The sequence below is a fragment of the Pelomonas sp. KK5 genome, from assembly GCF_001984095.1.
Classification (GTDB): domain Bacteria; phylum Pseudomonadota; class Gammaproteobacteria; order Burkholderiales; family Burkholderiaceae_C; genus KK5.
Genome location: NZ_LYVQ01000022.1, coordinates 1 through 45,253, shown reverse-complemented (window position 1 = coordinate 45,253; position 45,253 = coordinate 1). Strand labels below are relative to the sequence as shown.

General features: G+C 68.4%; 49 protein-coding genes and 1 pseudogene. 25 read left to right on the top strand and 25 right to left on the bottom strand.

What is annotated here, in order from left to right; all coding sequences use genetic code 11:
* Positions 1-542: pseudogene (locus B0W88_RS33475) on the top strand (peptidoglycan-binding protein); the annotation flags it as partial.
* Positions 539-1,135, top strand: a complete 597-nt coding sequence (locus B0W88_RS05220; RefSeq protein ID WP_077033600.1) for a general secretion pathway protein GspB — start codon at positions 539-541, stop codon at positions 1,133-1,135. The pseudogene B0W88_RS33475 and the gene B0W88_RS05220, both read left to right, overlap by 4 nt.
* Here the strand turns inward: B0W88_RS05220 and B0W88_RS05215 are convergent.
* The 7 genes from B0W88_RS05215 to B0W88_RS05185 form a co-directional block, all read right to left on the bottom strand.
* A complete protein-coding gene (locus B0W88_RS05215; RefSeq protein ID WP_077033599.1) occupies positions 1,129-2,076 on the bottom strand; it encodes an AraC family transcriptional regulator in 948 nt (315 codons plus the stop codon). The genes B0W88_RS05220 and B0W88_RS05215 overlap by 7 nt on opposite strands.
* A gap of 17 nt (positions 2,077-2,093) precedes the next feature.
* The gene (locus tag B0W88_RS05210) at positions 2,094-2,876 is read right to left on the bottom strand and encodes an L-iditol 2-dehydrogenase (protein WP_077033598.1); all 783 of its coding nucleotides are present in this window, start codon (positions 2,874-2,876) and stop codon (positions 2,094-2,096) included.
* Positions 2,873-4,267, bottom strand: a complete 1,395-nt coding sequence (dalD, locus tag B0W88_RS05205; protein ID WP_198937777.1) for a D-arabinitol 4-dehydrogenase — start codon at positions 4,265-4,267, stop codon at positions 2,873-2,875. Before dalD ends, B0W88_RS05210 begins: the two co-directional genes overlap by 4 nt.
* A 2-nt stretch (positions 4,268-4,269) precedes the next feature.
* Complete coding sequence (locus B0W88_RS05200; protein ID WP_077033602.1) at positions 4,270-5,313, bottom strand: ABC transporter ATP-binding protein; 1,044 nt, start codon at positions 5,311-5,313, stop codon at positions 4,270-4,272.
* An 18-nt stretch (positions 5,314-5,331) separates the two neighbouring features.
* Positions 5,332-6,216, bottom strand: a complete 885-nt coding sequence (locus B0W88_RS05195; RefSeq protein WP_083748592.1) for a carbohydrate ABC transporter permease — start codon at positions 6,214-6,216, stop codon at positions 5,332-5,334.
* 4 nt (positions 6,217-6,220) lie between these two features.
* Positions 6,221-7,081 carry a carbohydrate ABC transporter permease gene (locus tag B0W88_RS05190; RefSeq protein WP_077033597.1) on the bottom strand — a complete coding sequence of 287 codons (861 nt, stop codon included), beginning with the start codon at positions 7,079-7,081 and terminating at the stop codon, positions 6,221-6,223.
* A 182-nt stretch (positions 7,082-7,263) separates the two neighbouring features.
* The gene (locus B0W88_RS05185) at positions 7,264-8,586 is read right to left on the bottom strand and encodes a sugar ABC transporter substrate-binding protein (protein WP_077033596.1); all 1,323 of its coding nucleotides are present in this window, start codon (positions 8,584-8,586) and stop codon (positions 7,264-7,266) included.
* A gap of 248 nt (positions 8,587-8,834) precedes the next feature.
* On the opposite strand from B0W88_RS05185, the gene B0W88_RS05180 reads away from it, so the two are divergent.
* From B0W88_RS05180 to B0W88_RS05165, 4 genes are read left to right on the top strand one after another with little or no spacing between them, the layout of a single operon-like run.
* Positions 8,835-9,935, top strand: coding sequence for a poly(3-hydroxybutyrate) depolymerase (locus B0W88_RS05180; RefSeq protein WP_233151627.1), 1,101 nt, complete (start codon positions 8,835-8,837; stop codon positions 9,933-9,935).
* 18 nt (positions 9,936-9,953) lie between these two features.
* On the top strand, positions 9,954-10,442 hold the full coding sequence (locus B0W88_RS05175; RefSeq protein ID WP_077033595.1) for a hypothetical protein: 489 nt from the start codon (positions 9,954-9,956) through the stop codon (positions 10,440-10,442).
* A 57-nt stretch (positions 10,443-10,499) separates the two neighbouring features.
* A complete protein-coding gene (locus tag B0W88_RS05170; protein ID WP_077033594.1) occupies positions 10,500-10,829 on the top strand; it encodes an NIPSNAP family protein in 330 nt (109 codons plus the stop codon).
* Entirely contained in the window at positions 10,826-11,515 is a 690-nt protein-coding gene (locus B0W88_RS05165) for a helix-turn-helix transcriptional regulator (RefSeq protein ID WP_077033593.1), read from the top strand. Before B0W88_RS05170 ends, B0W88_RS05165 begins: the two co-directional genes overlap by 4 nt.
* On the opposite strand, the gene B0W88_RS05160 is transcribed toward B0W88_RS05165, so the two are convergent.
* From B0W88_RS05160 to B0W88_RS05150, 3 genes are read right to left on the bottom strand one after another with little or no spacing between them, the layout of a single operon-like run.
* Positions 11,502-12,533 (bottom strand): aldo/keto reductase, encoded by a 1,032-nt coding sequence (locus B0W88_RS05160; RefSeq protein ID WP_077033592.1) that lies wholly within the window; start codon positions 12,531-12,533, stop codon positions 11,502-11,504. The two genes, B0W88_RS05165 and B0W88_RS05160, sit on opposite strands and share 14 nt — an antisense overlap.
* A 2-nt stretch (positions 12,534-12,535) precedes the next feature.
* Positions 12,536-14,899, bottom strand: coding sequence for a tetratricopeptide repeat protein (locus B0W88_RS05155; RefSeq protein WP_077033591.1), 2,364 nt, complete (start codon positions 14,897-14,899; stop codon positions 12,536-12,538).
* Positions 14,900-14,939: 40 nt separating this feature from the next.
* Positions 14,940-15,449, bottom strand: a complete 510-nt coding sequence (locus tag B0W88_RS05150) for a pyridoxamine 5'-phosphate oxidase family protein (protein ID WP_083748593.1) — start codon at positions 15,447-15,449, stop codon at positions 14,940-14,942.
* 157 nt (positions 15,450-15,606) lie between these two features.
* Between B0W88_RS05150 and B0W88_RS34370 the strand changes: the two genes are divergently transcribed.
* Complete coding sequence (locus tag B0W88_RS34370) at positions 15,607-15,774, top strand: hypothetical protein (protein WP_198937776.1); 168 nt, start codon at positions 15,607-15,609, stop codon at positions 15,772-15,774.
* A gap of 108 nt (positions 15,775-15,882) precedes the next feature.
* Positions 15,883-17,106, top strand: a complete 1,224-nt coding sequence (locus B0W88_RS05145; protein WP_077033589.1) for an alpha/beta fold hydrolase — start codon at positions 15,883-15,885, stop codon at positions 17,104-17,106.
* Positions 17,107-17,119: 13 nt separating this feature from the next.
* On the opposite strand, the gene B0W88_RS05140 is transcribed toward B0W88_RS05145, so the two are convergent.
* The 4 genes from B0W88_RS05140 to B0W88_RS05125 are packed head-to-tail and all read right to left on the bottom strand — an operon-like array spanning position 17,120 to position 21,073.
* Positions 17,120-17,452 carry a translation initiation factor Sui1 gene (locus B0W88_RS05140; protein WP_077033588.1) on the bottom strand — a complete coding sequence of 111 codons (333 nt, stop codon included), beginning with the start codon at positions 17,450-17,452 and terminating at the stop codon, positions 17,120-17,122.
* Entirely contained in the window at positions 17,449-19,653 is a 2,205-nt protein-coding gene (locus tag B0W88_RS05135; protein ID WP_077033587.1) for an alpha/beta fold hydrolase, read from the bottom strand. Before B0W88_RS05135 ends, B0W88_RS05140 begins: the two co-directional genes overlap by 4 nt.
* Complete coding sequence (locus tag B0W88_RS05130) at positions 19,650-20,582, bottom strand: tRNA-dihydrouridine synthase (protein WP_077033586.1); 933 nt, start codon at positions 20,580-20,582, stop codon at positions 19,650-19,652. The genes B0W88_RS05135 and B0W88_RS05130 overlap by 4 nt, the downstream gene beginning before the upstream one ends.
* The gene (locus B0W88_RS05125; protein ID WP_077033585.1) at positions 20,579-21,073 is read right to left on the bottom strand and encodes a M48 family metallopeptidase; all 495 of its coding nucleotides are present in this window, start codon (positions 21,071-21,073) and stop codon (positions 20,579-20,581) included. The genes B0W88_RS05130 and B0W88_RS05125 overlap by 4 nt, the downstream gene beginning before the upstream one ends.
* Positions 21,074-21,120: 47 nt before the next feature.
* Here B0W88_RS05125 and B0W88_RS05120 point away from each other — a divergent pair, with 47 nt between their 5' ends.
* Entirely contained in the window at positions 21,121-21,414 is a 294-nt protein-coding gene (locus B0W88_RS05120; protein WP_077033584.1) for a 2Fe-2S iron-sulfur cluster-binding protein, read from the top strand.
* Positions 21,415-21,431: 17 nt separating this feature from the next.
* The gene (locus B0W88_RS05115) at positions 21,432-21,671 is read left to right on the top strand and encodes a VF530 family DNA-binding protein (protein WP_077033583.1); all 240 of its coding nucleotides are present in this window, start codon (positions 21,432-21,434) and stop codon (positions 21,669-21,671) included.
* Here the strand turns inward: B0W88_RS05115 and B0W88_RS05110 are convergent.
* The 4 genes from B0W88_RS05110 to minC are packed head-to-tail and all read right to left on the bottom strand — an operon-like array spanning position 21,660 to position 24,021.
* Positions 21,660-22,049 carry a DUF488 domain-containing protein gene (locus B0W88_RS05110; RefSeq protein WP_077033582.1) on the bottom strand — a complete coding sequence of 130 codons (390 nt, stop codon included), beginning with the start codon at positions 22,047-22,049 and terminating at the stop codon, positions 21,660-21,662. The two genes, B0W88_RS05115 and B0W88_RS05110, sit on opposite strands and share 12 nt — an antisense overlap.
* 14 nt (positions 22,050-22,063) lie before the next feature.
* The gene (minE, locus tag B0W88_RS05105) at positions 22,064-22,321 is read right to left on the bottom strand and encodes a cell division topological specificity factor MinE (RefSeq protein WP_077033581.1); all 258 of its coding nucleotides are present in this window, start codon (positions 22,319-22,321) and stop codon (positions 22,064-22,066) included.
* Between the two features lie 15 nt (positions 22,322-22,336).
* Positions 22,337-23,155 (bottom strand): septum site-determining protein MinD, encoded by an 819-nt coding sequence (minD, locus tag B0W88_RS05100; RefSeq protein WP_077033580.1) that lies wholly within the window; start codon positions 23,153-23,155, stop codon positions 22,337-22,339.
* A 23-nt stretch (positions 23,156-23,178) separates the two neighbouring features.
* The gene (minC, locus tag B0W88_RS05095; protein ID WP_077033579.1) at positions 23,179-24,021 is read right to left on the bottom strand and encodes a septum site-determining protein MinC; all 843 of its coding nucleotides are present in this window, start codon (positions 24,019-24,021) and stop codon (positions 23,179-23,181) included.
* 586 nt (positions 24,022-24,607) lie between these two features.
* Here minC and B0W88_RS05090 point away from each other — a divergent pair.
* The 7 genes from B0W88_RS05090 to B0W88_RS05060 all read left to right on the top strand — a co-directional run bounded on the left by B0W88_RS05090 (position 24,608) and on the right by B0W88_RS05060 (position 31,780).
* Positions 24,608-24,802, top strand: a complete 195-nt coding sequence (locus B0W88_RS05090) for a hypothetical protein (protein ID WP_077033578.1) — start codon at positions 24,608-24,610, stop codon at positions 24,800-24,802.
* 124 nt (positions 24,803-24,926) lie between these two features.
* Positions 24,927-25,868, top strand: a complete 942-nt coding sequence (locus tag B0W88_RS05085; RefSeq protein WP_077033577.1) for a bile acid:sodium symporter family protein — start codon at positions 24,927-24,929, stop codon at positions 25,866-25,868.
* Positions 25,869-25,901: 33 nt separating this feature from the next.
* Positions 25,902-27,953: a methionine--tRNA ligase gene (gene metG, locus B0W88_RS05080; RefSeq protein ID WP_077033576.1), complete on the top strand. Its 2,052-nt coding sequence runs from the start codon at positions 25,902-25,904 to the stop codon at positions 27,951-27,953.
* Between the two features lie 160 nt (positions 27,954-28,113).
* Positions 28,114-29,265 carry a PEP-CTERM sorting domain-containing protein gene (locus B0W88_RS05075; protein ID WP_077033575.1) on the top strand — a complete coding sequence of 384 codons (1,152 nt, stop codon included), beginning with the start codon at positions 28,114-28,116 and terminating at the stop codon, positions 29,263-29,265.
* 165 nt (positions 29,266-29,430) lie between these two features.
* On the top strand, positions 29,431-30,576 hold the full coding sequence (locus B0W88_RS05070) for a PEPxxWA-CTERM sorting domain-containing protein (protein WP_077033574.1): 1,146 nt from the start codon (positions 29,431-29,433) through the stop codon (positions 30,574-30,576).
* Positions 30,577-30,626: 50 nt separating this feature from the next.
* Complete coding sequence (locus B0W88_RS05065; protein WP_077033573.1) at positions 30,627-30,830, top strand: DUF3460 family protein; 204 nt, start codon at positions 30,627-30,629, stop codon at positions 30,828-30,830.
* Positions 30,831-30,955: 125 nt separating this feature from the next.
* Positions 30,956-31,780, top strand: a complete 825-nt coding sequence (locus B0W88_RS05060) for a ScpA family protein (protein WP_077033572.1) — start codon at positions 30,956-30,958, stop codon at positions 31,778-31,780.
* On the opposite strand, the gene B0W88_RS05055 is transcribed toward B0W88_RS05060, so the two are convergent.
* From B0W88_RS05055 to B0W88_RS05040, 4 genes are read right to left on the bottom strand one after another with little or no spacing between them, the layout of a single operon-like run.
* A complete protein-coding gene (locus B0W88_RS05055; protein ID WP_077033571.1) occupies positions 31,765-32,268 on the bottom strand; it encodes a GNAT family N-acetyltransferase in 504 nt (167 codons plus the stop codon). The genes B0W88_RS05060 and B0W88_RS05055 overlap by 16 nt on opposite strands.
* Complete coding sequence (locus B0W88_RS05050; RefSeq protein WP_077033570.1) at positions 32,265-32,957, bottom strand: response regulator transcription factor; 693 nt, start codon at positions 32,955-32,957, stop codon at positions 32,265-32,267. The genes B0W88_RS05055 and B0W88_RS05050 overlap by 4 nt, the downstream gene beginning before the upstream one ends.
* 42 nt (positions 32,958-32,999) lie before the next feature.
* The gene (locus B0W88_RS05045; protein WP_077033569.1) at positions 33,000-33,452 is read right to left on the bottom strand and encodes a MaoC family dehydratase; all 453 of its coding nucleotides are present in this window, start codon (positions 33,450-33,452) and stop codon (positions 33,000-33,002) included.
* 16 nt (positions 33,453-33,468) lie between these two features.
* On the bottom strand, positions 33,469-34,098 hold the full coding sequence (locus B0W88_RS05040) for a ParA family protein (protein ID WP_077033568.1): 630 nt from the start codon (positions 34,096-34,098) through the stop codon (positions 33,469-33,471).
* Positions 34,099-34,184: 86 nt separating this feature from the next.
* Between B0W88_RS05040 and B0W88_RS05035 the strand changes: the two genes are divergently transcribed.
* The 5 genes from B0W88_RS05035 (at position 34,185) to B0W88_RS32880 (ending at position 39,901) form a co-directional block, all read left to right on the top strand.
* On the top strand, positions 34,185-34,811 hold the full coding sequence (locus B0W88_RS05035; RefSeq protein ID WP_158080801.1) for an NAD(P)H-dependent oxidoreductase: 627 nt from the start codon (positions 34,185-34,187) through the stop codon (positions 34,809-34,811).
* Positions 34,795-36,663, top strand: coding sequence for a glutathione-regulated potassium-efflux system protein KefC (kefC, locus tag B0W88_RS05030; protein WP_233151626.1), 1,869 nt, complete (start codon positions 34,795-34,797; stop codon positions 36,661-36,663). The genes B0W88_RS05035 and kefC overlap by 17 nt, the downstream gene beginning before the upstream one ends.
* Positions 36,664-36,667: 4 nt before the next feature.
* Positions 36,668-37,108: a DUF1841 family protein gene (locus B0W88_RS05025; RefSeq protein WP_077033565.1), complete on the top strand. Its 441-nt coding sequence runs from the start codon at positions 36,668-36,670 to the stop codon at positions 37,106-37,108.
* Positions 37,109-37,708: 600 nt separating this feature from the next.
* Positions 37,709-38,434, top strand: coding sequence for a peptidoglycan-binding protein (locus B0W88_RS05020; protein WP_077033564.1), 726 nt, complete (start codon positions 37,709-37,711; stop codon positions 38,432-38,434).
* A gap of 1,134 nt (positions 38,435-39,568) precedes the next feature.
* A complete protein-coding gene (locus B0W88_RS32880; protein WP_144006616.1) occupies positions 39,569-39,901 on the top strand; it encodes a hypothetical protein in 333 nt (110 codons plus the stop codon).
* Between the two features lie 297 nt (positions 39,902-40,198).
* On the opposite strand, the gene B0W88_RS05015 is transcribed toward B0W88_RS32880, so the two are convergent.
* Genes B0W88_RS05015 through B0W88_RS05005 form a run of 3 tightly spaced genes read right to left on the bottom strand, consistent with a single transcriptional unit; the run spans position 40,199 to position 43,447 of the window.
* Positions 40,199-42,136, bottom strand: coding sequence for an RDD family protein (locus B0W88_RS05015; RefSeq protein WP_077033563.1), 1,938 nt, complete (start codon positions 42,134-42,136; stop codon positions 40,199-40,201).
* A gap of 55 nt (positions 42,137-42,191) precedes the next feature.
* Positions 42,192-42,950: a hypothetical protein gene (locus B0W88_RS05010; RefSeq protein WP_077033562.1), complete on the bottom strand. Its 759-nt coding sequence runs from the start codon at positions 42,948-42,950 to the stop codon at positions 42,192-42,194.
* Complete coding sequence (locus tag B0W88_RS05005) at positions 42,947-43,447, bottom strand: GNAT family N-acetyltransferase (protein ID WP_077033561.1); 501 nt, start codon at positions 43,445-43,447, stop codon at positions 42,947-42,949. The genes B0W88_RS05010 and B0W88_RS05005 overlap by 4 nt, the downstream gene beginning before the upstream one ends.
* Positions 43,448-43,641: 194 nt before the next feature.
* Between B0W88_RS05005 and B0W88_RS05000 the strand changes: the two genes are divergently transcribed.
* The 3 genes from B0W88_RS05000 to B0W88_RS04990 form a co-directional block, all read left to right on the top strand.
* Positions 43,642-44,370 (top strand): SDR family NAD(P)-dependent oxidoreductase, encoded by a 729-nt coding sequence (locus B0W88_RS05000; RefSeq protein ID WP_077033560.1) that lies wholly within the window; start codon positions 43,642-43,644, stop codon positions 44,368-44,370.
* Positions 44,371-44,382: 12 nt separating this feature from the next.
* Complete coding sequence (locus tag B0W88_RS04995) at positions 44,383-44,619, top strand: 4-oxalocrotonate tautomerase family protein (protein WP_077033559.1); 237 nt, start codon at positions 44,383-44,385, stop codon at positions 44,617-44,619.
* Between the two features lie 50 nt (positions 44,620-44,669).
* The coding region (locus B0W88_RS04990; RefSeq protein WP_077033558.1) for an oxidoreductase at positions 44,670-45,253 on the top strand (584 nt) is incomplete at its 3' end.

Sequence of the window (45,253 nt, the reverse complement as noted above, 5' to 3'; positions counted from 1 at the left end):
AGCCCGACGCCTGGACCGCCCTCGCCCGCCTCTGGCACGCCGGCACCGAAGGCCTCGGCGACACGCCCTGCCAGGGCCTGCGCACGCAGGAGCTGCAGTGCTTCCGCAGCGACGGCGGGCTGGCCCTGCTGCGCCAGCTGGACCGGCCCGGCATCCTGACGCTGCGCAGCGGCGCCGATTCACAACCGGCCTGGGTGCTGCTGGTGGGCCTGGATGCGCAGACCGCCACCGTCAGCGCCGGCAGCGGCGCCACGCAGACCGTCAGCCTGATGACGCTCAGCAAGCAATGGACCGGCGAGTTCGGCACGCTGTGGCGCACGCCGGCCGGCTTCCCGGCCAAGGGGGCGACGCAGGCCTGGCTCGATGAGCAACTGGCCCGGCTGCTGCCCGAGCCCGCCGCGCCGCTGCCCGCCAAGGTCGCCGCCTTCCAGCGCTCGCAAGGCCTGCGCGGCGACGGCGTGCCCGGCCCGATCACGCTGATGCAGCTCAACCGCGCCGCCAACATCGACGAGCCGCGACTGGCTGCCGCTACCCGACCATGAGCTACATCCTCGACGCGCTGCGACGCGCCAATTCCGAACGCGAACGCAGCGCCGGCGTGCCCACGCTGCATGCCGACCCCGGCCCGGCCGACCGGACCATCGACGACGAGGCCGCACCGAACCGCATGCCGCTGGTGCTGGGTGCGGCCGTGGGTGGCGCGCTCGCGGTGGCCGGCCTGGCCGGGGCGCTATGGCCAGCGCCCGCCCCGGCACCGGCACCGCTCGTCGTCACGGCGCCACCGCCACCGCCTGCGCCGGTCGCTGCGCCAACGCCTCAAGCCATTGCCCAGCCGGCCACGGTGCCGCTGACCGTCCCGCCGCCGCAGGTGGCTCCGTCGAAACCGGAAGTCAGCCCGGCCCCCAGCCGCATCCCGGCGCTCGCCGAGCTGCCCGAAGACGTCCGCCGCCAGTTGCCCGCGCTCACGACCAGCGGCGCGATGTATTCCGACACCCCGGCCAACCGCATGCTGATCGTCAACGGCCAGCTCTTCCACGAGGGCGATGCCATTGCGCCCGGCCTCAAGCTCGACGAGATCCGCCTGAAGAGCGCTGTCCTCAGCTACAGGGGCCAGCGCTTCTCGATCAACTACTGAGCCAGCGTGGCGCCGAAGCGCGCCTCCGCCTGGCGGCGGAACTCGCTGGGCGTCATGCCCTTGATCTCGAGGAAGCGGCGGTTGAAGTTGGCCACGTTGTTGAAGCCGACCTGGTAGCAGATGTCGGCGATCAGGTGTTCGCTCTGCATCAGCAGGTGGCAGGCGCTGTTGATGCGCACGTGGTTGACGAAGTCGGTGAAGCTGTTGCCGGTGGCGCGCTTGAAGTAGCGGCTGAAGCGGCTCTCGCTCATGCCCAGCTCGGCCGCCAGCTCGGCCATCGACAGCGGCTCGGCCAGGTTGTTGGTGATGCGCTGGACGATCTCGTTGACGTGGTCCGCCTGCGCATCGCCGGCCGGGCCGTGCTCGCCCTGCATCTGCACGCTGGACAGCAGCCGGTAGTCGGCGCACTGCGCCAGGTCGGCCAAGAACTCGCAGAAGATGCCCAGCCGGCGCAGGCCGCGCGTGGCCTTGATCTCGTTCCAGTGCGCCAGTGCCTGCTCGGACATGCCGAAGAACTCGATGCCGTGCTTCGCCCGCTCCAGCAGCTGCAGCACCTCGCGCAGCTCGGGGATCTGCTCGGCGGCGCGGGCGATCGGTTCGTGCAGGAACTGGATCACCCGGTCGCGCCCGGCGGCGCCGGCGGCGGGCGCGTCGAGCGAGATCCAGTTGTGCGGCAGCCTTGGCCCGCACAGCACCAGGTGGCCCGGCTGGAAGGGCCCGATCCAGTCGCCGACGAAGGCCTTGCCCGAGGTCTCGGTGATCAGGTGCAGCTCATACTCCTCGTGGAAGTGCCAGCGCACCAGCGGGCTCGGGAAGCCATGGGCGAGGCAGCGCACCAGGCCGGTGTCCTCCGGCGCCTCGTAGCCCAGCGAAGTGCTCCGCGCGAAGTCGCGCTCCAGCTCGGGCTGGGTCTGGCGAGGGAGGCTGCGCTTGCGGTTCATGGCGGTGAACGCGATTGTCAGCTCATGACGTTGCCGCCGTCGACGTTGAGGGTCTGCGCCGTCACGTAGCGCGCCTCGTCGCTCAACAGGAAGACGGCGGCCCCCGCGATGTCGTCCGGCCGCCCCATGCGCCCCAGCGGCACCGCCTCGCCGACGCGGCGCTTCTTCTCGCCGAGGGCCAGGCCCTCGTAGCGGGCGAAGAGGCTGTCCACATGGGCCCACATCGGGGTGTCGATCACGCCCGGCGCGATCGCGTTGACGCGGATGCCCAGCGGCGCCATCGCCAGCGCCGCGCTCTGCGTGTAGCTGATCACCGCGGCCTTGGTGGCGCAGTAGTGGGCCACCAGCGCCTCGCCGCGGCGGCCCGCCTGCGAGGCCATGTTGACGACGCTGGCGCGGCGCGTGCCCCGCTCGCTCATCTGCCTGAGCACCGCCTGCATCGTGAAGAAGAAGGCCTTCACGTTGACGGCGAAGAGCCGGTCGTACGAGCTTTCGTCCGCCTCCAGCAGCGGCGCCATGTCTAAGATCGCCGCGTTGTTGAACAGGCCGTGCAGCGGGCCGAAGGCGGTGTGGGATTCGGCCAGCACGCGGGCGATGGCGCCGGCCTCGCACAGGTCGGCGGCGATGTAGCGGACCCGGCCGCGGTCCTGCAGCGCGCGCACGCCGGGTGGCGGTTCGGCGCCGATGTCGACGATCGAGCAGGCCGCGCCCTCGGCGATGCAGGCCTCGGCCACCGCCAGGCCGATGCCGCCGGCGGCGCCGGTCAGCAGGATGTGGCGCTCGGCGAGCCGGCCGCTCATGCCGCTGCCCTTCGCGCCAGGAAGGCCGCCACGCGCTCGCCGGCATGGCGCAGCGCCCCCACCAGCCGGTCGTCGCCCGCCAGCGAGCCCCACAGCACCCGGTCCGCCGCGAAGGCCGCCACCGGATCCTCGGCCGCGCAGATCGCCCGCGCCGCCGCCTCGTCCATGCCCTGGTCCTGGTAGGCATAGGGCAGCAGCCCGGCGTTCCAGCGCTGCAGGAAGGCGAGGAACAGCGCCGGCAGCAAGCTCACCTTGTCGATCGTCCCGCCGGTCGCCAGCCGCTCGCGGATCGTCGGCGCGATGAAGCCGGGGATCTTGGAGAAGCCGTCGGCGGCGACGCGCTGGTTGGTGTCGCGGATCGCCGGGTTGCCGAAGCGGTCCAGCACCACGTCACGGTAGGCGGCCAGGTCCAGCGGGCTGGGCGTCAGGCAGGGAATCACGTCCTCGGTCACGTAGTCGAAGGCCATCTGGCGGATCTCCGCATCATGGGTGCCCTCGTGGATGTACTGCAGGCCGGCCATCGTGCCCGCCCAGGCGATGCAGCTGTGCGTGGCATTGAGGATGCGGATCTTGGCTTCCTCGTAGGGCTGGACCGAATCGACCAGTTCCACGCCGACGCGGCCCCAGTCCGGCCGGCCGGCGATGAAGCGGTCCTCGATCACCCACTGGATGAAGCTCTCGCCGGTGATGGCGGCGCCGTCGTCGCGGCCGGTGGCCGCCTTGACGCGCTCGCGCAGTTCCGGCGGCGGGCGCGGCGTGATGCGGTCGACCATCGCGTTCGGGCAGGTCGTGTAGGCCTGCACCCAGGCGAGCAGGTCCGCGTCGCCGACCTTCTCGATGAACTCGATCAGCCCGGCCCGTACACGCTCGCCGTTATGCCGCAGGTTGTCGCAGTTCAGGAGCGTCAGCGGGCCGGCGTCGGCGGCACGGCGCGCCGACAGGATCGCGCACAGCGCGCCGTAGATCGTCTGGCCGGTCTCACCGCGCTTCACGCGGCCGATGTCGGCCAGCAGGTCGGCGAAGCTCATGTCCAGCCGGCCCTTGGCGTCGATGTAGTAGCCGGCCTCGGTGACGGTGAAGCTGATGATGCGCGTGGACGGCGCCGCGCCGCGGGCGATCACCGCGGCCAGGGTCGGCTCGTAGGGCAGCACCTCGCGGATCGCGGTGATGGCTTCGTAGCGGGTCTCGCCGGCGGGCGAAATGGTTTCCAGCGTGTAGCGGCCCCCCTGGGCCTGCAGGGCGGCGATCACGTCCGCCATGTCGGGCCGGATGTTGGCGCCGCAGAGCGACCAGCGCGTGTCGCCGGCCTCGATCAGCCGCTGCAGGTAGACGGCCTGGTGCGCCCGGTGGAAGGAGCCGAGGCCCAGGTGCAGGATCGTGAATTCGCTCATGATCAGGATGCCGCCGCCAGGGCGCGGCCCTCGCGGTTGAACAGGTGCAACACGGACGGGTCCAGCTCGACCGCCACGTCGTCCCCGCTCTGCAGCGGCGTGCGCTCGTTCTGCCGTGCGATCAGCTGCAGGCCGCCGATGTCCACGTGGATCAGCGTGTCCGAGCCCAGCGCCTCGATCAGCTCCACCTTGCCCGGCACGCCGGCCGCGCCGTTCTTCTTCTCATGCACGCGCAGCCCCTCGGGCCGCACGCCCAGGAAGCCGTCGCCCGGCAGCCGCCCGCCGGTGGCCGCCGAGAAGCTCGGCACCGCCTGCGCCGGCAGCATGTTCATCGACGGCATGCCGATGAACTGCGCGACGAACTGGTTGACCGGCCGGTCGTACAGCTCCAGCGGCGTGCCGACCTGTTCGATCAGCCCGTCCTTGAGTACCACCACGCGGTCCGCCAGCGTCATCGCCTCCACCTGGTCGTGGGTGACGTAGATCGTCGTGGCGCCCAAAGCGCGGTGCAGCTTGTGGATCTCCACCCGCGTGTTGCCGCGCAGCGCGGCGTCGAGGTTGGACAGCGGCTCGTCGAACAGGAAGACCTTGGGCGCCCGCACGATGGCACGGCCGATCGCCACCCGCTGGCGCTGGCCGCCGGAGAGCTGCTTGGGCGTGTGCTCCAGGTACTTGGTGAGGTTGAGCTGCTGGGCCGCGCGCTCGACCTTGGCCTTGATCTCGTCCTTGGGCACGTTGGCCAGCTTCAGCGCGAAGCTCATGTTGTCGAACACGCTCATGTGCGGATAGAGCGCATAGCTCTGGAACACCATGGCCAGGTCGCGCTTGCCGGAGGGCGCGTAGGTGATGTCCTTGCCGTCCAGCAGCAGGTTGCCGCTGCTGATCTGCTCCAGGCCGGCGATGAGGCGCAGCAGCGTGCTCTTGCCGCAGCCGGAGGGGCCGACGAAGACGATGAACTCGCCCTTCTGGATCTCGAGGTCCACGCCCTTGATGATGTGGGCGTCGTTGAAGCTCTTCTTGATCTGATGCAGTTGGAGGAAAGCCATGTTCATTTCTCCGTTGGGTTACTTCACAGCGCCGAAGGTCAGGCCCTGCACCAGCTGCTTCTGGCTGAACCAGCCGAAGATCACGATCGGTGCGATCGCCAGCAGCGAGGCGGCCGAGAGCTTGGCCCAGAACAGCCCTTCGGGGCTCGAGTAGGAAGCGATCAGCGTGGCCAGCGTGCCGGCCTTGGCGGCCACCAGGTTCAGCGACCAGAAGGCCTCGTTCCACGAGAGCACCAGGCACAGGAGGCCGGTGGAGGCCATGCCGCCGACCGACAGCGGCAGCACCACGTGGCGGAACTCCTTCCACAGGTTGGCGCCGTCCATGCGGGCGGCTTCCAGGATCTCCGGCGGGATGTCCTTGTAGCTGGTGTAGAGCATCCAGACCATGATCGGCAGGTTGGAGAGCGTGAACACGATCACCAGCGCAGGCAAGGTGTCGAGCATGCCGGCCGTCTGCGCCATCACGTAGATCGGCAGCAGCGCGCCGACCGCCGGCATCATCTTGGTGGACAGCATCCACAGCAGGATGTCGCGCGTCTTGGAGGTCCGGAAGAAGGCCATCGAGTAGGCCGCGGGCGCGGCGATGGCCAGGCCCAGGATCGTCGAGCCGATGCTGGTGATCAGCGAGTTCAGCGCGTGCAGCAGGTAGTCGCTGCGGGCGTTGACCTCGTGGAAGTTCTCCAGCGTCGGGCTGAACAGGAACAGCGGCGGCACGCTGATCGCCTGCTGCTCGGTCTTGAAGGCGGTCAGGAACAGCCAGCCCAGCGGGAAGAACAGCAGCAGCGCGACGAGCCAGGCGGCTGCGGTGCGCAGCGCGATCGGCAGCGCCTGGCTGGGCGGCTTCTGCGGGACGATCTGGGGCGCCGTGGTGATGACGGCGGGGTGGTCGACGACAGTGTTCATGGCATCAATCCAGGTTCTTGCCGATCATGCGGACAAGGAAGAACGACACGATGTTCGCGAAGACCACCGCGAACAGCGCCCCTGCCGAAGCCACGCCGACGTCGAAGTTCATCAGCGACTGCTTGTAGATCAGGAAGGTCATGTTGGTGCTGGCGTTGCCGGGGCCGCCGCTGGTCGTGATGAAGATCTCCGCGAAGATCGACAGCAGGAAGATCATCTCGATCATGATCACCACCGCCATCGGCCGCGCGAGATGCGGCACGGTGAGGTAGAAGAAGCGCTGGACCGCGTTGGAGCCGTCCATCCGCGCCGCTTCCATCTGCTCGCGGTCCAGCGACTGCAGCGAGGTGATGAAGATCAGGCAGGCGAAGGGCAGCCACTGCCAGGCCACCATGATGATCACCGAGAGCAGCGGCCAGTCGGTCAGCCAGTCGATCGGCGTCAGCCCGAAGCGGCGCCACACGTCGGCCAGCACGCCGTAGTTCGGGTTCATCATCATGTGCTTCCACAGCAGCGCGTTGACCGCGGGCATGACGAAGAAGGGCGAGATCAGCAGCACCCGCACGATGCCCTGGCCGGGGAAGGGGTCGTTCACCAGCAACGCCAGCAGCACGCCGAGGATGACCGTGATGCCGATCACGCTGCCGATCAGCAGCAGGGTGTTCCACACCGCGGGCCAGAAGTCCGGGTCGGTGATGAAGTACTCGTAGTTGTCGAGCTTGGCGAACACATGCTCGCCGGGCTGCATCAGGTTGTAGTTGACCAGCGAGAAGTAGATGGTCATCGCCAGCGGCACGATCATCCAGAGGAAGAGCGTGCCGATGGCGGGCGCCATCAGCGCGCGGGGCAGGAGACGGTTGTTCATGGGCGACTCCGGGGACTGCAAGACATTCGTCGCAAAAAGCGAAGGTCCGTTCGGGCTGAGGTATCGAAGCCTGTCCTGAGCTTGTCGAAGGGCCCTCAGCCGATCGGATGGGCCCTTCGATACCTCAGGGCGAACGGGCGGTGGGATGGCTCGACGAAGCCGAGCCATCACGCACCGCACGGTTACTTGAGGTAGCCGCCCTTCTTCATTTCGCGCTCGGCCGCCGTCTGGCCGGCCTTGAGCGCCTGGTCCACCGTGACCTTGCCCGACAGCGCGGCCGTCATCTGCTGGCCCACCGCGATGCCGATCGCCTGGAACTCGGGAATAGCCGCGTACTGCACGCCGACGTACGGCGACTTGGGCAGCGTGCTGTCGCTGAGGTTGGCGCTGTTGATCGCCTTCAGCTCGGCCGCGGCGAACTTGGCGGCCTTCTGGAACTCCGGCGACGCGTAGGTGCTCTTTCGCGTGCCGGTCGGCACCGCGCCCCAGCCGTTCTCCTTGGCCACGAGCTGGATGTACTCCTTGCTGGTGGCCCACTTGACGAAGGTCTGCGCGGCGTCCGCCTTGGTCGAGCTGGACGGGATGGCCAGGTTCCAGCTCCACATCCAGTTGGCGCCCTTCGGCGTCACGGCCACCGGCGCCTGCGCGAAGGCGACCTTGTCGGCCACCTTGCTCTGCTTCGGATCGCTGATGAACGAAGCGGCGATCGTCGCGTCCACCCACATGCCGCACTTGCCCTCGTTGAACAGGGCCAGGATCTCGTTGAAAGAGTTGGCGGCCGATCCGGGCGGGCCATCTTTTTTGAGCAGGTCCACGTAGAAGTTGATCGCGTCCTTCCAGGGCTTGGTCTCGAGCTGCGGCTTCCAGCTCATGTCGAACCACTGGCCGCCGTTGGTGTTGACCAGCGTGGTCAGGAAGGCCATGTTGTCACCCCAGCCCGGCTTGCCGCGCAGGCAGATGCCGTAGACGCCGGCCTTCGGGTCGGTGATCTTGTCGGCCAGTTCCTTCACCTGGGTCCAGGTGGGCTGGTCGGGCATCTTGAAGCCGGCCTTGTCGGCCAGGTCCTTGCGGTACATCAGCATCGAGCTCTCGCCGTAGAACGGGGCGGCGTAGAGCTTGCCCTGATACGACAGGCCATCGCGGAAGGCGGGCAGCAGGTCGTCGGCGTCGTAGGCGGCGTCGGTGGCGATGGGCAGCAGCCAGCCCTTCTTGGACCAGATCGGCGCCTCGTACAGGCCGATCGTCATCACGTCGAACTGGCCGCCCTTGGTGGCGATGTCGGTGGTGACGCGCTGGCGCAGCGTGCCTTCCTCCAGCGTGACCCACTTCAGCTTGATGTCCGGATGCGCCTTCTCGAAATGCGGCGTGAGCTTCTGCATCTCGATCATGTGGCCGTTGTTGACGGTGGCGATCACCAGCTCGGTGGCGGCCTGGGCCGAGGGCATGAGGGCGATGGCAGCGGCGACGGCGAGCGGGGCCTGCAGGAAATGGCGCTTGTTCAGCATGGCTGGTTGTCTCCTGGTGTTGTGATTCGTTCGACGCCACGGCATGGCCGGAGTCGTCGTGCCGGATTCTGTGCAAGTGCTCTTGCCGCGCCGGTACTTCGTTCGCCCTCTTTTGTACTTTCATGCATTGATTGATCAGTGAAATCCCTTGGTATGCGCAACTGAGGATGGACGGCATCCGCTTGCCGAGCGCGCCGAGCTCCGCTACGCTGCGCCCATTGCTGCAATGCAGCATGGGAGGGACAAAGATGGCCGACGTCAAGAAAGCCGCGCCGCGGGCTGCCGCGCTGCGCGAGTTCCCCGTGATCGCCGAGCCGGGTGGCAACTCGGTGTCGGGCCTGTCCTCGGGGGCCTTCATGACCGCGCAGCTGCACCTGGCCCATTCGGCGCTGTTCGCGGGCGCCGGCATCGTGGCCGGCGGGCCCTGCCGCTGCGTGGAGTCCTTCCCCGGCGCCTCGCCGATCGCCGAGGACGCCTATGTGCAGAACGCACTGTTCATCTGCATGAACCCGCTCAGCAAGCGCACCGGCCCGCAGGCCGCCACGCTGGCGCAGATCGCCCGCCACAGCGCCGGCGACGGGCTGATCGACCCGATCGGCCACCTCGCCCGCCAGCGCCTGTACCTGTTCACCGGCAGCCAGGACCAGGTGGTGGACCCGCTGGTCGTGCAGGCCACGCGCGAGTTCTACCTGGCGCTGGGCGTGCCCGAGGCGCAGCTGAAGTTCGTGGACGACGTGCCCGCGGGGCACGCGCTGCTCACCAGCAACCTCGAGGACAACGCGCTGGGCGTGAACGCGCCGCCCTACCTGAGCCGCTGGACCGGCATGCAGAGCCACGACATCCTGCGCCACATCCACGGCGTGCTGAATCCGCCCTCCACCCGCCTGTCCGGCGAGATCCTGCGCTTCGACCAGCGTGAGTTCTTCGACCCGAACGACGAGGGCGACAGCCGCTCCAGCATGAGCGCCTACGGCTACGCCTACGTGCCGCAGGCGGTGCTGGAAGGCGCGCCGGCCCGCGCGATCCACGTCGCGCTGCACGGCTGCAAGCAGGGCTACAACTACGTCAACCTCGACGCCGGCGTGCCCGACCGCGCCAACGAGCCGCCCTACGGCAATCGCTACTTCACGACCACCGGCTACAACGAGATCGCCGACAGCAACGGCTTCATCGTGCTCTATCCGCAGGTCGAGGGCATCGACGACGGCCGCACGCAGAACCCCGAGGGCTGCTGGGACTGGTGGGGCTACAGCGATCCGGACCACCCCGGACGGCCCGACTACTGGTCGAAGAACGCGATCCAGATCCGCGCGATCCGCGCCATGCTGGAGCGCCTCGGCGCCCGCTGACCCCAGGGAGACATTGCCATGCAGAAGATCCACGGCACGATGATGGATGCGGTCGCCCCGAACAAGGAGGGCGCGCTGCCGCAGGCCGGCTGGCATTTCCTCGAGGCGCAGCTGCCGCTTGCATGGGCCCCGCTGGCCCGCGGCCTGGCGCTGCAGCTCGCCGCCGCGCAATGGCTGGCCCGCCAGTCGGCGCAGGCGCTGCAGGCGGGTGCGGTGCTGCCCACGCTGGCGCTGGACCCGCAGGCCCAGCGCGACGGCATCGAGCTCGCCAGCGGCGTGGCCGACCAGTGCCGCGCACTGCAGGCCCAGTGGCTCCAAGGCCTGGGCGATCTCGGGGGTGAACTGGGCCAGCTGCGCCAGGCCAATACCCTGTCCAAGTACCTGGACCAGGAGATGAACCTCGGCCAGCAAGGCCTGGCCCTGATCGGCACCCAGCTGACCGCCGCCACCCGCCTGGCCGAGAACGTGCAGAACAACCTGGCCTGGTTCTTCGCACCGCGGCAGTGACGTTTCTTTCGGCCTGTGCCGAAGCATCGGCGGCGCCGGCGGCGGCACAGTGGCGGCATGACATCCCGCCTCACCTGCTTCATCCGCTACCAGATCGACCCCTTCCAGCGCGCTGACTTTCAGCGTTATGCCGAGGTCTGGGCCGAGGTCATCCCGCGCTGCGGCGGTGAGCTGATCGGCTACTTCCTGCCGCACGAGGGCACGAACGACATCGCCTGGGGCCTGATCGGCTTCGAGTCGCTGGCCGCCTACGAGCGCTACCGCGCCACGCTGCGCGCCGACCCCGAGGGCCGCGCCAACTTCGAGTGGGCTCAGGCGCAGCGCTTCATCCTGCGCGAGGAGCGCAGCTGGCTGGAGAACGTGCCGGCGACTATGCTCGCCCGATGATCGACACGCCCCACGAGCCCCGCATCGCGCGGGTCGCCGCCGCGATGGCCGACCCGGCCCGCTCGCGCATGCTGGCCTACCTGCTCTCCGGCGAGTTCGCCAGCGCGGGAGAGCTGGCGCGTGCCGGCTCGGTCAGCGCCCCTACGGCCAGCGGCCATCTCGCCAAACTGCTCGACGCCGGCCTGCTCGCCAGCGAAAGCCGCGGCCGTCACCGCTACTTCCGCCTGGCCGGCCCGGAGGTCGCCCATGCGCTGGAGGCGCTGGCCCTGGTGGCCGAGCGCGGCACGCACGACAAGGCCTGGGAAGCACCGGCCCGCCAGCGCCTGCGCGAGGCCCGCTGCTGCTACGGCCACCTGGCCGGGCGCCTGGGCGTGAGCCTGCACGAGACGCTGCAGCGGATCGGCGGCCTGAGCGCCACCAACGAGGGCTTCGAGCTGAGCGAGGCCGGCCGTGAATGGCTGCAGGGGATGGGCATGGAGCCGCCGCCGCACTCCGCCGGAAAGCGGCGTTATGCCTACGCCTGCCTGGATTGGTCCGAGCGCCGCGACCACCTGGCCGGCGTGCTGCCGGAGGCGATCTTCCAGCACTGGCTGGAATGCGGCTGGCTCAGGCGCGGCGAGGGCCGCGCGGTCGAGCTGACACCGCCCGGACAGCAGAGGCTGCTGCCCCGCCTCACCAGCGCGTAGGCTTCGGATTCCTCTCGTCGAAATCCATCTGGTGCCAGTACGGATATGCCGGCGTCTGCCGGCTGGCGGCGTCGAGCGTGGCGATCTCGCCTTCGGTCAGGCTCCAGCCGATCGCCCCGAGGTTCTGCAGCAGCTGCTCCTCGTTGCGCGCACCGATCACCAGGTTGGCCACCGTGGGCCGCTGCAGCAGCCAGTTCAGTGCCACCTGCGGCACGGTCTTGCCGCGCGCCTGGGCGACGGACTCCAGCGCATCGACCACGGCGTAGAGCTTCTCGTCGTCGACCGGCGGCCCGCCCACCGCGCCGCCTGCCGCGATGCGCCCGCTGCCGCTGGCCTGGCCACGGCGGATCTTGCCGGTCAAGCGCCCCCAGCCCAGCGGGCTCCAGACCATCGTGCCCACGCCCTGGTCCAGCGCCAGCGGCATCAGTTCCCACTCGTAGTCGCGGCCGATCAGCGAGTAGTAGCCCTGGTAGGCCACGTAGCGGCCCAGGCCGTATTTCTCGGAGGTGGCCAGCGCCTTCATCAGGTGCCAGCCGGAGAAGTTGGAGGCGCCGATGTAGCCGATCTTGCCGGCCGTGCGCAGGTCGTCCAGCGCGCGCAGCGTCTCGTCGACCGGGCTCAGCGCATCGAAGCCGTGCATGAAGTACAGGTCGATGTGATCGGTCTTCAGGCGCTTGAGGCTGGCTTCGCAGGCGCGCACCAGGTGGTAGCGCGACGAGCCCTTGTCGTTCGGGCCGCTGCCCATCGAGAAGCTGGCCTTGGTGGAGATCAGCGCCTGGTCGCGCCGGCCTTCGAGTGCCGCGCCGAGGATCTCCTCGGAGGCGCCGGCCGAATAGACATCGGCGGTGTCGAAGAAGTTCAGCCCGTGCTCCAGGCAGACGTCGACCAGGCGCCGCGCCTCCTCGACCTGCGTGCTGCCCCACTTGCCGAAGAAGTCGCCCTGCCCGCCGAAGGTGCCGGTGCCCAGGCTCAGGACGGGGACCTTGAGGCCGCTGCGGCCGAGTTGCCGATGTTCCATTCTTATTGCGCTCCAATCAGTCGTTGCCGGATGCGCGCCTCGGCCGCGGTTCCCTCGTGCACCGAGACCCAGGCGGACTGGTCGGCGCGGTAGACATAACTCGGAGTTCCGACGGCAGGCAGCGCTGCCGCATCCTGCCCCAGCGCCTTCTGCGCCGCGGCCCGGACGATCAAGCCCAGATCGCTCCAAGGGCCTTTCGCCAAAGCTTCATCGGCGCGCGCCAGCGCGTGCTTCGCGTCGCCGTCCGCCAGCGCGATCCAGCCGTCCAGCGCGACCAGCGTCGGGTCATTGGCGTCCAGCAGCAGGGCCTCCTTCAGCAGCTTGCGGGCGTCCTCCTTGCGGCCGGCCAGCAGCAGGTCGCGGGTGTAGTCGGCCCGCAGCGGCACCAGGCCGGTCCGCAGGCGCAGCACCTCGGCATAGGCGGCGAAGGCCTCGTCCCAGCGTTCGGCCAGCGCCAGCGTGGCGGCCTTGCCCCACAGGCCCTCGGGGCTGTCGGCCTGGTGCTTGAGCACGTCGGCATAACGCGTCAGCGCAGCGTCCACCCGACCCAGCTTGCGCAGGCCGTCGGCCAGTTCCAGGTCCACCTTGAAGGCATCGTCGCCGCTCAGGCGTTCGCGCCCCTGCCCCAGTTGGTCCAGCAGCGCCGGCAGCGCATGGCCGCTGTGCCAGAGCGCCTGGGCCGCGGCGACGCGGATCGTGCCGCTGTCGGGATGGGTCTTCAGCGCCCGCGCGGCCAGCGCCTCGACGGCCGTGCGATCACCGCGCAGCGATTCGGCGAACAGGCTGGACGAGAGCACCAGCTCGTCGTCCGGCGCCACCTGCTGCGCCTTGGCCAGATAGGCCAGCGCCGGTTCGAGCCTGCCGTTGCCGATCAGGTCATTGCCGGCATTGGCGTAGGAGATCGGCAGGCTGGCGCTGACGTCGGTCTGCGCCATGAACTTCTTCTCCAGCGCCAGCAGGTCGGGATCGATGGCCTGCAGCCGGTCGAGACGAATGTCCCGCGTGTCGTATTTGTCGCGCGGCGGCGATTCGAGCCCGTTGGCGCCCTCGGCGAAGTATTCCCACACCGAGCCGCCGGCATAGCGCGAGAGGAAGCCGTTGCGGGTCTTCGCGTCGCGCGTCTTGGCCTTGTTGTAGAGATCCTGGATCTGGCGCCACTGATCGGCGGTCATGATGCCGTGGACCTGGTGGGAGAGCTCGTGCAGCACCGTGTTGTAGCGGTCGAAGATCGTGCGCTCCACGTCCTCGACGCCGGTCACCGTCGAGTAGCCGCCGGAGCCGCGCACGTCGTCCCACAGGCGCGAGTCATAGTCGATGCGGGCGTCCTTCAGCGACTGCATGTTTGGCGCGTCGGACAGCTTCATCGCCATCGGCTTGATGAACAACTGCGAGCCGCCCGCCACCAGCACCGGGATGTAGGCCTTCCACGGCGCCACCGACAGGGCCACCCGCTTGCGGACGCGCGGGGTCAGGTCTTTCCAGTTGCTGACGTACTGCTCGATGCCCGGCACCATCGGCATCTTGGCGGCGGCGAAGCGGCGCTCGTAGTCGGGGCGGTGCACGTCGATCAGGAAGCGCTGGGATTCCAGCGTGCGGGCCAGGATCGCATGGGCCCGGCCCAGTTCGGGGCAGACCTTCAGCGCGGCGAACGAGAGGTCGCGGGCTTCGTCGAAGCGGGCCTGCTCGAAGGCGTCGGACGCGCGCTTGGCCAGCGCCATTGCCTCGTCGAACCTGGGCCCGTAGGCGGCGGCGAGCTGCGTGTAGTTCTTGCGCGCGTAGCCGTTGCCGAGCTGGTAGTGGGCCAGCTCCTGGTAGGGGTTGAGCTTGACCGCGGTCTCGGCGGCGGTGATCGCCTCGTCGGTGCGGCCCAGGCGGATCAGCGTCTCGTTCAGCGCGGCGTAGCCGTCGGCCGTGGGCAGCGCAGCGATGCTGGCTTCGAGGTGGGTCAGCGCGGCGTCGAAGCGGCGCAGGCGGAATTCGAGCTGGCCCAGCCCCTTCTCGGCGGCGGCCTGGTCGGCCGGCGTCTTCGCGGCGGCCAGCGCGGCCTTGAAGCAGGTCTCGGCGCGAGGATAGTCGTAGGTCTCCATCGCCAGGCGGCCGGCGGCCTGCCAGTCCACCGCGGCGCGGCCGGCGCGGCTGCGGCGGTCGACCTGGGCCATGTCGTCGCGGGCGAACAGCCAGGTGTAGATGGCCGCGCGTTCGGCCTCGCTCGGCTGCCTCTTGGCCAGCAGCGGCTTGAGCAGCGGGCCGGCGGCCTTGTAGTCCTGGCGGGCGAGCAGGTCGGCCAGCGAATCGCCAGTGGCGGATGCCGCCTGGGAGAGGGTCAGGGCCAGGGCGGCGACAAGGATCAGCGGCTTGAATTTCATAGGGCCCGCATTGTGCCGCGGGCCCCTGGCCGGGCGCCGGTCAGCGCATCCGCACTTCGCCCGATTCACCCAGCTTCGTCGGCGGCTTGCCGGTCATCGCCGCCTTGCCCATCTCGTAGAGCTGGCGCAGCTTGCTTTCCTTGACGTCCCAGTAGTGGGCGTGGGTGATGCGCACGCGCACCAGGACCAGGTCGGGATCGGTCTGCCCGCCCGGGAACCAGGCGGCGGCCAGCTTGTTCCACAGCGCGTCCACCTTGGCCGGGTCGACGACGACGCTGGCGCGGCCGGACACCGAGACATAGCAATCGTCATCGGGGTTGGCATAGCTCAGGTTGACCTCCGGCCGCAGCGCGAAATCGGCCACCGAGTCGCCGCGGCGCGAGGCGAAGAACCACAGGCTGTCGTCCTCGTCGATGGCCTTGTTCTGCGTGGTCATCGGGCGGGCATGCAGGTGGCCGTTCTCGTGCAGCGTGACGAACATGCACATGCGCGTGCCCTTGATCAGCTTCCACAGCGTCTCGCGGCTGTCCTTGTTGTCATCGGTTTCCATCATCGGAACTCCTTCGTGGTGATGGACCGACGCGGCAAACCCTGTTCCTGCCCGGCACGTCACAAACACTTGCATTTGCCGGGCACTTTTGGGGTCAACGAGCGGCCCCACCTGCCGTTGAATCGTCACAACTTTCTCCACCCGCCTGGATCCCATCATGAAGAAACTGCTCACCCGCGCCGCCATCCTCGGCGTTCTCGCCTCGATGCTGTCCGGCTGCATCGTCCTGCCCCCGCGGGGCCACTACTACGGCGACCGTGGCTACCACGACGGCTACGGCTATCGCGGCGATCGCGGCGGCGACCGCTGGGACCACGGCCGCTGACCCGCTGAGTCGGAGCCGTCCGACGCGGGAATCCGCCTTCGCTGACGCCGCCGCCGATGGGCCCGCCCCATCATCGGCATCAAGCGAAGAACCCGGAGGTCCCGCATCATGGTCAACACAAACAGCACGGAAACCGCAGCGCCCGCCCCGCCGTCGATCCGGCTGTTCGGCATGGAACCGATCCGTGCCACCCTCGAATACGTCGGCATGCGCCGCATGCCGCGCCACCACCTCCCCCGAGGCGATGGTCATCCCATCGTCGTCTTCCCCGGCCTGGCCAGCGATGGCCGCACGATGGCCGTGCTGCGCGAGTTCCTGAAGGAGCTGGGCTACACCGTCTATGACTGGGGCCGCGGCTTCAACCGCGGGCCCAAGGGCGACGTGGCCACCTGGCTGCGCGAGCTGGCCGAGGACATCCACCAGATGGTGGCCGCCCACAAGGACGAAGGCGTGACCCTGCTGGGCTGGAGCCTCGGCGGCATCTACGCCCGCGAGGTGGCCAAGCACCTGCGCACCGACCTGTCCGCCAACGTCCGCCAGGTCATCACGATCGCCGCACCCTTCGCCGGCGGGCCCGACCAGGTCCGCGTCGGCCTGCTCTGGCGCCTGGTCAACGGCCGCCCGCTGCCGCGCGACGAGAAGCTGCAACGCCAGCTGAGCACCGCGCCCGCCGTGCCCAGCACCTCCATCTACAGCCGCACCGACGGCGTCGTCGCCTGGCAGGCCTGCATCCAGCCCGGCGAGGACCACCAGGTGGAGCATGTGGAAGTCCAGGCCAGCCACTGCGGCATGTGCTGGAACCCCGAGGTCCTGCACATCATCGCCGACCGCCTGCAGCGCCGGCCGATGCAGGCCCTGAAGCGCCTGTGCCGCAAGCCCAAAGGAGACACGCAGATGAACATCGCCAAAAAGCACCTGATCACGGCCGCCCTGCTCGGCGGCACCCTGGCCGCCGGCACCGCCGCGCTGGCCCAGCAGCAGTTCGTGCCGGCCCTGCAGCGCAGCGGCTCGGTCGAGTACATCAGCGGCGGCATCGGCATCGACGAGTCGACGGCGATGAAGGCGATCAGCCCCAGCTGGCCGCTGACGCTGGAGTTCGCCGTCAACACGCAGCCGCGCGCCGACTATGCGTCGAACGTGGCCGTCACGATCCGCGACGCGCGCCACGCGGCCGTGCTGCAGACCACCGCGCAGGGCCCGCTGCTGCTGGTCAAGCTGCCGCCGGGGCAGTACAGCGTGGACGCGGAATTCGCCGGCCGGACGATCACGCAGAACATCACCGTCGCGCAGGGCAAGGCGGCGCACCAGAGCTTCATCTGGCCGGCGGGCTGAAGCGCCGCCTCGCTCAGCCGCCCGCGCGCTTGACCTTGTGGCCTGCCGCGGCGACGGCGGCCATCAGCTTGTCGACGTGATCGCCCTGGATCTCGACCACCCAGTCCTTGACCGTGCCGCCGCTGCCGCAGGCGGCCTTCAACTGCTTGGCGAAGACGGCTAGCGCCTCGGCCTCCAGCGGCAGGCCCTTGACGACGCTGACCGTCTTGCCGGAGCGCTTCTCGCGGCTGATGCGCACGATGCCGTCACCCTCGGGGCGCTTGCTCGCCTTGCATTGGCATTGCGCCATCGGCTTGCGGCAGTCGGGGCACATGCGCCCCGAGTCCGTGGAATAGACAAGCGTCATGGCTTCAAGGTTCGCGTGAAGAAGCTGTCCAGCGTGCGGTACAGGTGCAGCCGCGCCTTGCGGCCGGCGATGCCGTGCGCCTTGCCCGGGTAGATCATCAGCTCGAAGGCCTTGCCCTCGTCCTGCAGGGCCTGGATCAGCTGCAGCGAGTTGTCGAACAGCACGTTGTCGTCGGCGGTGCCGTGGACCAGCAGCAGCGGCTTGGCGAGCAGCCCGGCGCGGGCGATCAGGTTGGAGTCGCGATAGGGCGCGGCCTTGCCGCCTTCGGGCAGGCCGAGATAGCGCTCGGTGTAGGCGGTGTCGTAGAGCATCCAGTCGGTCGGCGGGGCGACGCCGGCGGCCGCGGCGAAGGGGGTGTCGGCATCGAGCATCGCGCGGGCCGCCAGGAAGCCGCCATAGGACCAGCCCCAGAAGCCGATGCGCTGAGGATCGACGTTATCGACCAGATGGGGCAGTTGCCGGGTGGCGGCGAACAGGTCCGCCACCTCCACCTTGCCGAAGGCGCGGTAGTGGGCGCGGGTGAAGCCGCGGTCGCGGTGGCCCATGCCACGCGTGTCCAGCATCAGAATGCCGAAGCCGAGGCGCTGCCAGTGGGCCATCAGCGCGGTATCGCGCGGCCAGGCCCAGCTGACGGTGGCGCCGGTGGGGCCGCCGTAGGCCAGCACCAGGGTCGCATGCCGGCCCGGCCTGCCGTCCAGCGGTGCCAGGAAGAAGGCGTTCAGCGGCGTGATGCCATCGGCGGCCTTGATGTCCAGCACCTGCGGCTGCGGCGTGATCTCGGCCAGCAGCGGCTGCGGCGGGTCGGCGGGCAGCTCGATCGGCGCGGCCTGGCCGGCTGCGTCCAGCAGGGCCAGCCGCGGCGGCGCACCCCAGGCGGAGCGGGTCACCAGCAGGCGGCCGCAGGCGCGGTCGGCGCTGGCATCGCGCCACTGGCGCGGGGCGCTGCCCTCCAGCGGGTGCACATGGCCCTGCAGGTCGCTGATGAACAGCTCCTGGCCGCGCGCCCGGTCCACCGCGCCGGCGAAGACGATGCGGCCACCGCCGGCGCAGACCAGATGGGCCACCGCCTCGTCCTGCCTGGTGAGCGCGTGGCGCGCACCGCTGACACGGTCCACCAGCAGCAGCTGCTTGCGGCCGGAGCGCTCGCTGCTCCACAGCAGCGCCGGCTTGCCGGACAGCTGCAGGCCCTTCAGCTCGGCCAGGTCGTCGTGGGTATCGACCCAGGCGGCGTCGCGCTCGTCGATCAGCTGGCGCGGCGGCTTGCCGGCGGCGAACTCGGTCAGCGCCAGCTGGGTCTGGTCGCGGCGCATCCACTGCAGCCAGGGCGTGCCGTCGGCGAACCAGCCGGCGCGCACGATGTACTCGGCCTCGGGCGGGAGCGGCAGTGCGGTGGCGCGGCCATCGGCCACGTCGATGGCGAAGGCCGTGACCTTGGCGTTGTTCTCGCCGGCGCTCGGGTAGCGCTGCTCGGTCATCGCCGTGTGGTCCGCGAAGATCTGCGCGCGGGTCTTCAGCGGCACGCCGCTCTCGTCCACCCGCATCGCCAGGATGCGCTTGCCGTCCGGCGACCACCAGAAGCCGCGCTGGCGGCCGAGCTCCTCGGCGGCGATGAACTCGGCCAGGCCGTGGCTGACCGCGTCGGCTTTCTCGTTCGTCAGCGCGCGGGGGCCGCCGTCCAGCGGCTGCACCCACAGATTGCCGCCCTTCACGTAGGCGATGCTGCGGCCGTCGGGCGAACAGACCGGATCCTGCTTGGGTTGATCGGGGTCGCTCGTCAGGCGCAGCGCGGGCTGGCCGTCCAGGCGCAGCAGGTACAGGTCGCCGGAGAGCGGGAACACCAGCGCCTGGTCTGCGTCGCCGCACCAGCGGTAGCTGGTGATGCCACCCTGGGTGATGCGCTTGCGCTCCAGCGCCATCTTCTCGGCCTCGCTGAGCTTCTGCTGCTGGCCGCCCAGCAGTTGCGCGGCCGAGGCCAGCAGGCGCGGCGCGCCGCCGGCGCTTGGCTGGCCCCACAGCTCGAGCTGCTCGCTGTCCTGCGCCGAGGGCCGCAGCATGCTGACCCAGCCGCCACCCGGCGAGATCTCGGCCTGGCGCGGCACGCTGCCCTGCAGCGGCGGGTCGCTGGTGATGCGTTCGAGGGAGATGTCGGCGGCGTGCGCCACGCTGCCGGCCAGCGCCAGGCTCAGGAACAGGGATTTCATAGGGAAGCGAACAGGCGCTGCTGCAACTCGTCGGGCGAGTTGACGGTGCGCAGTTGGAAATAGGCGTCTTCCGCCTCGGGATGGTGGCGGCGCAGGTAGTGCAGCCATTGCTTGAGCCGGCCGGCCTGGTGCTTGGGCTGGACATGGGTGCGCACCAGCGCGAAGAAATCGCGCATCAGGGGCAAGACCTGGCCCCAGGTCAGCGGCGTGGCGCCGGGCGAGCGGATCGCCAGCGCCAGGCCCGGGTTGGCCACCATGCCGCGGCCCAGCATCAGGTGCTCGCAGCCGGACTGCGCACGCGCCGCGGCGGCATCGGCCACGGTCCAGATCTCGCCGTTGGCCACCACCGGCACCGTGACCGCCTCGCGCAGCGCGGCGATGCGGTCCCAGTAGGCGGGCGGCTTGTAGCCGTCGGCCTTGGTGCGAGCGTGGATCACCAGCTCGCCCGCGCCGGCGCCGGCCAGGGCCAGCGCGCAGTCGAGGCTGCGTGACGTGTCGTTGTAGCCCAGGCGCATCTTGGCCGAGACCGGGATGTGGGCCGGCACCGCCCGGCGCACGGCGGCGACGATCTCGTGCAGCAGTTCGGGCTCGTCCAGCAGCACCGCGCCGCCGCGGTGGCGGTTCACGCACTTGGCCGGGCAGCCGAAGTTCAGGTCGATGCCCTCGGGCCCCAGCGCGGCGAGCTTGGCCGCGTTCTCGGCCATGCAGACCGGGTCCGAGCCCAGCAGCTGCGCTCGCACCGGCACGCCGGCCGGCGTGCGGCCACCGGTCTTCAGCTCGGGCACGATGCGGGTGAAGACGCGGTTGGGCATCAGCATGTCGGTGATGCGGATGAACTCGGAGACACAGCGGTCGATGCCGCCGGCGCGGGTGAGGATGTCGCGCAGCATGTGGTCCAGCAGGCCCTCCATCGGGGCTAACAGGATCATTCGACGGACTCCTTCCAGGTCAGCCACACCCGCGTGTCGAATTCGAGCTGCGCGTAGTCCGGCGCCATGTGGTGGCACAAGGCGTAGAAGGCCTTGTCGTGCTCGGCCTCCTTGATGTGGGCCAGCTCGTGCACGACGATCATCTTCAGGAACTCGGCCGGCGCCTCGCGGAACAGCGAGGCCACGCGGATCTCGCGGCGCATCTTCAGCTTCTGGCCCTGCTGCTGCGGCGCGCGGGTATGGGTGCCCAGCGCGTGCTGCAGGATCTTCAGCTTGGCATCGAAGCGCACCAGGTTCAGCGGCGGCGCATTGCGCATGTGGCGGGCCTTCAGCTCGTTCGTGTAGTCGAACAGGGCCTTGTCGCTGCGCACCTCGTGGGTGTCCGGATACTTGCGCTGGAGCAGTTCGCCGAGCTTGCCGTCCGCCAACAGCTGCGCCACCTGCGCCTGCAGCGCGGGCGCATAGCCTTGGAGGTACTTGAGCGGGGACATCGGGAATCGGCGGACGAAAAACGCTGATTGTCCCGCATCATGCGGGCATGGATGAATTCCCCGTCACCGTCGCGCCGCAGGGCTGGTCCTTCGCCTGCGCCGCCGACCAGACCCTGCTGATGGCCGCGCTGGACGCCGGCATCCAGCTGCCCAGCTCCTGCCGCAACGGCACCTGCCGCAGCTGCATCGCGAAGCTGCTGGACGGCCGCATCGAGCACCGGATCAAGTGGCCCGGCCTGAGCCTCGAGGAAAAGCAGGAAGGCTGGATCCTGCCCTGCGTGGCCTGCCCGCGCAGCCCGGTGGCGATCGAGGCGCCCCAGGCCATCGAGCTGTTCGCCTGAGCGAGGACAATGCGCCCATGACCAATGACCCGATGCATGGCGTCACGCTCGAGATGATCGTCACGCGCCTTGCGGACTATTTCGGCTGGGACGAACTCGGCCGCCAGATCCCGATCCGCTGCTTCCAGAGCGACCCGAGCGTGGCCTCGAGCCTGAAGTTCCTGCGCAAGACGCCATGGGCGCGGGCGAAGGTGGAGAGCCTGTACCTGTTCATGATGCGCGAGCAGGCGCGCGCCCGGCAGGGGCTAACGCGCTAGTTCAGCGGCACGCTCGGCGAGCAGTTCACGCAGCACCGAGCGGTGGCAGCGCTGCTCGTCCTCGCAATAGCAGCCGATCGACAGATCCGTCGTGTGCGACAGCGCCGCCAGCAGCTCCAGCAGGCGCAGCGCATCCGGTTCGTTCAGCTCGGCGCGGAACTTCCTGACGAAGGCGGCCCAGTCCTTGTCGCTCGCGGCTTCCTGGCCCAGCTTCATCAGCTCCGCCGACGGAGACAGCGCCGGCAACCAGGTGTCGTAGAAGTCCCGCGTGGCGAACTCGGCCTTCGGCACACCGCGCGGCGGGCGCCGCACGGTGCCGATGCGCAGGCCCTCGCCGCTCGCGCGCGGCGTGCCGAGGCGGACGATGCGCAGCGCCATGGCCTCGGTTCTTCCTACTTCCCGTCCGGCAGCTCGATCTTCACGGCGAGCACTTCCATGTCGCCCTGCTTCTCGGTGGTGACCTGGATGTCCTTCAGGTCGATGGACACGTACTTGGAGATCACCGCCAGAAGCTCGCGCTGCAGCTGCGGCAGGTACTCGGGGCTGGTGCCGCGGCCGCTGCGCTCATGGGCCAGGATCAGCTGAAGCCGCTCCTTGGCGACGCTGGCCGTGCTCTTCTTCTCGCCCAGGAAAAAGTTGAGAAATCCCATCGTGAGCCGCTCCCCTCACTTGCCGCCGAACAGGCGCTTGAACAGGCCGGGCTTGACGGCTTCGATGAAGCGCATCGGTCGCTCCTCGCCCTCGAAGCGGCGGATCACGTCCTTGTAGGCCTCGGAGACGTCGCTGCCGTTCATCGCGATCGCCGGCGTGCCCTGGTTGGAGGCCTGCAGCACGATCTCGCTCTCCGGGATCACGCCGATCAGCGGGGTGCGCAGGATCTCGTGGATGTCCTCCAGCGAGAGCATGTGGCCACCCTCCACCCGGTTGGGGTTGTAGCGGGTGATCAGCAGGTGTTCCTTGATCGGCTCCTTGCCGTCGATCGCGCGCTTGGTCTTGCTGTTGAGCATGCCCAGGATGCGGTCGCTGTCGCGCACCGAGGAGACCTCGGGGTTGGTGACGATCAGCGCCTCGTCGGCGAAGTGCATGGCCATCAGCGCGCCGGTCTCGATGCCGGCCGGCGAGTCGCAGACGATGTAGGCGAAGTCCATCGCCTTCAGCTCCTCCAGCACGCGCTCGACGCCCTCCTCCTTCAGCGCGTCCTTGTCGCGGGTCTGCGAGGCGGCCAGGATGTAGAGGTTGTCGATCTGCTTGTCCTTGATCAGCGCCTGGCTGAGCTTGGCTTCCTCGTTGATCACGTTGATGAAGTCGTAGACCACGCGGCGCTCCACGCCCATGATCAGGTCGAGGTTGCGCAGGCCGACGTCGAAGTCGATCACGCAGGTCTTGTGGCCGCGCATGGCCAGTCCCGTGGCGAAGCTGGCGCTGGTGGTGGTCTTGCCCACGCCACCCTTGCCGGAGGTCACGACGACGATCTTGGTTGGCATCGAATCTTTCCTTTGTGTATGTGTCAGATGGGGTCCATGACGAGCTTCTCGCCATCGAGCCGGATTTGGGCGGGCTTGCGCAGCACGTTGTCTGGCAGCGGGTTTTCGGTCGTGCGGTAGATGCCGGCGATCGCGATCAGCTCGGCCTCCATGCTCAGCGCGAAGATGCGGGCGTCGGTGTTGCCGCGGGCGCCGGCGATGGCCTTGCCGCGCAGCGGGGCGTAGACGTGGATGTTGCCGTCGGCGATCACCTCGGCGCCGGGGTTGACCAGCGCCATCACCACCAGGTCCGCGCCCTTGGCGTAGACCTGCTGGCCGGAGCGCAGCGGCTTGTCGACGATGACGGTCCTGGCCGGCTCGCCGGGCACGGCGACTTCGCGGATCACCTCCACCTCGCGAATCACCTCGACCTGCTCGACCACCTTCTCGACGGCCTTCTCGGCCCGCTGCGGCGCCAGGTCGTCCGCGGCCGATTCGGCCAGCCCCAGCGCGCGGGCCTGCGCCTGCTCCTCGTCCGAGGCGCCCTGCACGGCCACCGGCTGCATGCCGTGCCCGCGCAGCAGCGCGACGACGGCGGCCAGGTCCAGCGGCTCGTCACGCGGCGCATCCAGCTCCAGCTGCTGGCCCTGCTCGCCGCCGGCCGGCGCCGGGCGCCGCTCCAGCTGCGACAGGTCGAGCAGCAGCGGATCGTTGTTGAACATGCCCGGCGTGTCACCCAGCTTGGCTTGCAGCGCCGCGGCCAGCTCGGCCGGATCGGGCGAACGCAGCACCAGGGACAGCAGGCTCAGCGAAGCGCTCTTCAGCTCCAGGCCGGAGCCCTTGGCGCCCTTGTTGTTGTTCTTGTCTTTCGTCTGTGCCTGCGCCATCGGGATTGTGGTCCGTGCCTTTTTGCAAAGGCGCGATTTTAGCGACCCCGCCGCAAGCGCCTTCCGGGGGTTGGCCCGGGCCATCATCTCCATCGTGACGTTGCCCCGGCGCTACAGCTCACCCCGGGCGACACTGCCGGCGCGGCGCAAAAAGAGGTGATTTCATCGTCCGAACGCTTGACTTATCCCCATTTCTGTCGGAACCCGCTGGTGCCCACGCCAGCTTGCTACACCCACTCCGTATTCCCTACAGGTTTCCCCCAGCCGCTGCTAAGTCATTGATTCATATGAGAAGCCCCAGGGTGCCTAGAAATGAGGCACCCTAACTTGAAGGGCGGATTTACAAGGGTTTAGCGATCCCGCGGACAGCTTGCCCACAAAGTTATCCACAGCATCGGTGGATAGCCTTCACTGCCCTTAAGAATCATGAACTTAGGCTCTATCCCTAAGACTTCGACGCAAGTTCACACGCTAAATGACAAGTGGCTCCGGGCTGTCACAGCCCCGTCTTGAACCACCCGGCGCGGCCACGGGTTACAGTGACGGACCGCCGCACGACGCGGACACCAGTTGCAGGAGCACGCCTTTGGCCACACCGAATTACTCGTACGAGAAGCGCCAACGCGAACTGGCCAAGAAGAAGAAGAACGAAGAAAAGCGCTTGCGCAAGCTGCAGAACAAGGGACAGGACGGCCCTGGCGACGAAGCCGGTGAGGCCTCCGAACCCGACGAGAACGGCGATGCCGGCTCCGCCGAACCGCCGGCCACCGAGACGCCCTGATCCTTCCTTCCCCGCTGTTGTTCCAGTTGTACCCCCGCGGCCCGCGGGGCCTCGCAGTTTGTCCCGACACCCTCCCCTCCCGCCGGCTGCCCGGCTCAGCCGCGTGCTCCGCAAGGAGTGGTTCATGCTCAGCCTGCTGGCCGCCATCGCCGCCGCCAGCGCCTTCCCGGCCCTGGGCCGCAGCGGCGGCCTGCTGCATCTGGACCTGCTCAGCCACGCCGGCGTCGCACTGATCTTCTTCCTGACCGGCCTGGGCCTGTCCACCCATGAATTGCGCCACGGCCTGTCCCGCTGGCGCGTGCACCTGCTGGTGCAGCTCTGCACCTTCGGCCTGTTCCCGCTGCTGTGGTGCGGGCTGGATGCGCTGCTGGGCCGCTGGCTGGCGCCGGACCTGGCGCTGGGCTTCGCCTACCTCTGCGCGCTGCCGTCGACGATCTCGTCCTCGGTGGCGATGACGGCCATCGCCCGCGGCAACGTCCCGGCCGCGATCTTCAACGCCACGCTGTCCAGCCTGCTGGGCATCGTCGCGACGCCGGCGCTGCTGGTGGCGATGGTGGGCGCCGGCGGCCACGTGTCACTGGACATCGGCGGCACCATCCTCAGCCTCGGCCGCCTGCTGCTGCTGCCGCTGGTGCTGGGCCAGTTGCTGCGGCCGGTGATGCTGAAGTGGCACCACCGCTACAAGCGCTACACGACGCTGATCGACCGCTGGGTGATCCTGATGCTGGTGTTCGCGGCCTTCTGCGACTCGGTGGAGGGCGGGCTGTGGCGCGACCACGGCGCGGGGCTGCTGCTGGCCGGCGTGGCCGGCGCCGCGCTGCTGCTGGGCCTGGTGCTCGCCTTGTCGACCTGGGCGGCCCGGCGTATCGGCCTCGGCGCGGAAGACGAGATCGCCGCCGTCTTCTGTGGCTCCAAGAAAAGCATGGCCTCCGGCGTGCCGATGGCCAAGCTGCTGTTCGGCGCGCATCCGGCGCTGGGCGTCATCGTGCTGCCGGTGATGTTCTATCACCAGCTGCAGCTGGTCGCCTGCACCGTCATGGCAGGGCGTTATGCCCGCAGAACGTAAAATCCCGCTCTTGCCCAACCCGGCCCCGACTCCATGACCCGCAAGCTCTTCGTCACCACCGCCCTGCCCTACGCGAACGCGAACTTCCACATCGGCCACATCATGGAGTACACCCAGGCCGATATCTGGGTGCGCTTCCAGCGCATGCAGAAGGGCACGGAGGTGCACTTCGTCTGCGCCGACGACGCCCACGGCGCGCCGATCATGATCGCGGCCGAGAAGGCGGGCATCACGCCGCAGCAGTTCGTGGCCAATATCGCCGGCGGCCGCAAGCAGTACCTGGACGGCTTCCACATCTCCTTCGACAACTGGCACTCGACCGACGGCGCCGAGAACCACGAGCTGTCCAAGGACATCTACCTCGCGCTGCGCAAGAACGAGCTGATCGAGGTGAAGACGATCGAGCAGTTCTTCGACCCCGAGAAGTCGATGTTCCTGCCCGACCGCTTCATCAAGGGCGAGTGCCCGAAGTGCCACAGCAAGGACCAGTACGGCGACTCCTGCGAGGTCTGCGGCGCGGTCTACACGCCCACCGAGCTGATCAACCCCTTCAGCGTGCTGACCGGCGCCACGCCGATCCTGAAGACCTCCGAGCACTACTTCTTCAAGTTGAGCGACCCGCGCTGCGTGGCCTTCCTGGAAGAGTGGACGCAGACGCCCGGCCGCCTGCAGGGCGAGGTGCTGAACAAGATCAAGGAGTGGTTCACCAAGGACGAGGAAGGCAACGGCGGCCTCGGCGACTGGGACATCTCGCGCGACGCGCCCTATTTCGGCATCGAGATCCCCGATGCGCCGGGCAAGTACTTCTACGTCTGGCTGGACGCGCCGATCGGCTACCTGGCCTCGCTGAAGAACTACTTCGGCAAGACCGGCCGCGACTACGACGCCTTCATGGCGGACCCGTCGGTCGAGCAGGTCCACTTCATCGGCAAGGACATCACCTACTTCCACACGCTGTTCTGGCCCGCGATGCTGCACTTCAGCGGCCGCAAGACGCCCAACCACGTCTTCGTGCACGGCTTCCTGACCGTCAACGGCGGCGAGAAGATGAGCAAGAGCCGCGGCACCGGCCTGGACCCGCTGAAGTACCTGAAGCTGGGCCTGGACGCCGAGCACCTGCGCTACTACATCGCCGCCAAGCTCAACGCCAAGGTCGAGGACCTGGACTTCAACCCCGAGGACTTCGTCGCCCGCATCAACAGCGACCTGGTCGGCAAGTACATCAACATCGCCTCGCGCGCCGCCGGCTTCCTGGCCAAGCGCTTCGGCGGCCAGCTCTCGGCCGACGTCGGTGTGGAGGGTCAGGTCTTGCTCGACGCGCTGCGCGCCCACGGCGCCGCCATCGCCGAGCTGTACGAGGAGCGCGAGTTCGGCAAGGCGCTGCGCGAGATCATGGGCCTGGCCGACAAGGTCAACGAGTACGTGGACGCCAACAAGCCCTGGGAACTGGCCAAGAAGGAAGGCGCGGACCAAGTGCTGCAGGACGTCTGCAGCACCTGCATCGAGGCCTTCCGCGTGCTGACCGTCTACCTGAAGCCAGTGCTGCCGGCGCTGGCCGCCAAGGTGGAGGTGTTCCTGAACGTGGCGCCGCTCGCCTTCGCCGATGCGCAGAAGCCGCTGGGCGCCCACACGATCGGCACCTACGCGCACCTGATGCAGCGCGTCGACCCGAAGCTGCTGGACGCGCTGTTCGAGCCCCCGCCGGCACCCAAGGTCATCCCCGGCGGTGAAGACCTGGCCCCGGAGATCAAGATCGACGATTTCTCCAAGGTCGACCTGCGCATCGCCAAGATCGTCAAGGCCGAGCTGGTCGAGGGCTCGGACAAGCTGCTGCGCCTGACGCTGGACGCCGGCGAAGGCCGCCTGCGCAACGTGTTCTCCGGCATCCGCAGCGCCTACCCGGAGCCCGCTGCGCTGGAAGGCAAGCTGACGGTGCTGGTGGCCAACCTGGCCCCGCGCAAGATGAAGTTCGGCCTCAGCGAAGGCATGGTGATGGCAGCCAGCCACGCCGACGAGAAGGCCAACCCCGGCATCTTCATCCTCGAGCCCCACGCTGGCGCGCAGCCGGGCATGCGGGTGCGCTGAGCTTCACCCCCTCATTCAGGGGGTACTTCCATCGGATCGCGCCTTGAATCTGTGCAGGCGCATCCGCTTCTTGTCGACCGCTCCCGCACTCCGGGAGCGCCCTAGCGAGCGCTGAAACCGGCCTTCATAGACTCCCCGGCACCCCAGAACCGGAGGATCCATGAAGCTCGCCGCTACCGTCGCCCTCGCCACCCTTTCTTCACTCGCCGCGCAGGCCGGCGCCGCCCCCTCGTACACGGTCATCGACCTCGGGGCCGCCGGCGCCAGCTCGCAGGGCATGAGCATCTCGTCCAGCGGCAACTACGCGCTCGGCCGCTCGGTGGTGACCGGCGGGGCGCCGGCATTCGTCTGGTCCGCCGCCACCGGCACGCGCAGCGACTGGGCCATGCCCACCAGCCCCACCCGCGCCTACGGCCCCAATACCGTCGACGTCTCCGGCGTCAACAACCTCGGCGTGGCCGTGGCCACGCTGGGCGCCACGTCCGGCGGCGCCACGCCGCTGCCGGCCATGTGGTCGGCAAGTACCGGCACGGTGACTTACCTGAACATGCCCGGTGGCTACACGCTGGGCCGGGTGGCGGACATCAACGACAGCGGCATCGCCGTCGGCGGCGCCGGCCCCAACACCACCAACCTGGTGCCGGTGCTCTACGACACCCGCACCAACACCTCGCGCCAGATCACCGCCACCGCCGGATCGGCCTATATGGTGACGCCGCAGAACATCAACAACGCCGGCCTCGTCATCGGCACGGGCCTGGCGGCACCAGGCAGCAGCACCCAGGTGGCCCTGGTCTACGACAGCATGGCCGACACGATGACGAGGATCGACCTCTCCGCCATCTCCAGCAGCACCACGGTGGCGCTGTACGGCGAGAGCGAGAACGGCTGGGTGGTCGGCGCCATCGGCGGCACCACGGCCTTCCGCTGGTCGGCCGCCACCGGCGCGCAGGTGATCCCGCTGCCCGCCGGCGTCACCAACGGCTTCGTCACGCCCTATGCGATCAACAGCGACGGCGCCGTGGTCGGCAAGGCCAGCGCGGGCAACACCAGCTTCTATTTCGACGGCACGAGCAGCTACACGCTCAACAGCCTGCTGGCCGACAACGCCGCCGGCTGGTCGCTCACAAACACCAGCGCCACCGCCTACGGCCTCGCCGACAACGGCAGCATCATCGTCACGGGCACCAACAGCGCGGGCGTCGTCCATGCGCTGGTGCTGGCGAGCGCCGTGCCCGAGCCGGCGAGCGGAGCGCTGATGCTGGCAGGCCTGGCGGGCGCGGCCCTGCTGGCGCGGCGGCGTCGCCACTGAGCCCCCCGGGGTCGCGGGGGGCAAGGCCCGGCGGCACGCCTGTTTCTGGGCAGGCCTGTCCGGAAATCTTCGAGTTCAGGCGTGCTCCGGGAGCACCCTGACGCGGCCTCCAGGCACCGTCCCTAGAGTGGCGGCACGGACCCATCAACCCGCTCAGGAGCCCGCATGAAGGCACAGAAGAAACTCCTCACCGCCATCGCCCTGGCCGCCGCATCGCTGGCTGCCCATGCCGACGGCATCCAGTTCACCGTGACCGACCTGGGCGCCGCCAGCGGCACCACGACCTCGCAGGCCACGGGTCTCTCGTCGAGCGGCAACTACGCGCTGGGCCGCAGCCTGGGCACCTCGGGCCCCGGCTTCGTCTACTCGACCGCCACCGGCGTGCGCAGCGACTGGACCATGCCCGCCACCGGCAACAAGTACGCGGCGACCGGCAGCAGCTTCAGCGGCGGCGGCGTCAACAACTTCGGCCTGGCCGTGTCCACCGTGGGCACCACGCTGAGCGGCGGCACGCTGATCCCGGAGATGTGGTCAGTCAGCAACCCCACGCTGACGGCCCTGGCGCTGCCCGCCGGCTACTCGACCGGCCGCGCCGCGGACGTCAACGACAGCGGCAAGGCCGTCGGCCTGGTCGGCTCGGGCGCGACCCAGGTGGGCGTGATCTGGAACACGGCCACGAACTCGGTCAGCGTGCTGTCGGCCACGACCGCCGACGGCGCCTTCATGAACCAGCCCAACGCGATCAACAACGCGGGCCTGGTCGTGGGCACCGGCCTGGCCGGCGACGGCGTGACCAAGGTCGGCCTCGTCTACAACTCGGCGACCGGCGTGCTGACCCAGCTGGACGCCGGCAGCGTCGGCTCCGGCGGCGTCTCCGTCCTGGGCGTCAGCGAGAACGGCTGGGTCAGCGGACAGACCGGCAGCACCGCCTGGATCTGGTCGGCGGCCTCGGGCTTCAAGACCATCTCGAGCCTGGTGGCCGGCGCCACCACGGCCCCGTACGGCGTCAACAGCAGCGGCTGGGCCGTGGGCAAGGAAGGCAGCAATGCCTTCTTCTACGACGGCACGAGCACGACGAACCTGAATTCGCTGCTTGTCGCCAACTCCGGCTGGAACCTCACCAGCACCAGTTCGGCCGCCTGGAGCATCGCCGACAACGGCAGCATCCTGGTGACCGGCGTGGCCACCAGCGGCGGCGCCGTCCATGCGCTGCTGCTGACGGCGGTGCCGGAACCCTCGACCTGGGCGCTGATGCTGGGTGGCATCGTCGCCGTGGGGTCGGTGGCGCGCCGTCGCTCATCGAAGGCCTGAGACCGGTCGGGGCCGGCTAAAATGCCGGCCTTCACTCCGACACCTGCGCCATGCCCCTCTTCTGGAAGCCCTACAAGTCCGACGTCACCCAGTTCATCGACGAGCTGAAGGCCAAGAAGCCCTCGCTGGAAGCCGAGCAGCGCGCTGGCCGTGGCCTGCTGTGGGACAAGAACGTGGACCGCAGCGCCCAGGCCGACTACGAGACCGCCCGCGTCGAGCAGCAGCCCTACGTCTACCAGACCAAATCCCACTGACATGAAGCCCCTCGTCCAGCGAGTACGCTGGCCGGTCCCCCGAGGGGACGGCGATGCTTGCGGCATCGAGCCGCAAGCACATCGCCAGACGGGCCGGCTTGGGGCGGCCCGGCGCTCGGCCCGAAATGCCGGCTGACGAGGCAGTCCTCGGCCTGCCCGAGGTCGTCGACAGCGTCGCCCTGGCCCGCCTCTACGGCGAGCCGCTGTTCCAGCTGCCGCTGGACCTGTACATCCCGCCGGACGCGCTGGAGGTCTTCCTCGAGGCCTTCGAGGGCCCGCTGGACCTGCTGCTCTACCTGATCCGCAAGCAGAACTTCAACATCCTCGACATCCCGCTGGCCGACGTCACGCGGCAGTACCTCAGCTACGTGGACCAGCTGCGCAAGAGCAATCTGGAGCTGGCCAGCGAATACCTGCTGATGGCGGCGATGCTGATCGAGATCAAGTCGCGCATGCTGCTGCCGCCCCGGAAGACCGAGGACGGCAGCGAGCCCGAGGACCCGCGGGCCGAGCTGGTGCGCCGGCTGCTGGAGTACGAGCGCATCAAGCTGGCCGCCGCCCGGCTGGACGCGATGCCGGTGCTGGGCCGCGACTTCCTGCGCGCCCAGGTCCACATCGAGCAAAGCCTGACCCCGCGCTTCCCCGACGTCGACACCAACGACCTGCGCGACGCCTGGCTGGACATCCTGCGCCGCGCCAAGCTCGTTCAGCACCACAAGATCACCCGCGAGCAGCTCTCGGTGCGCGAGCACATGAGCATCGTGCTGCGCCGCCTGCAGGGGCAGAAGTTCGTCGAGTTCGAGAAGCTGTTCGAAGTGGAGCGCGGCCAGCAGGTGCTGGTCGTGACCTTCATCGCGATGCTGGAACTGGCCCGCGAGCGGCTGCTGGAGATCACTCAGGCCGAGGCCTTCGCGCCGATCTACGTGCGGCTGGCCTACTCGCCGAGCTGACGCTGCGCCGGAGCGGCCTGCAGCGACACCACCTTGGCGCCGCCGGCCACCACCTGGCGCCCGACCTCCCGGAAGCCGAAGCGGGCATGGAAGCGCTCCGACACCGGGTTGGGCGGTTCCACATCGAACTCGCAGACCACCAGCGGCACCTCAGCTTCAGCGGCATGGGCGAACACATGCTCGTAGAGCCGCGTGCCCGCCCCCTTGGCCTGAAGCCGGCCGGAAACGACCACCCGATCGACATACAGGAAACGCGCGTAGCGATCGGCGAACCATCGGTAGTTGATGCTGTCGTATCGCGCGCCCTCGCGGAACGCCAGCAGGAAGGCGACGACCTGGCCGCCCTCCTCGACGACCTGATGGACGGCAGCCTGTGTGTCCAGCTCGACCAGGCGCTCGGCGGACATCGGGCTCAGGAAGCGGACCGACTCCTCATTGAGCGCGAGCACCGACGGGAAGTCGGCCTGGGTTGCGGGACGAATCTTCATCGCGACGGCGCCCGCGCCATCTGCCCCACCGCCAGCACCGCCTGCGTGCGCGAGCTGACGCCCAGCGCCTTCAGCACCGCGGCGACGTGGTCCTTGATGGTGTCCACCGTCACGCCCAGCTCGCGGGCGATGATCTTGTTGGGCTTGCCCTGCAGCAGCAGCGCCAGCACCTCGTTCTGCCGCGGCGTCAGCGCCAGGTCCTGCAGCAGCTCGGGCTGCTGGTAGCCGGGGGCCATCGCATGCTCGCGGATCTGGCGCAGCCGGCCGTCGGCATCGCCGGCCGGCACGGCATCGCCGCCCAGGTTCATCGACGGCACGTAGATGCCACCCGCCATCACCAGCTTCAGCGCCTGGGCCAGCGCTTCGGTGCTGCTGCGCTTGGGGATGAAACCCATCGCGCCCTGGTCGATCGCGCGGATCACGTCGCTGGTACGGTCGGACGCAGAGACCACCACCACCGGCAGCTCCGGATGGGCCGCCCGCATCTCGGCCATCAGCTCGAAGCCGTCGGCATCACCGAGCTGCAGGTCCAGCAGCGCCAGCTGGAAGCCCGGCGTTCCGCCCAGCGCCTCGCGCGCCTGCGCGGCGCTCTCGACGCCGACCACCTCGACCTCCCGGTCCAGGCCCTCGATCACGGTCTGCAAGGCCGAGAGGATCAGCGGGTGGTCGTCGACAAGCAGTACCTTCATGGGCGGGCGCGGTGGTTGGACCGCCGATGATAGGCGAGCCCGTCAGGTGAACTGCCGCGTCAGCGACTCCGTCACGCAGACCGGCTTGTCCGAGCCCTCGCGCTCCACCGTCACCTCCACCGCCAGTTGCGCCCCGCCGGTGATGGCCTCGAAGCTCAGCAGCTTGAAGCGCGCGCGCAGCCGGCTGTCCACCGGCACCGGCGCCGGGAAGCGCACCTTGTTCAGCCCGTAGTTGATGCCCATGCGCGTGTCGGCCACCTTGTAGGCGTGGGCGAAGAAGGTCGGCAGCAGGCTCAGCGTGAGGAAGCCGTGTGCGATCGTCGTCTTGAACGGGCCGGCCGCGGCGCGGGCCGGGTCGGTGTGTATCCATTGCTGGTCGTCGGTGGCATCGGCGAACTGCTGGATGCGGGTCTGGTCGATCGCCATCCAGTCGGTCACGCCCAGTTCCTGCCCCACCAGGCCGGCCAGGTCGGCCAGCTTCTCGAAAGTACGCATCGGTCCTTGTCTTTCCTCAGTTGTTGTCCAGCCAGGCGGTCAGCGGCTCCCACTGCGCCAGGTCGCGCTCGACCCGGCCGGGCGCCACGTCCCACAGGGTCAGGCCGCGCGCCGCCAGCTGCACGTAGTTCTGCGTGTCGCGCAGCGTGGCCAGCACCGGCACGCCCAGCTCGTGCAGGAAGTGCTGCAGCTGCTCGTTGGACAGCGTGTGCTCCTTGGCGCGCGTCGCCACGATCGCCAGCTTCGGCTTGTGGCCCGACTCCCGGCGCAGATCATGCAGGGCCTGGACGAAGTCATATGTCGCCTGGATGTCAAACAGGCTCGGCTGCAAGGGAATCACGATGCGATCGGCCACGCCGTACAGCGCCTGCAGCCGGCCCCCCTTGAGCCCGGCCGGCGAGTCGATCACCACATGGCTGACGCCCTTGGGCGGCTTGACCGTGCCGCGCCCGCCGTCGATGTCCCAGGTCTCGATCTTCGGCAGCCCCGCGGGCCGCAGCTCGAGCCAGCGCCGCGCCGACTGCTGCCGGTCCGCATCGCCCAGCATCACCCGGTGCCCGCGCCGCGCCAGGTAGCCGGCCACGTTGCTGGAGAGCGTGCTCTTGCCGACGCCGCCCTTCGGGTTGGCGACCAGGATCACGGGCATGGCGTTCCTCCGTTGTTTCGGTTCATGTTAGCCGCGGCCTGCGAGGCGCGGCAATGCGCCCACTCTCGTCAGTTACCCTTGCGCCCATGGCCGACATCCTGATCCTCGCCGCCCACCCCGACCTCGCGCAGTCCCACATCACCCACACCCTGCTGGACGCTGCCTTCGCCTGCGCCGACCGGCTGATCGAGGTGCGCGATCTCTACCGTCTCTACCCCGACTACGCGATCAACGCGGAGGCCGAGCAGCGCGCGCTGGAAGGCGCCCGCCTCGTCGTGCTGCTGCATCCGCTGCACTGGTACGGCATGCCTGCGCTGCTGAAGCTGTGGATCGACGAGGTGCTCAAGTTCGGCTGGGCCTACGGGCCCGGGGGTCAGGCCTTGCGCGGCAAGGACCTGTGGGTCGCGACGTCCGCCGGCGGCAGCGCCGAGGCCTACAGCACCGGCGGCCACCACGGCCACCCGATCGAGACCTTCCTGCTGCCCTACGAGCGCACCGCCCTGCTCTGCGGCATGCGCTGGCTGCCGCCGCTGGTCGTGCACGACGCCCACCGCCTGACGGACGCGCAGATCGACGCCCACGGCCACGCCTTCGGCAAGCGCCTGCTGGACTACCCCGCCTGGGCGACAGCCGTGCCGCTGGAAGCCGAGCCCGAGGTGCCGCTGGACGAACGCCCCGCCCTCTTCAGCTCCCTCGATGGAGAGGGCAACTGAGATGGGCGAGCACGGCAACTGGATCCACCTCCCCCTCGTCTTCCTCGCCGCCGCGGTGATCACCGTGCCGCTGGCGCGCTGGCTGCGGCTGGGCTCCATCCTCGGCTACCTGGTGGCCGGCGTGGTCGTCGGTCCGAGCGTGCTGGGCGTCATCGACGACCCGGGCACCATCCTCGAGGTGGCCGAGTTCGGCGTGGTGCTGATGATGTTCCTGGTCGGCCTGGAGCTGGAGCCCAAGCGGCTGTGGGCGATGCGCCGCCCGATCTTCGGCTGGGGCACCGTGCAGCTGCTGGGCTCGGCCACGCTGCTGATGGCGCTGGCCGTGCTGCTGGGCTTTAACTGGCCGGTGGCACTGGTGGCCAGCCTGGGCCTGGCGATGTCCTCCACCGCCGTGGCGATGGCGGTGCTGGCCGAGCGCAACCTGGGCCGCACCACCGCCGGCCAGAGCGTGCTCTCGGTCTCGCTGCTGCAGGACATCGCGGCGATCCCGGTGCTGGCGGTCGTGCCCATCGTCGCGGCCAGCGGCGGCGCGGTGGAACACGCAGACGGCAACGGCTGGCTGGAAGCCGGCAAGGCCATCGCGATGGTCGTCGCCATCGTCTTCGGCGGGCGGCTCGCGTTGCGGCCCGCCTTCCAGTGGATCGCCCGCAGCGGCACGCCCGAGATCTTCACCGCCGCCGCGCTGCTGCTCGTCATCGGCACCGCCTCGCTGATGCACCTGGTGGGCCTGTCGATGGCGATGGGCGCCTTCCTGGCCGGCGTGCTGCTGGCCGAGAGCGAGTACCGGCGCGAGCTGGAGACCGACCTGGAGCCCTTCAAGGGCCTGCTGCTGGGCCTGTTCTTCATGGCCGTGGGCATGGGGCTGGACCTGGGCGTGGTGGTCCACCATCCGCTGCTGGTGCTGGCCATCCTCTGCGCGCTGCTGACGCTCAAATCGCTCGTGCTCGTGGTGATGAGCCGGCTGATGGGCATGCCGGTGCTGGAGCGGCCGGTGTTCGTGATCCTGCTGGCGCAGGGCGGCGAATTCGGCTTCGTCGTGTTCCAGCTGGCCCAGGCCGCAGGCCTGATCGATGCCGGGCAGAACTCGGCGCTGGTCGCGGCCGTGGCCCTCTCGCTGGCCGTCACGCCGGCGCTGCTGCAGGGCGCGGACCGGCTGCTGGTGAAGAAGCTGGCGCACAAGCACGTGCCGCACGGCGCCGAGCTGGACGGCGAGCAGGAGGCGCCGGTGATCATCGCCGGCTTCGGCCGCTACGGGCAGATCGTCGGCCGCCTGCTGTTCGCCAACGGGCTGGACGCCACCGTGCTGGACCACGACGCCGAGGCGGTCGAATCGCTGCGCCGCTTCGACTGGCGCGTGTTCTTCGGCGACGCCACGCGGCTGGACCTGCTGCGCACCGCCGGTGCCGCCAAGGCCAAGGTGCTGGTGATCGCGGTGGACGACATCGAGCAGAGCATCGAGATCGCCGAGCTGGCGAAGGAGAACTTCCCGCAGCTGACCGTCGTCGCCCGCGCCCGCAACGTACAGCACTACTACCGGCTGCGCGAGCTGGGCGTCACGCTGATCGAGCGCGAGACGCTGGATTCCGCGCTGATGAGTGCCCGCTCGGTCCTGGAGTTATTGGGCTGGGAGCCGCACGCCGCCCGGCGCCTGGCCTGGCGCTTCCGCCAGCACAGCGTCGAGCAGCTGGAGGTGATGCTGCCGCTGTACAAGGACCGCGCCGCCACCATCGCCGCGGCCAAGGAAGGCCGCCAGCAGTTCGAGCAGCTGATCGCGCAGGAGCGCAGCCAGGCGCGCGCGCGCCGGCCGCAAAGGCACAGCTGGGACAGGGACGAGGACAGCGGCGACAATTGAGCCCATGTTCGCCCCGTCCCAGATCGAAGTCCGCCGTTTCTTCTGCCAGACCTATCGCAAGTGGCGCGACGGCGCCCCGCTGATCCCGATGGAGGCGATCGCCGCCGACTGGATCCAGGAGCACCCCGAGTACCACGCCGAGCTGGCCGACGAGGAAGCCGCGGTGGCCGCCGTCTACAGCGTCGAGGACGGCCGCACCAATCCCTTCCTGCACCTGTCCATGCACCTGACGATCACCGAGCAGCGCGGCATCGACCAGCCCACCGGCGTGCGCCAGGCGATCGACCTGCTGGCCGCCAAGCGCAACTCGCTGCACGAGGCGCACCATGTGGCGATGGAGGCGCTCGGGCAGATGATCTGGGAGTCGCAGCGCAGCGGGCTGCCGCCGGATGGGCACGCGTATCTGGATCGCATCCGGCGGGCGGCGACGACGTCGACGACCTAAGTTCGGGCTGCAGGGTTCAGTTGCCAGGCCGTGAAGGACTGCGGGGGCAACTGCGTACGTGTGCTTGGTTGATGCCTGGTCGAGGTTGGCAAGAGACGTTCGCCTTTGAAGGGCGAATGTCGGCGACCTACGGCAAGCGGTCATAGAGTCCACCGTGGCCCGGCTTGCTGGTCTGCACTTAGAACTGGACTTTCGGGCGTGTGCCGAGATCCACGGACGGTGTGGGTAGCCCTGAGAAAACGCTTAGGTGGCGCATGATCTCGCCACTATTGAGGATGCGAGCACCTGTTGCAGTGCCTATGCTGGGCCGAGACGTGGACCATACACATGCAGGGCGCGCCGGTTAAAACCCGCATCTTCGCAAATTCAATAGATTCAGTGAGCCTGTAGCCATTCAACGCCGGACGCAGGTTCTTCAATTGCCCAGATCCACCTACTCGATAAGCATGTGCGGGCGGGCTTCGACACAATAGCTCAAAGCGCGTCTAGCCGAAGGTAGCTCAAGCGCCACTGTTCGGTGAGCAGCTTGCTGAGTGAGTTGGCCGCTGTTGACGGGCTCACGATTCTGATGTGGCAGCAAAACCAATTCAGGGAGGAGCCATGGAACTGCTTATCAGGATCACCCTGTTCGCCAGCATCTTTTGCTTCTTTGCGATCACAGGGCTGTGTGTGGCTTACGCCTTCGGATATATGAGGGGTGGCAATGGCTCCATGATAAAACGCATGTTCGCCTCTTCTGTCGTGGTACTACTGGTAGCTGTCGGCGGCTTTCTCACTTATGCTTTCAAGTATTTGACATTCTCAATGGATCCTTATCTAGGATTTACTTCGGAGATCCGAGAAATACAGCAAGTCCTCAAGATGGAACAGGTTTATCCAGACCATGTCGATGGTGTACTTGGGGCCAATACATTTCGAGCCATCAAAGATTACCAACAAAAATATGAACTAGAAGCAACCGGGGCTATCGACGAGAAGACCCTGCAAAGTCTATTCGGATGGAAGGAGCGATTTAATTCGCCCATCAATAATTTACCCCAAGAACTCGTGCGACCATATGCCGTTGCGCCTGCCTTCGAGCACCTGAAGATTCAGGTCATGTGGCTTCAAAGAGCATTCGAAATGGAAAATCCCGACGGAATTCTGCGGCCTGAGATTGTTGAGGCCGCCAAGAATTTTCAATCTAGCAGAGGACTTTTCAATGACGGCGCAATTGGCTTTGACACGCTACTTTGCGCCATCGAAAAGGACCTCAACAGCGTCAAGCTCCTGAAGCTGAACTCCACATCGAAGACTTCGCGGTCTTCCGCCTCCACCGGCGGATGAGGTCAGCATGCGGGCGTGCCGTCCGGGATTCCTTTAGCTTGGACAAAGCACTGCCTAGCGCTTCTTGGTCCCGGGTGAGTACGTTGTTCGGTCATGCCAGTCGGCTATTTGAACCACATCGTCACATCATCAACTAGGTCGCCGATGGGCCGACCAAGCCGCTCCGGCAAGAGCGAAGTTCGTCGCTGCAGTCCTGATTCTGCGAAGTGGCTGTTCAAGACAATTGCCTCGTTCATCCACGGAACTGCAACCATGGCCTCATTGATTCGCAAGGGCAGCACACCCTGTGTCAACGCATGATCAAAGACATGCGCATGCGCAGGTCGCCCCAGGCAATGCCCGCTGAGGTTCTGCGAATGACTGCGACTCCGATCGAGGGCCAAACGGCCGCCCTACCGCTGTCCTAGCGCGGCGGCGCCCAGTATGACCTCTGGGCGGGAAGCCAGCAGTGGGAGTTGGCAGCCGGCAATCGCTGCATTGCCAAAGCGGGCCATAGCGACGGCAGTTTGATGCTGGGAGCGGACTCCACGACTTGCTTGCTGACTGATCGGGATCCCTCCATCAGCGACATACACAGTTCCCAGACCCAAGTGCAGTCGATCGACGATCGGGTGGGCGGGTGCGGCGCGTCATGACGAGAATGAATGCGTTAGCACCCGACAAGCGCATAGGACGTACGGCGATACCGCGAGGTTGCCTCCATAGAACAGAGGATTTCGCGCCAACAATCGGATGAGAAACTGGTGCACCCACAGGATGCACCAAAGGAGGCTCAGGATGGGCAGTGGTCGCGAGCTTCTAATCGTGGTCGCATGTACCGCAGTTACGACTGTGGTGAGTGCGCAGAATTGGGTAGGACGTCAACTGACGGCCACACAGTCTGTCAAATTGTATCAGAGCCTTCCGACCGGACTATACTGTAGTGACGGCCCGCTCTTAGCATCAATTGCGAGGAGCGAAAAGGTGAAGGTATTATCCCAAACCAGAGTTAACTGCGCACTCGTGATCGGCAAGGACTTTATCGAGGTCGAGAGACTCGGTTCGAACGTACCCGAGGACCAAAAGAGAGGATATATTAAGCGACCTAGTTCCGCCGGATTCGTTGGCGTACCGCGCGACAACTAGGAGGCCAAGATGCAGGTCAATTGGATTCAGATGACTGTTTGGCTGCTCTGCTTTATCGCTTACTTCCTCGGCATATTTATCCGCAAAGTGGTAATACCAGGAAAGGATTCACCAAGTCTAGGCAAGCAATTTTTGATTGGAATTCCTGCCTCCTTTGTAATAGTTCCGAGCATCTCAACGCTACTTCAATCAGCCGTCGAAAGCGCACCATCAAACGCAGCACCTGTGCTAGTAACGATCGGACTAGTCATCGAACATGGCATGGTTATGAATGAGACCGTAACTAAGCGCTTGCTTAAACGCGAAGAGCCTGAAGGCGCGTTCCCTGCTGGTCTAGCCTAGGTCATCGATATACAGCGGAATTGGCTATCGCCAAGTACCGTTTTTCCGACCTGCTTCTGACAAGCGAGCGGTCCGCAGCATGTGTTGTCGCTCAACACAATTCCGGCGTCCGATCGAGCGGACGATTTCTTGAGGGCGTGTCGCCTGATAAGACGCGGGGCAGGCGTGATCTCTCAATGATTCGAACTTCGAGCCCCGCCCGAAAAGCCGCTGCCCGCGATGGTCCGCTCGTACCCGGCTGCGTGAGTTCACGGTCCGACGCCGAAGGACCGGAGCCGCTGCAAACCAACCAAACCCTCACCCCGGCTGAAACAACACCCTCTCCACCAACTCTCTCTGCGCCGCCGGCAACTGCGCCACCCGCCCCAACGCAGCTAACGCGTTATCACAACTGACCGCCCTCCCCGGCACAGGCTGCTCCGCCCACACCCCCGCCAACAACCCCTGCACCGCTACGCCTCGCACCGTCCGCCGCACCACCTCCATCTCCACCGCCGTCGGTGCCGCCTTGGGCGTACGCCGCGGCGGCTGCGCATCCGCCGCCTCGATCAACCACGCCGCCTCCGCCGCCAACGTCGCCGGATCCAGGCTGCGATGCCCCGCCAACCCACCGCCTAGCAAGACCTGGCACCGCTCGGGATCGGCCCGCATCTGCACCTTCAGCACCTCGATGTAGCGCCGCCGCAAGGCAGGGGCGCTGCCCACCAGCAGCGACTGCACCGGCCCGCTCAGCACGCGCAGGCCCTCCAGTTGCGCAGCCTCGTCGCCACTCGCACCGCGCGCAGCACGCATCCGCTCCGCCGCCGCCTCGATCGTCCCGGGCTCGCGCTGATCCAGGTGATACCAGGCCGGGTTGCCACGCAGCGCATCCACATAGTCCGCCACCGCAGCATCCGCCGGCGGCAGCACCACCGCCAGCGTCCGCGACGGCGGCTCGATCAGCGCGCGCGCTGCCAGGTCGTCCGGCTCGGGGTACCACATGCTGCGCGGCGAGGTGTGGGCGGTGCGCTCGATGTAGTCCTCCGGCAGGCCCATGCCGCGGTAGACCTTCAGCAGGTGCTGGGTGGCCATCTCGTCGAAGACGGGGTTGTAGCTGCCGCTGGAGGCGCGATGAAAACCCAGCCGCCCCTCGGGCCTCAGCTCGCGCTTGGAGCCGGCCAGGAAGACCAGCGTGCAGGCGCTCTCGCAGGGGCCGGTGGCGCGGGTCGCCACGCCGCGGGCCTTGAGCAGGTCCACCATGCGCTCGGCCTCGGCCAGGCGGCCGCCGGGCGAGTCCAGTTCCACCGTGCGCAGGCCCGGCGCGGTGGCGACCAGGGTGCCGAGCCGGGCGGCGTCGCCCATGCCGATCGGGCCTTCGAGCTGCAGGCTGCGCCCGTCGGCCGACAGCGCCATGCGGGCCTGGCCGATCGGGTCGATGCCGCGCGCCATCTTGAAGTATTCGCCGGCGCTGGGCAGGAAGCCCAGCAGCGCGGTGGCCAGGATCTGCAGCACGCCCAGGCCCATGGACAGCCGCGCCAGCCGCCCCCACAGCCGCGAGCCGCCCTCCTGCAGATAGCGCCCGGCGGCGCGCCAGCCGCCGATCACGCACCAGGTGTTGCAGGCCAGCGCCAGCGGCCAGCCCAGCAGCACCGCGATGGCCAGCGCCTGCAGCGAGTCGCCCTTCATCACGATCCAGGTCATCAGCGCGCTCAGGCCCCAGGTCAGCGGCAGCGAGAGCAGCACGTTGTTGACCCAGAAGCTGCGCGCCAGGCCCTGCTCGCCGCGCCAGTGTCTGATCAGGTAACCGTCTACCTCATCGGCGGCCGGCTCGCGGTGGTAGACGACGCGGGTGCCGGCGAGACGGTCATGCCAGGCGCGACCGCCCCCGTCGAACTTCGCCCACAGGAAGCCCAGGCCCAGCGGCAGCGCGGAGACGATATAGCCGAGGCCCCGCAGCAGGCTGCGCAGCGGGCCGGGGCGCTCACCGGTGTCCGCATCGACGACGCGCAGCCCGGCGGCGGCCTTGCCAGGCGTCGTGCCCTGCCAGGACCAGAAGCCGACGAAGTAGACCGCCGGCAGCCCCCAGTTGCACAGCAGGCTCAGCGGCCGCGTGTCGCTCCAGCGGGCCAGGGCCTCGCCATGGGCCAGCCACAGCAGCGGCGCGGCCAGCGCCGTCAGCAGCAGCGCGTCGATCGCCAGCGCCAGCGCGCGCGGCGCGAAGCCCGCGGGCCGCCGCTTGATGAATGCCTTCCACATGAACCGTCCCACCCCTCTTCTTGTCGGGGCATCGTAGCGGCCGGGTGCGGGAGCGTCAGTGTGAATGTCCACCGAGCGGCGTGCGCGGCGCATCCCTGCGCCTCGCCAGCATCCGCCCCAGCGCACGGGCCGCCGCATGGGCCCAGTTGGCCAGCGTCAGCGGGCACAGGCAGACCAGCATGTCGCCCTCCGCATGGCCCGGGTTGGCGCGCGCGAAGAAGGCCAGGTGCGGCGAGGCGCTGCCGAGGTCGGGCGTCAGCGGCGCGGTGCCGGCGCGCAGGCGCTTCCTGCCCGAGCGCTGCACGATGCCGCGCTGCGCGTCCCAGTCGGCGCCGTAGACCTGGCGGGCCAGCCGGTCCATCAGCGCGAGCTGGCGCGGCGGCGTGGGCCGGTCGTGGCGCGGCCAGAACTCGCGGCAGTTGTTGGGCAGCAGCAGGTAGCTCTTGTAGCTGAAGGTGTCGAAGAACCAGTAGATCGCCCGCAGCGGATGCCGCAGCCGCTCGGCCAGGTAGACGCGCAGGCCGATGCGCTGCAGCACGTTGCGGCCGCGCAGGTCCTCGCGCAGCAGCACGTGCGAGGTGAAGAACGCCGTCAGCGGCCGGTCCTCGAAGTCGGTCTGGATGACCTCGATCGAGGCCATGCCGGCCAGCTCGCCGTCGGCGTCATGCACCAGCGCCGTCAGCTGCCGCTCGCGCAGCCGTGCCTCGGCATAGCTGCGCTCGCAGGCGTAGAAGCGCTCGGTCAGGTGCCAGACGGCGTCCCAGTCGGCCGGCGACAGCGCCGCGGTGGGCCTGACGGCGATCTTCATCGTCATGATCCCGGCCGCTCGCGCTCGAAGACCTGCTCCTCGACGACCCGGCCCCACTGGTCGCCCGCCTGCTGCTGCACGAGGCGGAAGCCCTGGCTCTCGTAGAGGTGCCGCGCGGCGTCCAGCCCCGCGAAGGTGGAGAGATGGATGCGCCCGAAGCCGCAGCGGTCGGCATGCGCCACCGCGCGGGCCAGCAACTGCCGGCCGATGCCGGTGCCGCGCGCCGCGTCGCCGACGATGAACCAGCGCAGGTGAGCGCCGGCCTCGCCGGCATGCAGGCCGTCCAGCGCCACGCTGCCCTGCACCTCGCCGGCCTCGTCGAGGGCCAGCCAGAGGCCGTCGCGCCCGGCCTCATAGCGCTGCAGGAAGGCGGCCATCTCCGCGGCCACGCGCGCCTCGAAGGGCAGGCCGAAGCCGGAATGCTCGGCGTAGTAGCGCGCATGCAGGCCGACGACACGGCCGATGCAACCGGGGACATAGCCTTCGTGAACGGTCAGCGGCATCGGTGGTGGCGTCGAGTTTGGGCGTTAGGCGCCGAGTGTAGGAGCCGCGTGCGGGGGAACGGTGATCCCGCCGTCAGACGGAAGACTGTCTGCCGATCTGCGTCCATTCTTTCTTGGGACAGCCGGAACTAGATTGGAGACACGGTCATCACAGCGACCGCTTCAACGAACCCAACAGAAAGAAGGACCTCATCATGAGCAGCAATCAGCAACCCCAGCATCCCGCCAAGGTCGCCATCGTCACCGGCGCCTCGCAAGGCATCGGCGACGGCCTCGTCAAGGCCCTGCGCGAACGCGGCTACGGCGTGATCGCCACCTCGCGTTCGATCCAGCCATCCAACGATCCCGGCGTGCTCGCCGTGGCCGGCGACATCGGCAACCCGGACACCGCCCGACGCGTCGTCGAGCAGGGCCTGGCCCGTTTCGGCCGCATCGACCTGCTGGTCAACAACGCCGGCATCTTCATCGCCAAGCCCTTCACGCAGTACACGCAGCAGGACTTCGAGGCCAAGATCGCCACCAACGTGGCCGGCTTCTTCCACATCACGCAGGCGGCGGTGGCGGCGATGGAGAAGGCCGGTTCGGGCCACGTGGTCAGCATCAGCACCAGCCTGGTGGACCATGCCAACTCGAACGTGCCCTCGGCCCTGGCCTCGCTGACCAAGGGCAGCCTGAACGCGGTCACCCGCTCGCTGGCGATCGAGTACGCCGGCCGCGGCATCCGCTTCAACACGGTGGCGCCCGGCATCATCAAGACGCCGATGCATGCACCCGAGACGCACGGCTTCCTGTCGGCCCTGCATCCGATGGGCCATATGGGCGAGATCGAGGACATCGTGAACGCCGTCGTCTACCTCGACAACGCGCCCTTCGTCACCGGCGAGATCCTCCACGTCGACGGCGGTCAAGCCGCCGGCCACTGAGCGGAGGCCGCCATGCCCATCGTCACCATCCAGGTCACCCGCGAGGGCACCACGCCCGGCGCGGACTCGCTGACCGCGGCCGAGAAATCGGCCCTGATCCACGGCGCCACGGAGCTGCTGCAGAAGGTGCTGAACAAGGCGCCGGACAGCACCTTCGTGCTGATCGAGGAGGTCGACACCGACAACTGGGGCTGGGGCGGCCTGCCCGCGCTCGAGTTCCGCCGACGGCGCGCGCAAGGCAAGGCCTGAGAGCGCAAGCGCGCGCGGCAGCACCACCGTCTGATCGAGGGCCGAACATCATGCTGAGATTCCTGATCACCGGCGTCAGCTCCGGCTTCGGCCGGGCGCTGGCGCGGGCGGCGCTGGCCGAGGGCCATGCCGTCGCCGGCACCGTCCGCAGCGAGGCCGATGCCCTCGCCTTCCTGGCGCTGCATGGCCGGGCCCGCCCGGTGATGCTGGACGTGGCCCGCCTTGAGGAGGCCGCCCCCGCGGTCGCCGCGCTGGAGAGCGGGTTCGGCCCGATCGACGTGCTGGTCAACAACGCGGGCTACGGCCACGAGGGCACGCTGGAGGAATCGACGCTGGACGAGCTGCGGCGCCAGTTCGACGTCAACGTCTTCGGCGCGGTGGCGATGATGAAGGCGGTGCTGCCGGGCATGCGGGCGCGGCGGCGTGGCCGCATCATCAGCATCACTTCGATGGCCGGCCTGGTCGGCCTGCCCGGGGTCAGCTACTACGCCGGCAGCAAGTTCGCGCTGCAGGGCATTTCCGAGGCGCTGGACCAGGAGGTGTCGGGGCTGGGAATCCGCGTGACCGCGGTGGCGCCGGGCTCCTTCCGCACCGACTGGGCCGGCCGCTCGATGGTGCGCGCGCCGCGCTCGAT

Excerpts from the sequence above, each read along its gene's own strand:
- B0W88_RS05170 (WP_077033594.1), top strand. The coding sequence starts at position 10,500 with ATGACATCCCGCCTCACCTGCTTCATCCGCTACCAGATCGACCCCTTC.
- B0W88_RS05060 (WP_077033572.1), top strand. The coding sequence starts at position 30,956 with ATGCCGGCTGACGAGGCAGTCCTCGGCCTGCCCGAGGTCGTCGACAGC.
- B0W88_RS05160 (WP_077033592.1), bottom strand. The coding sequence starts at position 12,533 with ATGGAACATCGGCAACTCGGCCGCAGCGGCCTCAAGGTCCCCGTCCTG.
- B0W88_RS05145 (WP_077033589.1), top strand. The coding sequence starts at position 15,883 with ATGGTCAACACAAACAGCACGGAAACCGCAGCGCCCGCCCCGCCGTCG.
- B0W88_RS05200 (WP_077033602.1), bottom strand. The coding sequence starts at position 5,313 with ATGGCTTTCCTCCAACTGCATCAGATCAAGAAGAGCTTCAACGACGCC.
- B0W88_RS05150 (WP_083748593.1), bottom strand. The coding sequence starts at position 15,449 with ATGGAAACCGATGACAACAAGGACAGCCGCGAGACGCTGTGGAAGCTG.
- B0W88_RS05055 (WP_077033571.1), bottom strand. The coding sequence starts at position 32,268 with ATGAAGATTCGTCCCGCAACCCAGGCCGACTTCCCGTCGGTGCTCGCG.
- B0W88_RS05015 (WP_077033563.1), bottom strand. The coding sequence starts at position 42,136 with ATGTGGAAGGCATTCATCAAGCGGCGGCCCGCGGGCTTCGCGCCGCGC.
- B0W88_RS05115 (WP_077033583.1), top strand. The coding sequence starts at position 21,432 with ATGACCAATGACCCGATGCATGGCGTCACGCTCGAGATGATCGTCACG.
- B0W88_RS05040 (WP_077033568.1), bottom strand. The coding sequence starts at position 34,098 with ATGCCCGTGATCCTGGTCGCCAACCCGAAGGGCGGCGTCGGCAAGAGC.
- B0W88_RS05220 (WP_077033600.1), top strand. The coding sequence starts at position 539 with ATGAGCTACATCCTCGACGCGCTGCGACGCGCCAATTCCGAACGCGAA.
- B0W88_RS05195 (WP_083748592.1), bottom strand. The coding sequence starts at position 6,216 with ATGAACACTGTCGTCGACCACCCCGCCGTCATCACCACGGCGCCCCAG.
- B0W88_RS05135 (WP_077033587.1), bottom strand. The coding sequence starts at position 19,653 with ATGAAATCCCTGTTCCTGAGCCTGGCGCTGGCCGGCAGCGTGGCGCAC.
- B0W88_RS05010 (WP_077033562.1), bottom strand. The coding sequence starts at position 42,950 with ATGACGATGAAGATCGCCGTCAGGCCCACCGCGGCGCTGTCGCCGGCC.
- B0W88_RS05020 (WP_077033564.1), top strand. The coding sequence starts at position 37,709 with ATGGAACTGCTTATCAGGATCACCCTGTTCGCCAGCATCTTTTGCTTC.
- B0W88_RS05185 (WP_077033596.1), bottom strand. The coding sequence starts at position 8,586 with ATGCTGAACAAGCGCCATTTCCTGCAGGCCCCGCTCGCCGTCGCCGCT.
- B0W88_RS05050 (WP_077033570.1), bottom strand. The coding sequence starts at position 32,957 with ATGAAGGTACTGCTTGTCGACGACCACCCGCTGATCCTCTCGGCCTTG.
- B0W88_RS05000 (WP_077033560.1), top strand. The coding sequence starts at position 43,642 with ATGAGCAGCAATCAGCAACCCCAGCATCCCGCCAAGGTCGCCATCGTC.
- B0W88_RS05190 (WP_077033597.1), bottom strand. The coding sequence starts at position 7,081 with ATGAACAACCGTCTCCTGCCCCGCGCGCTGATGGCGCCCGCCATCGGC.
- B0W88_RS05215 (WP_077033599.1), bottom strand. The coding sequence starts at position 2,076 with ATGAACCGCAAGCGCAGCCTCCCTCGCCAGACCCAGCCCGAGCTGGAG.
- B0W88_RS05035 (WP_158080801.1), top strand. The coding sequence starts at position 34,185 with ATGGCCGACATCCTGATCCTCGCCGCCCACCCCGACCTCGCGCAGTCC.
- dalD (WP_198937777.1), bottom strand. The coding sequence starts at position 4,267 with ATGAGCGAATTCACGATCCTGCACCTGGGCCTCGGCTCCTTCCACCGG.
- B0W88_RS05140 (WP_077033588.1), bottom strand. The coding sequence starts at position 17,452 with ATGACGCTTGTCTATTCCACGGACTCGGGGCGCATGTGCCCCGACTGC.
- B0W88_RS05130 (WP_077033586.1), bottom strand. The coding sequence starts at position 20,582 with ATGATCCTGTTAGCCCCGATGGAGGGCCTGCTGGACCACATGCTGCGC.
- B0W88_RS05175 (WP_077033595.1), top strand. The coding sequence starts at position 9,954 with ATGCAGAAGATCCACGGCACGATGATGGATGCGGTCGCCCCGAACAAG.
- B0W88_RS04995 (WP_077033559.1), top strand. The coding sequence starts at position 44,383 with ATGCCCATCGTCACCATCCAGGTCACCCGCGAGGGCACCACGCCCGGC.
- minC (WP_077033579.1), bottom strand. The coding sequence starts at position 24,021 with ATGGCGCAGGCACAGACGAAAGACAAGAACAACAACAAGGGCGCCAAG.
- B0W88_RS05085 (WP_077033577.1), top strand. The coding sequence starts at position 24,927 with ATGCTCAGCCTGCTGGCCGCCATCGCCGCCGCCAGCGCCTTCCCGGCC.
- minE (WP_077033581.1), bottom strand. The coding sequence starts at position 22,321 with ATGGGATTTCTCAACTTTTTCCTGGGCGAGAAGAAGAGCACGGCCAGC.
- B0W88_RS05180 (WP_233151627.1), top strand. The coding sequence starts at position 8,835 with ATGGCCGACGTCAAGAAAGCCGCGCCGCGGGCTGCCGCGCTGCGCGAG.
- B0W88_RS05025 (WP_077033565.1), top strand. The coding sequence starts at position 36,668 with ATGTTCGCCCCGTCCCAGATCGAAGTCCGCCGTTTCTTCTGCCAGACC.
- metG (WP_077033576.1), top strand. The coding sequence starts at position 25,902 with ATGACCCGCAAGCTCTTCGTCACCACCGCCCTGCCCTACGCGAACGCG.
- B0W88_RS05165 (WP_077033593.1), top strand. The coding sequence starts at position 10,826 with ATGATCGACACGCCCCACGAGCCCCGCATCGCGCGGGTCGCCGCCGCG.
- B0W88_RS05210 (WP_077033598.1), bottom strand. The coding sequence starts at position 2,876 with ATGAGCGGCCGGCTCGCCGAGCGCCACATCCTGCTGACCGGCGCCGCC.
- B0W88_RS05120 (WP_077033584.1), top strand. The coding sequence starts at position 21,121 with ATGGATGAATTCCCCGTCACCGTCGCGCCGCAGGGCTGGTCCTTCGCC.
- B0W88_RS05045 (WP_077033569.1), bottom strand. The coding sequence starts at position 33,452 with ATGCGTACTTTCGAGAAGCTGGCCGACCTGGCCGGCCTGGTGGGGCAG.
- B0W88_RS05125 (WP_077033585.1), bottom strand. The coding sequence starts at position 21,073 with ATGTCCCCGCTCAAGTACCTCCAAGGCTATGCGCCCGCGCTGCAGGCG.
- B0W88_RS34370 (WP_198937776.1), top strand. The coding sequence starts at position 15,607 with ATGAAGAAACTGCTCACCCGCGCCGCCATCCTCGGCGTTCTCGCCTCG.
- B0W88_RS32880 (WP_144006616.1), top strand. The coding sequence starts at position 39,569 with ATGCAGGTCAATTGGATTCAGATGACTGTTTGGCTGCTCTGCTTTATC.
- B0W88_RS05070 (WP_077033574.1), top strand. The coding sequence starts at position 29,431 with ATGAAGGCACAGAAGAAACTCCTCACCGCCATCGCCCTGGCCGCCGCA.
- minD (WP_077033580.1), bottom strand. The coding sequence starts at position 23,155 with ATGCCAACCAAGATCGTCGTCGTGACCTCCGGCAAGGGTGGCGTGGGC.
- B0W88_RS05065 (WP_077033573.1), top strand. The coding sequence starts at position 30,627 with ATGCCCCTCTTCTGGAAGCCCTACAAGTCCGACGTCACCCAGTTCATC.
- B0W88_RS05155 (WP_077033591.1), bottom strand. The coding sequence starts at position 14,899 with ATGAAATTCAAGCCGCTGATCCTTGTCGCCGCCCTGGCCCTGACCCTC.
- B0W88_RS05110 (WP_077033582.1), bottom strand. The coding sequence starts at position 22,049 with ATGGCGCTGCGCATCGTCCGCCTCGGCACGCCGCGCGCGAGCGGCGAG.
- kefC (WP_233151626.1), top strand. The coding sequence starts at position 34,795 with ATGGAGAGGGCAACTGAGATGGGCGAGCACGGCAACTGGATCCACCTC.
- B0W88_RS05005 (WP_077033561.1), bottom strand. The coding sequence starts at position 43,447 with ATGCCGCTGACCGTTCACGAAGGCTATGTCCCCGGTTGCATCGGCCGT.
- B0W88_RS05075 (WP_077033575.1), top strand. The coding sequence starts at position 28,114 with ATGAAGCTCGCCGCTACCGTCGCCCTCGCCACCCTTTCTTCACTCGCC.